55 protein-coding genes and 1 pseudogene (2 of these 56 cut by a window edge) are annotated in these 57671 nt (G+C 47.3%); 36 read left to right on the top strand and 20 right to left on the bottom strand.

Translation table 11 applies throughout. The annotated features are described in order from the left end of the window. Positions 1-893, top strand: partial view of an SH3 domain-containing protein gene (locus tag KNP06_RS02050; protein ID WP_214710796.1) — the 3' portion only. The gene continues 85 nt to the left of window position 1, outside the view; the window shows 893 of its 978 coding nt (coding positions 86-978); its start codon lies beyond the left edge, outside the window; its stop codon occupies positions 891-893. 31 nt (positions 894-924) lie between these two features. Here KNP06_RS02050 and gnd read toward each other — a convergent pair whose 3' ends face one another. Continuing rightward, positions 925-1806 carry a phosphogluconate dehydrogenase (NAD(+)-dependent, decarboxylating) gene (gnd, locus tag KNP06_RS02045; protein WP_214710797.1) on the bottom strand — a complete coding sequence of 294 codons (882 nt, stop codon included), beginning with the start codon at positions 1804-1806 and terminating at the stop codon, positions 925-927. 60 nt (positions 1807-1866) lie between these two features. Beyond that, on the bottom strand, positions 1867-2079 hold the full coding sequence (locus tag KNP06_RS02040) for a hypothetical protein (RefSeq protein WP_214710798.1): 213 nt from the start codon (positions 2077-2079) through the stop codon (positions 1867-1869). Between the two features lie 223 nt (positions 2080-2302). Between KNP06_RS02040 and KNP06_RS02035 the strand changes: the two genes are divergently transcribed. From KNP06_RS02035 to KNP06_RS02020, 4 genes are all read left to right on the top strand, one after another. After that, on the top strand, positions 2303-3253 hold the full coding sequence (locus tag KNP06_RS02035) for an LCP family glycopolymer transferase (protein WP_214710799.1): 951 nt from the start codon (positions 2303-2305) through the stop codon (positions 3251-3253). Between the two features lie 71 nt (positions 3254-3324). Then, positions 3325-4170, top strand: a complete 846-nt coding sequence (locus KNP06_RS02030; RefSeq protein ID WP_214710800.1) for a YihY/virulence factor BrkB family protein — start codon at positions 3325-3327, stop codon at positions 4168-4170. A 104-nt stretch (positions 4171-4274) separates the two neighbouring features. Further along, positions 4275-5198 carry an LCP family glycopolymer transferase gene (locus KNP06_RS02025; RefSeq protein WP_214710801.1) on the top strand — a complete coding sequence of 308 codons (924 nt, stop codon included), beginning with the start codon at positions 4275-4277 and terminating at the stop codon, positions 5196-5198. 81 nt (positions 5199-5279) lie between these two features. After that, the gene (locus tag KNP06_RS02020) at positions 5280-6476 is read left to right on the top strand and encodes an alpha-amylase family protein (RefSeq protein ID WP_214710802.1); all 1197 of its coding nucleotides are present in this window, start codon (positions 5280-5282) and stop codon (positions 6474-6476) included. A gap of 40 nt (positions 6477-6516) precedes the next feature. Here KNP06_RS02020 and galE read toward each other — a convergent pair whose 3' ends face one another. Then, the gene (gene galE, locus KNP06_RS02015) at positions 6517-7527 is read right to left on the bottom strand and encodes a UDP-glucose 4-epimerase GalE (RefSeq protein WP_214710949.1); all 1011 of its coding nucleotides are present in this window, start codon (positions 7525-7527) and stop codon (positions 6517-6519) included. A gap of 42 nt (positions 7528-7569) precedes the next feature. Beyond that, on the bottom strand, positions 7570-8748 hold the full coding sequence (locus KNP06_RS02010) for a hypothetical protein (protein WP_214710803.1): 1179 nt from the start codon (positions 8746-8748) through the stop codon (positions 7570-7572). A 190-nt stretch (positions 8749-8938) separates the two neighbouring features. Here KNP06_RS02010 and KNP06_RS02005 point away from each other — a divergent pair, with 190 nt between their 5' ends. The 10 genes from KNP06_RS02005 (at position 8939) to KNP06_RS01960 (ending at position 18245) form a co-directional block, all read left to right on the top strand. Further along, positions 8939-9670: a YveK family protein gene (locus KNP06_RS02005; RefSeq protein ID WP_214787697.1), complete on the top strand. Its 732-nt coding sequence runs from the start codon at positions 8939-8941 to the stop codon at positions 9668-9670. Next, on the top strand, positions 9663-10379 hold the full coding sequence (locus tag KNP06_RS02000; RefSeq protein WP_214710805.1) for a CpsD/CapB family tyrosine-protein kinase: 717 nt from the start codon (positions 9663-9665) through the stop codon (positions 10377-10379). Before KNP06_RS02005 ends, KNP06_RS02000 begins: the two co-directional genes overlap by 8 nt. 11 nt (positions 10380-10390) lie before the next feature. Further along, on the top strand, positions 10391-11155 hold the full coding sequence (locus KNP06_RS01995) for a tyrosine-protein phosphatase (RefSeq protein ID WP_214710806.1): 765 nt from the start codon (positions 10391-10393) through the stop codon (positions 11153-11155). A 176-nt stretch (positions 11156-11331) separates the two neighbouring features. Continuing rightward, positions 11332-12255 carry a UTP--glucose-1-phosphate uridylyltransferase GalU gene (gene galU, locus KNP06_RS01990; RefSeq protein ID WP_251131536.1) on the top strand — a complete coding sequence of 308 codons (924 nt, stop codon included), beginning with the start codon at positions 11332-11334 and terminating at the stop codon, positions 12253-12255. A gap of 59 nt (positions 12256-12314) precedes the next feature. After that, the gene (locus KNP06_RS01985; RefSeq protein WP_214787803.1) at positions 12315-12941 is read left to right on the top strand and encodes an exopolysaccharide biosynthesis polyprenyl glycosylphosphotransferase; all 627 of its coding nucleotides are present in this window, start codon (positions 12315-12317) and stop codon (positions 12939-12941) included. Between the two features lie 101 nt (positions 12942-13042). Continuing rightward, positions 13043-13822, top strand: coding sequence for a glycosyltransferase family 2 protein (locus KNP06_RS01980; RefSeq protein ID WP_251131533.1), 780 nt, complete (start codon positions 13043-13045; stop codon positions 13820-13822). Then, positions 13819-14598 carry a glycosyltransferase family A protein gene (locus tag KNP06_RS01975; RefSeq protein WP_214787692.1) on the top strand — a complete coding sequence of 260 codons (780 nt, stop codon included), beginning with the start codon at positions 13819-13821 and terminating at the stop codon, positions 14596-14598. The genes KNP06_RS01980 and KNP06_RS01975 overlap by 4 nt, the downstream gene beginning before the upstream one ends. 7 nt (positions 14599-14605) lie before the next feature. Beyond that, positions 14606-15802: a lipopolysaccharide biosynthesis protein gene (locus tag KNP06_RS01970; RefSeq protein WP_214787689.1), complete on the top strand. Its 1197-nt coding sequence runs from the start codon at positions 14606-14608 to the stop codon at positions 15800-15802. Between the two features lie 206 nt (positions 15803-16008). Further along, positions 16009-17082, top strand: coding sequence for an EpsG family protein (locus KNP06_RS01965; protein WP_214787686.1), 1074 nt, complete (start codon positions 16009-16011; stop codon positions 17080-17082). Continuing rightward, positions 17079-18245, top strand: a complete 1167-nt coding sequence (locus KNP06_RS01960) for a nucleotide sugar dehydrogenase (RefSeq protein WP_214787683.1) — start codon at positions 17079-17081, stop codon at positions 18243-18245. The genes KNP06_RS01965 and KNP06_RS01960 overlap by 4 nt, the downstream gene beginning before the upstream one ends. Before the next feature lie 43 nt (positions 18246-18288). Here KNP06_RS01960 and KNP06_RS01955 read toward each other — a convergent pair whose 3' ends face one another. Both KNP06_RS01955 and KNP06_RS01950 read right to left on the bottom strand, forming a co-directional pair. After that, complete coding sequence (locus KNP06_RS01955) at positions 18289-19164, bottom strand: tyrosine-type recombinase/integrase (RefSeq protein ID WP_214787680.1); 876 nt, start codon at positions 19162-19164, stop codon at positions 18289-18291. A 5-nt stretch (positions 19165-19169) separates the two neighbouring features. Beyond that, entirely contained in the window at positions 19170-19622 is a 453-nt protein-coding gene (locus tag KNP06_RS01950; RefSeq protein ID WP_214710952.1) for a sigma factor, read from the bottom strand. Between the two features lie 268 nt (positions 19623-19890). On the opposite strand from KNP06_RS01950, the gene KNP06_RS01945 reads away from it, so the two are divergent. Further along, complete coding sequence (locus KNP06_RS01945) at positions 19891-20751, top strand: NAD-dependent epimerase/dehydratase family protein (protein WP_214787677.1); 861 nt, start codon at positions 19891-19893, stop codon at positions 20749-20751. Between the two features lie 207 nt (positions 20752-20958). On the opposite strand, the gene KNP06_RS01940 is transcribed toward KNP06_RS01945, so the two are convergent. Further along, on the bottom strand, positions 20959-21828 hold the full coding sequence (locus KNP06_RS01940) for a tyrosine-type recombinase/integrase (protein WP_214710822.1): 870 nt from the start codon (positions 21826-21828) through the stop codon (positions 20959-20961). 5 nt (positions 21829-21833) lie between these two features. After that, positions 21834-22286 (bottom strand): sigma factor, encoded by a 453-nt coding sequence (locus KNP06_RS01935; RefSeq protein ID WP_214710823.1) that lies wholly within the window; start codon positions 22284-22286, stop codon positions 21834-21836. A 342-nt stretch (positions 22287-22628) separates the two neighbouring features. Between KNP06_RS01935 and KNP06_RS01930 the strand changes: the two genes are divergently transcribed. The 7 genes from KNP06_RS01930 to KNP06_RS01900 all read left to right on the top strand — a co-directional run bounded on the left by KNP06_RS01930 (position 22629) and on the right by KNP06_RS01900 (position 31708). Continuing rightward, complete coding sequence (locus KNP06_RS01930; protein WP_214710824.1) at positions 22629-23591, top strand: aldose epimerase family protein; 963 nt, start codon at positions 22629-22631, stop codon at positions 23589-23591. A 333-nt stretch (positions 23592-23924) separates the two neighbouring features. Continuing rightward, complete coding sequence (locus tag KNP06_RS01925; protein ID WP_214710825.1) at positions 23925-24743, top strand: dynamin family protein; 819 nt, start codon at positions 23925-23927, stop codon at positions 24741-24743. Continuing rightward, positions 24736-27054, top strand: coding sequence for a dynamin family protein (locus KNP06_RS01920; RefSeq protein WP_214710826.1), 2319 nt, complete (start codon positions 24736-24738; stop codon positions 27052-27054). Before KNP06_RS01925 ends, KNP06_RS01920 begins: the two co-directional genes overlap by 8 nt. After that, positions 27035-27556 (top strand): hypothetical protein, encoded by a 522-nt coding sequence (locus KNP06_RS01915; RefSeq protein ID WP_214710827.1) that lies wholly within the window; start codon positions 27035-27037, stop codon positions 27554-27556. Before KNP06_RS01920 ends, KNP06_RS01915 begins: the two co-directional genes overlap by 20 nt. 14 nt (positions 27557-27570) lie before the next feature. Beyond that, positions 27571-30792, top strand: coding sequence for an ATP-binding protein (locus tag KNP06_RS01910; RefSeq protein ID WP_214710828.1), 3222 nt, complete (start codon positions 27571-27573; stop codon positions 30790-30792). Then, positions 30789-31325 (top strand): HNH/ENDO VII family nuclease, encoded by a 537-nt coding sequence (locus KNP06_RS01905; RefSeq protein WP_214710829.1) that lies wholly within the window; start codon positions 30789-30791, stop codon positions 31323-31325. The genes KNP06_RS01910 and KNP06_RS01905 overlap by 4 nt, the downstream gene beginning before the upstream one ends. After that, positions 31322-31708: an SMI1/KNR4 family protein gene (locus KNP06_RS01900; protein WP_214710830.1), complete on the top strand. Its 387-nt coding sequence runs from the start codon at positions 31322-31324 to the stop codon at positions 31706-31708. Before KNP06_RS01905 ends, KNP06_RS01900 begins: the two co-directional genes overlap by 4 nt. 241 nt (positions 31709-31949) lie before the next feature. Here the strand turns inward: KNP06_RS01900 and KNP06_RS01895 are convergent. After that, positions 31950-32182: pseudogene (locus KNP06_RS01895) on the bottom strand (transposase); the annotation flags it as partial. Between the two features lie 51 nt (positions 32183-32233). Here KNP06_RS01895 and KNP06_RS01890 point away from each other — a divergent pair. Then, positions 32234-32644, top strand: coding sequence for a hypothetical protein (locus tag KNP06_RS01890; protein WP_214710831.1), 411 nt, complete (start codon positions 32234-32236; stop codon positions 32642-32644). Between the two features lie 19 nt (positions 32645-32663). Then, positions 32664-32786, top strand: a complete 123-nt coding sequence (locus tag KNP06_RS15450) for a hypothetical protein (RefSeq protein ID WP_353048580.1) — start codon at positions 32664-32666, stop codon at positions 32784-32786. 170 nt (positions 32787-32956) lie between these two features. Here the strand turns inward: KNP06_RS15450 and KNP06_RS01885 are convergent, their stop codons facing one another. The 10 genes from KNP06_RS01885 to KNP06_RS01840 all read right to left on the bottom strand — a co-directional run bounded on the left by KNP06_RS01885 (position 32957) and on the right by KNP06_RS01840 (position 47273). Further along, a complete protein-coding gene (locus KNP06_RS01885) occupies positions 32957-34411 on the bottom strand; it encodes a 6-phospho-beta-glucosidase (RefSeq protein ID WP_214710832.1) in 1455 nt (484 codons plus the stop codon). A gap of 37 nt (positions 34412-34448) precedes the next feature. Then, positions 34449-36356, bottom strand: a complete 1908-nt coding sequence (locus tag KNP06_RS01880) for a beta-glucoside-specific PTS transporter subunit IIABC (protein WP_214710833.1) — start codon at positions 36354-36356, stop codon at positions 34449-34451. Positions 36357-36633: 277 nt separating this feature from the next. Beyond that, positions 36634-37314 (bottom strand): DUF4956 domain-containing protein, encoded by a 681-nt coding sequence (locus KNP06_RS01875; RefSeq protein ID WP_021066325.1) that lies wholly within the window; start codon positions 37312-37314, stop codon positions 36634-36636. 13 nt (positions 37315-37327) lie between these two features. After that, entirely contained in the window at positions 37328-38026 is a 699-nt protein-coding gene (locus KNP06_RS01870; protein ID WP_021066326.1) for a polyphosphate polymerase domain-containing protein, read from the bottom strand. Continuing rightward, complete coding sequence (locus KNP06_RS01865) at positions 38023-39753, bottom strand: CotH kinase family protein (protein WP_214710834.1); 1731 nt, start codon at positions 39751-39753, stop codon at positions 38023-38025. The genes KNP06_RS01870 and KNP06_RS01865 overlap by 4 nt, the downstream gene beginning before the upstream one ends. A gap of 16 nt (positions 39754-39769) precedes the next feature. Next, entirely contained in the window at positions 39770-41206 is a 1437-nt protein-coding gene (gene pelG, locus KNP06_RS01860) for an exopolysaccharide Pel transporter PelG (RefSeq protein ID WP_214710835.1), read from the bottom strand. Further along, positions 41169-42608 (bottom strand): GT4 family glycosyltransferase PelF, encoded by a 1440-nt coding sequence (pelF, locus tag KNP06_RS01855; RefSeq protein WP_214710836.1) that lies wholly within the window; start codon positions 42606-42608, stop codon positions 41169-41171. Before pelF ends, pelG begins: the two co-directional genes overlap by 38 nt. Beyond that, complete coding sequence (locus tag KNP06_RS01850; protein ID WP_214710837.1) at positions 42605-44188, bottom strand: DUF2194 domain-containing protein; 1584 nt, start codon at positions 44186-44188, stop codon at positions 42605-42607. Before KNP06_RS01850 ends, pelF begins: the two co-directional genes overlap by 4 nt. A gap of 87 nt (positions 44189-44275) precedes the next feature. Next, the gene (locus tag KNP06_RS01845; RefSeq protein ID WP_214710838.1) at positions 44276-45145 is read right to left on the bottom strand and encodes a bacterial transcriptional activator domain-containing protein; all 870 of its coding nucleotides are present in this window, start codon (positions 45143-45145) and stop codon (positions 44276-44278) included. Further along, positions 45135-47273 carry an NAD-dependent epimerase/dehydratase family protein gene (locus KNP06_RS01840; RefSeq protein ID WP_214710839.1) on the bottom strand — a complete coding sequence of 713 codons (2139 nt, stop codon included), beginning with the start codon at positions 47271-47273 and terminating at the stop codon, positions 45135-45137. Before KNP06_RS01840 ends, KNP06_RS01845 begins: the two co-directional genes overlap by 11 nt. 229 nt (positions 47274-47502) lie before the next feature. Between KNP06_RS01840 and KNP06_RS01835 the strand changes: the two genes are divergently transcribed. Next, positions 47503-47958, top strand: coding sequence for a hypothetical protein (locus KNP06_RS01835; RefSeq protein ID WP_214710840.1), 456 nt, complete (start codon positions 47503-47505; stop codon positions 47956-47958). Between the two features lie 42 nt (positions 47959-48000). On the opposite strand, the gene KNP06_RS01830 is transcribed toward KNP06_RS01835, so the two are convergent. Then, positions 48001-48648, bottom strand: coding sequence for an acetyltransferase (locus KNP06_RS01830; protein WP_214710841.1), 648 nt, complete (start codon positions 48646-48648; stop codon positions 48001-48003). A gap of 283 nt (positions 48649-48931) precedes the next feature. Between KNP06_RS01830 and KNP06_RS01825 the strand changes: the two genes are divergently transcribed. From KNP06_RS01825 to KNP06_RS01780, 10 genes are all read left to right on the top strand, one after another. Continuing rightward, on the top strand, positions 48932-49093 hold the full coding sequence (locus tag KNP06_RS01825) for a hypothetical protein (protein ID WP_214710842.1): 162 nt from the start codon (positions 48932-48934) through the stop codon (positions 49091-49093). Continuing rightward, positions 49090-49776, top strand: a complete 687-nt coding sequence (locus tag KNP06_RS01820) for an aldolase/citrate lyase family protein (RefSeq protein ID WP_214710843.1) — start codon at positions 49090-49092, stop codon at positions 49774-49776. The genes KNP06_RS01825 and KNP06_RS01820 overlap by 4 nt, the downstream gene beginning before the upstream one ends. Beyond that, positions 49773-50678, top strand: coding sequence for an NAD(P)-dependent oxidoreductase (locus KNP06_RS01815; protein WP_214710844.1), 906 nt, complete (start codon positions 49773-49775; stop codon positions 50676-50678). Before KNP06_RS01820 ends, KNP06_RS01815 begins: the two co-directional genes overlap by 4 nt. 175 nt (positions 50679-50853) lie before the next feature. Then, positions 50854-51909, top strand: coding sequence for a glycosyltransferase family 2 protein (locus tag KNP06_RS01810; RefSeq protein WP_214710845.1), 1056 nt, complete (start codon positions 50854-50856; stop codon positions 51907-51909). A gap of 13 nt (positions 51910-51922) precedes the next feature. Continuing rightward, positions 51923-53077 (top strand): glycosyltransferase family 4 protein, encoded by a 1155-nt coding sequence (locus tag KNP06_RS01805; protein ID WP_214710846.1) that lies wholly within the window; start codon positions 51923-51925, stop codon positions 53075-53077. 17 nt (positions 53078-53094) lie between these two features. Next, positions 53095-54285, top strand: coding sequence for a hypothetical protein (locus tag KNP06_RS01800; protein WP_214710847.1), 1191 nt, complete (start codon positions 53095-53097; stop codon positions 54283-54285). Positions 54286-54415: 130 nt separating this feature from the next. Then, positions 54416-55177, top strand: a complete 762-nt coding sequence (locus tag KNP06_RS01795; protein ID WP_214710848.1) for a YveK family protein — start codon at positions 54416-54418, stop codon at positions 55175-55177. After that, on the top strand, positions 55146-55847 hold the full coding sequence (locus KNP06_RS01790) for a CpsD/CapB family tyrosine-protein kinase (RefSeq protein ID WP_214710849.1): 702 nt from the start codon (positions 55146-55148) through the stop codon (positions 55845-55847). The genes KNP06_RS01795 and KNP06_RS01790 overlap by 32 nt, the downstream gene beginning before the upstream one ends. 12 nt (positions 55848-55859) lie before the next feature. Continuing rightward, the gene (locus tag KNP06_RS01785) at positions 55860-57413 is read left to right on the top strand and encodes a lipopolysaccharide biosynthesis protein (RefSeq protein ID WP_214710850.1); all 1554 of its coding nucleotides are present in this window, start codon (positions 55860-55862) and stop codon (positions 57411-57413) included. Beyond that, on the top strand, positions 57413-57671 hold the 5' portion of the coding sequence (locus tag KNP06_RS01780; RefSeq protein ID WP_285800855.1) for a sugar transferase. The gene runs 356 nt beyond the window's last position; only the first 259 of its 615 coding nucleotides appear in the window; the start codon lies at positions 57413-57415; its stop codon lies beyond the right edge, outside the window. Before KNP06_RS01785 ends, KNP06_RS01780 begins: the two co-directional genes overlap by 1 nt.

Below are 57671 nucleotides of genomic sequence, written 5' to 3'. Positions count from 1 at the left end.
CGACGACATTAACGTCCTATCAAACGAAGACTGCCGTGTATTTACGGTCGACCGCCTCCTATAAAGGGAAGCAACTCATTCTCATACCCAAGCAAAAGGTGGTCACGTATGTCGCCAAGAAAGGAAGTTGGGTACAGGTCCGTTATGCAAATCGGACGGGCTATGTGAACGAGCAGTCGCTCACGCGTAAAGTTCGAAAAGGTGTGGCGTTGAAGCCGACTCCTTATGTGACTCAACGCCAAGTCATTGTTTATTCGCGGGTCGACGCACATAAAAAACAAGTCTTCACGTTGAAGAAAGGGACGACCGTCACCGTGAATGAACAGTTGGCAGGTTACTACAAAATTCGCTACGGCAACAAAACCGGATGGGTCGCTTCAAAAAACATGAAGAAGGCGACGGTGGTAAAACCGAAACCCATCAAGAAAACACCATTTTTACCGAAACAACAATCAATGGCTTATTTAAAGAACTATAAGAGCGCCACGGAGAATCGTTTCTTGTTTACAATTAAATCTGAACACGGGTATCAGTTTGTAAACTCGCATCTATTTCAAACGACTGTTCCAATGGATGAATACTTATTTGTCATCGGGGGATATGACAAATCGAAATTGAGTTCGCTCATGTTTGTGCGTTCACGCTATGATAAATATCCTACCGGACAAGCCGCGGGGGACGAAGCGGTGCATGCTGGATTGGCAGGTTTCTTCGGTGAAGGGACGAAAGAGACGGAAGCGTTGCTCAAACTGTACGCCCAGCACAAGAACTTCACAAAGAATGAAGTTATTCCGATTACAATCGGGGGTCAGAAAGGAATCTTATTGTTATGGGAGAAGCGAATCGAGTTTATCTTTGACTACGATGGGGATTTGCCAATCATCCGAATCTAAAAGAGGGGGACGCGATGCGTCTCCCTCTTTCTCATTTCTTCTCCACCGCATGGCCGCCGAACTCGTTCCGCAGGGCGGCGACAACTTTTCCGGAGAACGTGTCCTCTTCGAGCGAACGTTGCCGCATCATGAGCGACATGGCGATGACGGGTGCCGGCACGCCGTACTCGAGCGCCGTCTCGACCGTCCATTTGCCTTCGCCCGAGGCATGCATAATCCCTTTAATATCATCGAGCTTTGCATCCTTATGGAACGCGCTCTCGGTTAGCTCCATCAGCCACGAGCGGACGACCGAGCCGTGGTTCCAGACGCGGGCGACTTGCTCGTGGTCGTACTCGAACGGGCTCTTCTCAAGAATCTCGAACCCTTCGGCGATCGCTTGCATCATCCCATACTCGATGCCGTTATGAATCATCTTCAAGAAGTGGCCACTGCCACTCGGCCCGGCATACAAATAGCCGTTGTCCGTCGACACGTCGCGGAACAACTCCTCGATTTTACCGAACGCCTCCAAATCCCCGCCAATCATCGTACAGGCGCCATGCCGCGCCCCTTCCATGCCACCACTCGTTCCGACGTCGAAGAAGTAGATGAGCTTGTCTTTGAAGTGCTCGGCCCGTCGCATCGATTCTTTATAGTTTGAATTGCCGCCATCAATGACGATATCCCCTGGTGACAACAATGCGTGCAAGTCGTTCAGGACGTGCTCGGTCACTTCGCCCGCCGGCACCATCACCCAGATGACGCGTGGCGCCTTCAGCCCCTCGACGACTTCTTCAAGCGACTGTTTCGTCTCGAACTGGCTCGTCGACACGTTGCCCGGGTCGTAGCCGAGCACATGGTGCCCACCGTCCGTCAAATTGAGCGCCAAGTTCAACCCCATCTTCCCAAGTCCGATCATCCCTAATTCCATATCGCTTCACCCCGTTCGTTGATTTGGTTTCCTATAAGGGTTACCCGAAATAGACGGACTTCAAAAGAAGGATGGGACGTCGTCAATCCGGTAAGCGAGAATCGTGTTCGGGTTAAGAATGTGAGCATCGCCTATTTGCAGGCTTTCTCCATTTTTACTCGCCTCAAGTAGAATCCGTTCAAAGTTGGATGTCACAGCCTCGCTGGTGTCACCTCGTAGTTCGAAAGAAATCAATTGATGATTTGGTAAATAGCAAGTGATGGTAAAGCTCATCAAAATTCGCTCCTTCACGTTGACATAAGGTTTAATATGGATAGACCTTTATAAATTATACACTCCATTAAAAACAGAATCCTAAAAATGAATAAAATGACTAATCTATAAGAAAGCGCTCCAAATACTGACCGATACATTAAAAAATGTAAATCGCTTGACAGATTTACGTGGTAAAATACAAGTTATGACATAGAATAAATTGCGAAAGGTGTTAAACCATATGGAATCAGAAAAGAGACGCGTCAAGAAAAGTCGTCGTAAGAAATCACGCGCGAAAAAAATCGCATTCATCGTAGCGGGAGTGCTAGGGATGATGTTGCTCCTCGGGGGCGGGTTAGTGGCTTATCTTTACAATCAAGTGGACTCGACGGTCAATCGGATCAATGAGTCGTCGGGCCTGAGCAAGGAACGGATGAACAAAAAAACAATTGCAGAGAAAAAACCGATCTCGGTCCTTCTTCTCGGTGTCGACCGACGTGCCGATGAGCAGGGACGCAGTGACTCAATCATCGTCATGACCCTCAATCCGAACAAAGATCAGAGTGCCATGCTCAGCATTCCCCGTGATACGAAGACGGAGATCGTCGGCAAAGGGGTGGCTGATAAAATCAACCATGCTTATGCATTCGGTGGAGCAGAAATGGCGCTTGACACGGTCGAGAACTTCCTTGGAATCCCGATTGACTACGTAGCCGAAGTAGATATGAAAGGTTTCCAAGATGCGGTCGATTTATTCGGCGGTGTGGAAGTGACAAATGACCTTGCCTTCGAATCAGGCGGATACACATTCAATCCAGGCGTACAAACATTGAACGGAGCGGAAGCGTTAGCGTTCACACGGATGCGCTACGATGACCCACGTGGCGACTTTGGTCGTCAAGAACGTCAACGCGCTGTCATCACGGGCATCGTCAATGAAGGGGTCAATGACTTCTCACTGTCGAAGTTCACGAATATGCTCGACGTCCTGGGGAACAATGCCAAAACGAACATCACGTTCAAAGAGTTGCGCACGTTGTCGACCGAATACACGGCGGCGTTTAAAAACCAAGATGTTTTAAGATTGGAAGGACAAGGCGGTAAAGAAGGGGACGGGATTTATTACTGGCGCCCGTCGAGCACGTCTTTGGGCGAGGTCAGATCTTACTTGGCTGAATTGATGGAACAATAATGTATTGCCTCATCCAAATCGGATGAGGCATTTTAATTTGTGTCATAATAAATAGAAAAGGGGTGACCCGAGTGCTCGACCGCCTAATCCGCCTCGTCATCGACGTTCGCCATCGGTTCAAAGACCACCATATCAACGACTATAGCGCGACGCTCGCCTTCTTTTGGTTTCTAGCCATCTTCCCGACGTTCGTCCTCTTGTTCGCCGTCATGGCGTGGTTCGGGATTGACGATGCATTGTTGATCGAACAGATCGAGATTCTCATTCCGGGTTCGAGCGTGCGGGACATGCTGTCGATCGTCTATGACGTCAGCGGCAACATCAACGCCGGCCTCGTCTCGATCGGGGCCATCATCGCCGTCTGGTCGGCATCGAACGGGACGGCCCGTCTCGTCAAGCTGACCGTGTTCGCTTACGGGGAGACGGAGGCCCGGAGCTACGTCGTCCGCCGGTTGATCGGTCTGCTCACGCTCAGCGCCTTCAGCATCGGGGCCGTTATCTTGATCGTGTTCCATATTTTCGGTCGTGAGTTCGTCGAGCTCATGTATACGTGGTTCCCTCGGCTCGAAGACTTCGATCGATTGGCGACGCTCACCCGCTATACGGTGTCGACCATCATCCTCATCTTCGCGTTCTCCATGTTCTATAAGATTGCCCCGCAACAACACGTTAAATTCACGGAGACGCTCCCTGGTGCCGTCTTTGCCGTCATCTCCTGGCAGATGTTGTCGACAGGTTATAGCGTCTATGTCGACCAGTTCTCGATGTTCGGCGATACGTACGGGACGATTGGTATCGTCATCCTACTGCAAATCTGGTTCTACTTGACGGCGGCGACGATGCTGCTCGGGGCCGAGATCAATGCGGCCTGGCCGGACCATATGAGGCGTACCCGTTACAAGACGCATTTCCCATGAAAATCGAAAAGATATGGGTAGCATTTTTTGACAACATGCTATAATACAACACGTGAAGCGGGAAAAACATCCATATCTATAGATTTTTGAAAGCAGGTGCACGCATGGCGAGACATAAGAAGAAATCACACTGGAAAAAGGTGTTGGCGATCACGCTCGGCGTCATGGCAATTTTCCTTGTCGCCGGCGGTCTGTTCGTCTGGTCGATGTACCGGGACGTCAACGAGACGGTGACGAAAGTGAACGACAACTTGGAAATCAGTGAAGAACGGAAACAAGTCGAGACGATCGAACAGAAAGAATCGGTGTCGGTATTACTGCTCGGGATTGACCGCCGCGACGGCGAACAGGGACGGAGTGACTCGATCATCGTCATGACGCTCAACCCGACGACGGACGAAGGCGCGATGCTCAGCATCCCGCGCGATACGAAGACGGAGATCGTCGGCAAAGGTATGAATGATAAAATCAACCATGCCTACGCCTTCGGTGGGGCCGAGATGGCGATGAACACGGTCGAAGGGTTACTCGATATCCCGATCGATTACGTCGTCGAGGCGGACATGGAGGCGTTCACCGAGGTCGTCGATGCGCTCGGTGGCATCACGGTGACGAACAACTTCGCGTTCTCGTCGGACGGCTACTCGTATCCGGTCGGCCAAGTCGATTTGAACGGTGCCTCGGCGTTGTCATACGCCCGCATGCGTTACGACGATCCGAACGGTGACTTCGGTCGCCAGGAGCGGCAACGCGCCGTCGTCGCGGCCATCGTCGAGAAGGGGCGTTCCGATTTCTCGGTCGACAAAGTGACGAAGTTGCTCGACGTCGCCGGCAACCGTGCCAAGACGAACATCGAGTTCAATGAGCTCGTGACGTTGTCGACGGACTATATGAAGGCGTTCCGTAACGCCAGCACGCTCCGCATCGAAGGGGCGGGCGGTCTGGAGTCGGACGGCATCTATTACTGGCATCCGAATGAAGCCTCGCTCGCCGATGTCCAAGCGGAGTTACAGCGCTTGATGAACTGAGTCGTCCTTAGGGACGGCTTTTTTTGCGTTTCAAAATCGTGTATCGGTGGGACTGATAAAGAGACACTGAGGAGGGATCACATGCTTTGGGAAACTGTTGAACCGATCATCAACCGATTAGAAGACGACCATACATCGGAGGACTGGCAGGAGCTGTTCATGAAGTGGGATGGTCATCATTGGCACGACGGGGAAGGTGTGAGCGAGAAGACGAGCGTGCTCATGATTGACGCCAACGCCGTCACGACGGATGGGAGCCCGGACTTGGACGCACTTCATGACTTGTTGAAGGAACACGTCCAAGCGTCCATCAGCGACTTGTATCTCGTCTCGCTCTTCCCGTACCCGGCCAAACCGACCGATACGGCCATCAACCCGCATATCCGGTTATATGAGGACCTCGGACGCTTCAAGCATGAGTTCGAGCTCATGTATGACACCGAACCCGACGTCTATAACGAGTTACAGTTCAATCTGCTCGAGGAGACGGATGCCTTTATCGAGCGGCTCGCTCAAGGTGCGACGAAGCTGCGCGTCCACGTCCAGTCGTTCCGGGGCATGCCGGAAGAAAGTATCCAGCGCGTCATTTCGCTCTGGCATACGGTGTTCCATCACTACAAGCCACACGGGCAATTGATTCTCGCCTATGAAGGAGACGTCCAGGAACTTGGCTCGTATGTCAGCGTCGCCGACGCCATCTGTCACTTCGACCTTGCGTCGCACACGATGCTCGCCTTCGCGCAAGGCGATGCCAAAAAGCTGTCCGACTGGGCGAACCGGATCGAGGCGCCCGAGGAAGGGAAGACGTACTTCAACTTCTTATCGATCCACGAGCGCGACCCGTTCGAGAAGAACTTAATCGAGCCGAGCGTCGATATGATTCTTGCGGCACACAGCATCCTGTTCTCGCTCCAAGGCATCCCGACCGTCGATTACCGAACACTGCTCGGTGTCGAGGCACCGGTCGACCACGATGCGCTCATCCAAGAGCTGAAGACGAATCCGTACCGCCTGCAAGTATTCTCCGGCATCATCAGCCAGTTGAATGTCAAACGGACGCACCCGGCGTTCTCACCTTATGCCGAGCAGCGAATCGATACGTCTGATAAGCGCGTCTTCACGGTCGAGCGGAAAGGCGGAGGGGAGACGCTCATGCTGTATACGAACGTCAGCAATGAGCGAATAAACGTACAGACGAGCGGGACGAACTTGTTCACGGGTGAGCCGATTGAGACGATTGAACTCCAAGCGTACGGCTACGTTTGGGTGAAACAATGAAAAAAGCGAATCTCCATCCTAGATGGGGACTCGCTTTTTATTATCGGTAACCGTTTGGGTTGTTCGATTGCCAGTTCCAAGCGTCGCGGCACATGGCGCGGACGTCATGCTTCGCTTCCCAGCCGAGCACACGTTTCGACTTCGATGGATTGGCGAAACAGGTGGCGATATCGCCCGGACGACGTGGTGTCACTTTGTACGGGACAGCTTTCCCACTCTCGGCCTCGAACGCCTGGACGAGGTCGAGGACGCTATAGCCGGTACCGGTCCCGAGGTTGAATGCCTCGGCCCCTGTGTGGTCCATGACGTAATCGAGCGCCTTCAAGTGACCATCGGCCAAGTCGACGACGTGGATGTAGTCGCGGACGCCGGTGCCGTCCGGCGTGTCGTAGTCGTCACCGAACACGCTCAATTCGTTTAAGCGGCCGACGGCGACTTGTGTGATGTACGGCATCAGGTTGTTCGGGATATCGAACGGGTCTTCGCCGATTCGGCCAGACTCATGCGCACCGATTGGGTTGAAATAGCGTAGTAGGGCGATACTCCATGATGGATCGGCAACCGATACATCACGCAGTATGTCTTCAATCATTAATTTCGTCCGACCATACGGGTTCGTCGCGCTGAGCGGGAACGACTCGTCGATCGGCGTCGTTTCCGGCAAGCCATAGACGGTGGCCGATGAGCTGAAGACGATTCGTTTCACGCCGTGATCGGTCATAGCATGAAGCAATACGGTCGTGCCGACGACGTTGTTCTCATAATAACGGAGTGGCTCGGATACAGACTCGCCGACAGCTTTCAATCCCGCGAAATGGATGACGGCATCGATTGAATGTTCGGTAAAGATGTCGTCGAGTAACGTTCGATCTAAAATATCACCTTCATAAAAAGTGACCGGTCGGTTTGCCAGTGCCTCGACGCGTCGTAACGCCTCGAGGTTACTGTTGGATAAATTATCAATCACGACGACATCGTGACCGGCCTCGAGCAATTGAAGGGTGGTATGGGTGCCGATATAACCGGCTCCGCCGGTTACGAAGAGTGTCATTTTTTTTAGTTCCAATCGTATCATATCCTTCCAAAGTCTAAGTTAACGATTTGTCGTGGTAAGACGAATGCGGTTTTGTCCCGTAGCGCCAACGAACAAACGGAGCGAATAGCTCGGACTTTCATAGACGAGTGCATCGTCCGTTTCAATTTGTGAGGCCCCGAGGTTTGCGAACGTCTCGCGTGATACGTCTGTGTTCGTCCAATCGATGGCGACAATTGTCTCTTGTTGGACAATGAAAAAGCCGTTTGGATAGAACAAATATTCATTTAAAACGTCCCCGTCCGTACTCATCGGTTCGCCAAGCGTGTCGAGTAACTCTTGTTTCGGCATCCCGAAATAAGAAGTTGGACTATTTGGCAGCCATTCGTTGTTTACGTTTACGTCGATCCAATCGATGAGCTGTGCGTCTGTCAACACAGGTGCAGGCCATTCGGTCGTCGTTTGGTTTAATGGGGCCCATGCCGTCGTATTACCCAATTTCACTTCGGCATATGCATCGTCCTCTGACACGACCTCGTAGCGATCACCGATATCACCGATATAAGCCACTTCGGTTCCGTCAATATCCGTCAAAAGATTGACATTTTTTTCAGCCAACCATAGTTGACGACTCGGCGTTTCTTCGATGACTGGTTCGTCCTCTGCGACAGGGGTAGGTGTCACTTCTTTGATGTTTACTGGTTCTTCTTCCGCCACAAAAAACGATGTTGCGTAAGGATATCCGATATAGGCGCCACCTGCTAGCAGGAGGACGAGTAGAGCGGCGACAAGTGTTTTTATGCCGCGTCGCTTTGATCGGGCCGGTTGAATATCCGCCGGATAATAATGAGCACGCTCCGCCCGAGATGGAACTGGTTTTTCTGGGACATATCTAGGCTTGGTCGTCTCCTTCGGAACTTTGACCGGTTCAGGTTTTGGAGCGATCACCGGTTCTTCACTTTGAACGTCTTCTTGTTTATGAAGACAATTTTCCAAAAGACCTATGTAATATGCGAGGAACGCCTCGTCTTTCTCTTCGCCTCGCAACCAAGCCTCAAAGTCCTCCGCCGTTTTGGTGGATAGGGCGTTTGATGTGAGCGCCTCGTTCGTGAGTTCGATATAAGAGGTGGCTAACGTTTTGCCTTCCCCTAAACTCGTTTTAATTTTCTGGTGTAACTCGAATCGTTTCGTCCTATCGATTGTCAAATGCAGATGAAGCAATCGTTCGCTATGATGCACGGGTTCTCCCCCTTTTGTTAAGTTCTTCCTAATGAATTTTAGCAGATTCTCCATCCAAAAAAACCAAAATTTTAAAAATGAGTCATCATCGCTAAAAAAATTTGCTATAATACTGTTTGTTGTCAGTAACTAATATTAACTGCGGTATTTTTCCAAGGAAATAACCGTCAAAGGAGTATGCGAACGTATTATGAAAGAAGAAACGATTTCGATTGGAGAATTGTTCTCCATCCTCAAACGCAACAAAGGTACCATTATCAGTCTCACCGTCATCGCCGCCCTTATCTCATTTCTAGTGAGTTCATTTATTATTCAACCGACATACGAAGCGTCGACCCAAGTATTGGTCGCGCCGAAGGAAACGCAAAATAATATGATTGACAGCAGTCAAGTCCAGTCGTCAGTCGCGCTCGTCAACACATACCGGGTCATCATTCAAAGCCCGACGATTTTAGAACAAGTTCAAAATAACGTAACCGGGTCTCCAGAAAACATCAGTGATTTGATTACGGTCAATAGTGAACAGAACTCGCAAGTCATCAACATTAAAGTGCAACATACAAACCCTGTGCTCGCCACAGATATCGCGAATGAAATCAGTACAGTATTCTCGACAGAAGTAAGTGAACTCATGAGCGGGGTGGATAACGTAAAAGTATTATCGGCCGCTTCTGTTCCTGCGAATCCCGTGAAACCGAATATCTTGCTCAATACGGCAATCGCCACAGTTTTAGGAGCAATGATCGGGATTGCAATCGCATTCTTGAAAGTCGTGCTCGATCGTCGCATTAAAACTGAACAAGATGTCGAGACGGTTCTTGAATTGCCTGTCCTCGGTTCGATTCCGGTCATCGATCGGAATGAAATGCGAGCTGCCCGTAAAAATGGTGTAGAGATGAAAGGTGAACGTGCCCATGTTTAAGTTTGGAAAACGAAAAAATGTCAACACACAATATGATAAGACGGGACGTGACTTGATCACGCTCCACAAACCGAAATCACCGATTTCAGAGCAATATCGTACGATTCGGACGAACTTGGAATTCACGGCTGTCGATGACGAACTGCGCACGATTGTCGTGACATCGTCGACATCTGGTGAAGGCAAGTCGACCACAGCCTCGAACCTGGCTGTGGTCTACGCACAACAAGGGAAACGCGTCTTATTGATGGACTGCGATATGCGCCGTCCGACCGTTCACTTTACGTTCCGTCTGCCGAACGGCATAGGCGTATCGAGCGTCTTGGCGAAAAAGACGACACTCGAAAAGACGGTACACGAGACGAAAGTCGAAGGACTTCATTTGTTGTCGGCCGGTCCGATTCCGCCGAACCCGTCAGAACTACTATCTTCAAAAATGATGACTCGCTTGATCGAGGAAGCGAAAGAAAAGTATGATGTCATTATTTTGGACGCACCACCGATGATGCAAGTTGCGGACACACGGATCTTGGCCCGCGATGCAGACGGTGTCGTGCTTGTCGTCGGCTGTGACAAGTCAGACCGTAATATGGTATTGAAAGCGAAAGAGCAGCTTGTTATGGCGGATGCCCATATTTTAGGAGTTGTTTTGAACCGACGTGAGCCACAAGGTACGGATGACCAGTATTATTACTACGCGTATGAATAAGGAGCAGTCTCATGATTGATATTCATTGTCATATATTACCTGCCGTCGATGACGGAGCTCAAAATGTGGATGTTGCGATTGCGATGGCCAAACGAGCGGTGGAAGAGGGCGTGACGGATTTGATTGTCACGCCTCACGCGTTTCATCCGCAATTTGACACGAAAGAATTGGATGTTCGACACGCGGTCGACCAACTGCAACGGATCTTAACATTAGAAGGCGTTTCCCTCAAACTCCATCCGGGACAAGAGATTCGGATCTTTGGAGGTTTGTTGGACGCACTGAACGACGGTACTGCCTTGACGTTGGCGGATTCCCGTTATGTTCTCGTTGAGTTTCCGAGCGACAGTGTCCCAGGTTACGCAGAGCAATTGTTCTTTAACATGCAGGCAGAAGGATTTGTGCCGATCATCGCACACCCGGAACGAAACAAGGAGTTTGCGACGAACCCGAAACGTTTAGTCGATTTTGTATCGTCTGGTGCGTTATCTCAGGTAACGACAGGTAGTTTGGTGGGGAAATTTGGGAAGACTGTACAGGAATTATCGCTCCTGTTCCTACGTAATGGCTTAAGCCAATTAGTCGCGTCAGATGCGCATAGTGTCGGTGGGCGTACATTTTACTGGGATGATTCACAAGTTTCGCTTGAAAAACTAGATGACCCGATATTGGTCGACAACATTCTTCAAAATGGCCAATCCGTTTTGAACGACACTTTTGTCTATGTGGATCCGCCAATCATGCCTACTAAATCATGGCGTGGAAAGTGGAAATAACGTTTTGGAAAACATATTATTCGCAAAATGTCGACACATGTCGAACGAATTAGGTTTATTTTCCTATTAAGTAGGTTTTTGAATCAGGACAAAAATGGTACTCTTAACTTATAAATTCAAAAAAAGGATGTATATTGCATCCTTTTTTAATTGGAAAAATATACACTTACTCATATATGAAGGTGGCGTTTAAATTGAGTATAAAAAAAGTAAAAAAAGCGGTTATTCCAGCAGCTGGGTTAGGCACACGTTTTTTACCAGCAACAAAAGCTATGCCGAAAGAGATGTTACCAATCGTAGATAAGCCGACAATTCAATACATAATTGAAGAAGCTATCGAATCGGGCATCGAAGATATCTTGATTGTGACTGGCAAAGGTAAGCGCGCAATTGAAGATCATTTTGATTCTGTGCCAGAACTTGAACAACAATTGATTGAAAAAGGAAAATCGGAATTTTTAAAGCTCGTGGAGGAGACAACCAACATTAATATTCATTTCATCCGACAATCAAAACCGATGGGACTAGGTCATGCGGTACTTCAAGCGAAAGCATTCGTCGGGAATGATCCGTTTGTCGTCATGTTGGGTGATGATATCGTACAGGCAGAAATCCCATGTACGAAACAGTTGATTGAACAGTACAATAAGACGGAAAGCTCGATTATTGGTGTACAACCGGTGTCTCGCGATGTGACACACCGTTATGGAATCGTTGATCCTCAAGCATCACTTGAAGGTGGATTACACAAAGTAGAGTCGTTTGTTGAGAAGCCGGCTCCAGGAACAGAACCTTCAAACTTGGCAATTCTAGGCCGCTATTTGTTCACGCCACAAATTTTCAAATTTTTAGAGACACAAGAGCCCGGAGCGGGTGGTGAGATTCAATTAACAGATGCGATTACACGCTTGAATGAAGTACAACGTGTCTATGCCTATGAATTTGTCGGGAAACGTTATGACGTAGGTGAAAAATTGGGTTTTATTCGTACTACTATTGAATTTGCATTAAATAGACCAGATTTAGAGCAACCAGTTTTAAATATTTTGAAAGAAATCTTAGGAAATTATGAAGGGGAGGTCGTTAGTAAATGGAATTGATGGAAAGGGACTTAGAAAATAATATAGTAAAAAATATAACGGTTGAACTTCCAACCGAAATGGACTTTTCTTTAAAAAGTGATGAAACTACAATTAACCTTCCAAATAAATCGCATCTGATGTTCAAAAGAGTATTTGATATATTAATTTCGATAATTCTAATGTTAATTACACTACCAATTCTATTCGTAGTAGCTATTCTTATTTATTTAGAAAGTCCAGGTAATGTTATTTATAAGCAAAAAAGAATGGGATATAACAATAATGAGTTTTGGATATACAAACTTAGATCCATGAAATTGGATGCAGAAAAAAACGGCGCGCGTTGGGCAATGCCAAATGACTTAAGAATCACTAAAGTAGGAAAATTTATTCGATCAACTAGAATAGATGAATTACCTCAGTTATTTAACGTCATAATAGGAGATATGTCGCTAATTGGACCGAGACCAGAAAGGAAAGTCTTCATTGACGAGTTTACAAAAGAGCTCCCTGAGTTTAAATATAGAACTGTCGTAAGGCCTGGGCTCACGGGTTGGGCACAAGTGAACGGTGGATATGACCTAAGTATAGAGTCTAAACTGGATAAGGATTTATACTATATTAATAATTACTCTATAAAATTAGAATTACTTATTATTGTAAAAACAATTAGAGTGATTTTTACTGGAGAAGGCGCACGATAAATATATTGTACTTAAATATTAAATTACAAAAGTAATATAATATTTTAAATAATCAGAGTGTTTAATAATGTAGACTAGTTAAATATTAAGGGGTTTAAGATATGCAAATGAATAAAGTTTCAATTATAATACCGACCTATAATTCCTATGATACAATCGAAGATACATTAAATTCAGTTATTAATCAAACCTACCGAAATTTTGAGGTAATCGTAGTGGATGATTGTTCAACAGACGATACTCTAAAGAAATTAAAAGAATATAAAAATAGAGATTCGAGAATTGAAATTGTCTCATTAGAAAATAATTCTGGAGCCGCAGCAGCTAGAAATTGTGGGTTGAGTAAAGCTGACGGTCAATACATTGCTTTTTTGGACGCGGATGATATGTGGATGCAAAAAAAACTTGAATTACAAATTGAATTTATGAAACAAAATAATTTCTCTTTTACATTCACGAATTATATTAGAATTAACGAAAGTGAAGTTTTAATCAATGAAGTTATTGTTCCGGAATTATTAACATATAAGGATTTATTAAAGAATACAGTTATTGGCTGTTCAACCGTTGTTATCGATCGTAGTGTAGTAGGTGATTTTGCAATGCCTTTATTAAAAAAAGGTCAGGACACTGCGACCTGGTTACAGATTCTAAAAAAAGACATAGTAGCTCATGGCTATAATCTGCAAGCATTAACAACTTACAGAGTAAGAAAAGGATCGCTGTCTTCAAATAAAATAAGTGCTTTAAAAAGAACTTGGTATCTATACAGATACCATGAAAAAATTAATTTTTTTAAGGCAAGTTATTATTTTTCGCACTATGTGTTTAATGCTATTTACAGAAGAAAATTACATAATATGAAAGGGAAAACAATATGAGTGAAATTCAAGTTCTAGTATCTACTATGGAAAATGATTTTGATCTTCACAATCGAATGGATATATCCGATGCAGTAATTATCAATCAAACTACAACTGATCAACCAAAAGTAGTAACAAAAAATAAGGTGGTCTATTATAATTATAACGAAAAAGGATTAAGTGTTAGCCGAAATAGGGCGATAAGTCATAGTAAAAGTAAAATTTGTATTATATCCGATGATGATGTCAAATTTAAAAATAAATATGAAAAAGCTATTCTCAAAGCCTATGAAGATTATCCAGAGGCAGATGTTATAGCATTTCAAGTGACAAGAATTGGAGGGGAGCGAAATAAGACTTTTTGTAAAGTACCGAAAAGACTAAACCGTTTTACAATTATGAAAGTGTCTTCTGTTGAGATTACATTTAAAAGAGAAAGTATAGTCAAAAATAAGATTAAATTTAATCCGTTGTTTGGAGCAGGCGCTAAATTTCAAATGGGGGAAGAAAATCTTTTTTTAAAAGATTGTCTTGAAAAGGGTCTATACATTTATTATGTACCGGTTGAGATTGCGAAAGTAAATATGAATACATCTAGTTGGTTTAATGGATATGGGATAAAATATTTTGAAAGTAAGGGTGCTTTTTTCAAAGCTTACTCTCCTATCTTATGGCCAATCTTGAATGTTCAATTTCTAATTAGAAAAAGGAAAGTAATTAAAAGTGATTCATTAGGTTTCTTTTCGAAATTACTAGCAATGACCAGAGGGTCTATAAAATTTAGAATAAGGTAATAAAACCATGGCTAAAAAAAGTATGCTCTACTTGTTAGGTGATTTATCGGTTGCGTTCACTCAATTTGCAATTCTAATATTAATTACAAAGTTTTATAATATTAGCGAAGTAGGAATATTCACATATTCCCTTGCAATTATTGCACCTGTCAGCTATTTAATACAAATGCAACATAGAACAGTTTACGTAACAGGAAGCTTTTCACAGTTCAATATTTCAGAATTCTTACTTTCTAGGACAATTCTGTTTTTAATTTTTTCTTCTATAAGCTATTTTTTTCTAGTTACTCTAGACAAAGGTAATGAGATATTTATAGCAGTTTTTTTATGGAAATTTGGAGAAATGTTAAGTGATTTAATTTATGGATATTGGCAGAAAAAAAACTTAATTATTAATATATCAATTAATAAAGTGATAAGATCAGTTATTCAATTAACAGTGTTTGTTAGTTCTATTTTTTTTAACATGAGTTTAATACTTTCTCTATTCTATTTAGCGCTAATCACTATATTAATATTTATTTTTGAGTTTATGAAAATTGAAAAGGCCAGAGTTTTGTCTTTTAATTATAAACTGTTCAGTCAATTTGTTATATTTACGTTCCCGTTAGCAATGTATTCAACACTATCTATATTATATATAAATATACCTAAATATCTTATTGAAAACATGTTAAATCTTTCTCAGGTGGCAATATATTCCACAATTTCATATTTTTTAGTAGTTGGTAATTTGATTATCAATTCTCTAATTCAAGTTAGACTTACTTCATTATCCAGATCATTTGAGATAAACATGAAGGATTTCAATAAAGAGATTAAAAAAATAATAGCTTTTATATTCTTTATAGTTTTTTTGGCGATTTTATTCGTATATTTTTTTGGAGAAGAACTTCTGAAAATAATATATACAGAAGAAATTTCTCACAATAATTATTTATTAATTTTACTTCTAATCGGATCTATTTTTAGTTACGCTAGCATAGTTATTGGAGTGGTGTTAACTATAGCTAAAGAATACAAAATCCAACCTATTCTTTCTACATTATGGTGTACATTTCATATAATTATTTCATATGTATTTATACATTTTTATGGTTTATCCGGTGCTGGCTATAGCTTCATTCTATCTTCAATGTTTCAATTTATTACATCACTATACGCATTAGACAGGTATGTTATTAGCAAAAAAAATGCGACGTGAAAATGAAGTGATTAAAACATTATATTTTATGATAAACATTATCAATAATTAGAAGAATAAATTTGACCTCTATATAAAACCTAATTTATTTTATGTTTCAACTTTCCCAATAATGCGCTGAATTTATAGAAGTTATAAGCTTAAAAAGAAAATGTATTTTGTGCCGGATAGTGTATATTTACACCTTAAGTAATGGAGGAAGTATAATGATTTGGTTTTTACATTTCATAGTGGTTTTTTTATTATATTTAATATTTAGTAAAAGTAATAAATTCCCTTTTCTATCCTTCTTGTATGTTCTAATGATTTTTGGTCAAAGATGGATGACAGGAGAAGATTTCCCTAATTATGTTTCTTACTATTTGTGGAGATTTGAAACTGAATATGCATTTACTGCTATTCAAAACTTTTTAGCAAACAATGACTTGTACTTTGGAATACTAATACTTTTCTCTGTAGCTGTAACTAATTATAATTTTTATAGAGTAAGTATTAGTATATTCAAAGAAAAGGCTAATCTGATTTTATTGATATATTTAATGTCTGAGATTTTTTTTATGCAGATGTCTCAAATACGACAATTTATTGCGATTAGTTTCTTTATTACTGCTTCTTATCATTTTATAAGAAAAGAGAATTTCAAGGTCGTTTTAAACATATTTATAGGTTATCTTTTTCATTCGTCTATTTTAATTGTAGTACCTTTTTTGCTTTTTTTGAAATTTAATTTTCATAAAAACAAATATGTTTTAATATTATTGCTATTCATATTATTGCCTTTGGTATCTATTGAGAGTTTAGTAAGTTATTCTAGTTATTCTACTTATTTGGGTACGCAATTCGATACAGAACTAAGTTTATTTCATTATTTAAAGTATTATGTTTTGTTGACTTTAGTGTTTCTAGCTATTTATAGGTCTACACATCAAGAAAATAAAAAAAACGAATATTACATGTATATAGTAAATGGTTTAATAGTTTATTTGTTTTTGTATGGAATCAGTTTTCAATTTGCATTAGCAATTAGGATTTCTTTTTATTTCAAATTCTTTGAGTATTTGTTTTTGGGATTCTTTATAGTCAACTACATGCGTATCAATTTGATGAAGACATTATTTATAGGATATCTGATTGGGATTTATATAAGTGTAGCAGTAGTAGACCCGTTTACCATTTCCAACTATCAATTTAAGATAATGAGAATAAAAAATAACATTCAAGAGCATGAGTTAAGGAACGATATATACGATTTCTACTATGAAAAGGAGCTACAAAAATGAAAATTACAGTGGTTGGTACAGGCTATGTCGGTCTTTCGATGGCAGTCTTGCTTGCGCAACATAACGATGTAATCGCACTGGACATCATGAAAGACAAAGTCGACATGATTAATGCAAAACAGTCTCCAATCGTTGACGCAGAAATTGAAGACTTCTTACAAAATAAAAAATTAAATTTAGTGGCGACAACAGACAACCTGACAGCTTTCAAGGATGCCGAATATGTTGTGATTGCAACGCCTACGGATTATGATCCAGTGCGTAACTACTTCAACACGCGTACGGTAGAGAGTGTTATCGCTACTGTACTGGCAATTAACCCGGATGCGATCATGGTCATCAAATCGACTGTACCGGTTGGATACACGGATGAAGTTAAAGCAAAATTCGACACGGAGAATATCATCTTCTCACCAGAATTCTTGCGTGAAGGTCAAGCGTTGCATGATAACCTTTATCCATCACGTATCGTTGTGGGTGAGCAGTCTGAGCGCGCGGAAGTGTTCGCGAACTTGCTAAAAGATGCTGCCATCAAAGAAGATATTACGGTGTTGTTGACTGACTCAACTGAAGCGGAAGCCATCAAGTTGTTCTCGAACACATATTTGGCGATGCGTGTCGCGTTCTTCAACGAGCTTGATACGTACGCAGAAGTTCGTGGTCTTGATTCTAAGCAGATTATCGAGGGTGTTGGTCTCGATCCACGGATTGGCTCACACTACAATAATCCATCATTCGGTTATGGTGGTTACTGCTTACCGAAAGATACGAAACAGCTTCTTGCCAACTATGAGGATGTACCGAACAATATCATCGGGGCAATCGTTGACGCGAACCGCACACGTAAAGATTTTGTCGCAGAGTCGATCTTGAAACAAAATCCGAAACGTGTCGGTGTTTACCGTCTAACGATGAAGACGGATTCGGATAACTTCCGGGCGTCTTCGATTCAAGGAATCATGAAGCGCATTAAGGCGAAAGGTGTCGAAGTCGTCATCTATGAGCCGGTTCTAAAAGAAGAATCGTTCTACAATTCACCTGTCATCAACGACTTTGAGACGTTCAAAGAGACAGCTGACGTCATCGTCACAAACCGTTTACATCCAGAACTCGAAGATGTAGCAGATAAGGTGTATACACGCGATTTGTACAGTCGTGACTAATCATATGGCAGCACGAGGAACGAATCCCCGTGCTGCCATATTTTCAATCTTCTAAGTCGTTGACGGCATCTCGGACTTCTTGATCCGTCACATGCAAATAGCGTTCGGTCGTCTGGACATGTTTATGACCGAGCAATTGACGGATTACCATTAGGTTAGCTCCGTTCCGATAACATGAGGTGGCAAAACTATGACGCAACATATGGGTCGTCAAATGCACGTCGAAGTATTTCTCTGAAATGCATTTCAAATCCTCGTTGACATAATTGGCACGTACTTGTCTCCCGCTTGGCATGAGAAATACGTAAGGGGAATCTGGAAACTTAGGGCGGTCTTTTTCGATATAGTCTTTGAGCTCTTTTGCTAGACGGGCTCTCATCGGAATGATGCGTTGCTTCTCACCTTTGCCTTTGTTGACATACAAAACGTTGTTCTCAAAGTCGAGGTGAGAAATTTCTAAATCGAGTATTTCGCTTATTCGAAGTCCAGCGTCACCGCCAGTTAAATAGATGGCATATAACGTCGCGTTTTTAGCCTGATACAATACTAGATTTAACTGCTGTCGGGTGATGACGTTCGGTTTCTTTTGCACTCCGTCTTTCGTGATGATTTGGGCGAACGGATTATCCATGACCCATTTTTGTTGAACGGCAAACGTGAAGAGGGAACGTACTGACATAATATAGGCACGCACCGTACAATTCGATAGATTTTTCTCTTGGAGCGACAGTTTGTAAGGTAACGCATGTTCGAGGTAGGTCACGTCCTGCAAATAGAGAACATTACGTTGGGCAACGAAATTCTCGAATCGGCGCAACGTGTTTCGATATGTTTTAATTGTCGTCTTTGGCAATTCTCGACGAACAATTAAGTCTTCCATATACAGCACGATTGCATCTTGCAACAAAATGTTTTCCATGTTGATCACTCCTTCATTTGGATGGCCTCTCGAAGTTCTCGTTGGACATCTGCCTTGTAGGCTCGAAGCCGGCTTGGGGAATAAGGTAGTGTCGATTCGGTCCCGTCGACGAGGTGGCAAAGGAGCTCGAAGTGGCGAGGTGATAGCAACATCTTTTTCTCATCGAGCCAGTCGTGGAATCGACGTTCGGACTCGATGCATGTTTCTGGGATTCGTTCAGCTGCGACTTCGTGTTTCAAATGACGTGAGTTCTTTTGTTGGTGGTTGAGTATGGCTCCCCGGATCCGTTGGAAGCAGTACGTCTTCGATAAGGTACAGCCGCGGTTCAACGCTTCCCATAATGCAATCCGGGCGATTTGGGCGCAGTCCTCCTGTTCGTTAGGGTGGATGGATAAGTGGCGAATGACATAATGGATCATCGGTTCCCACTCGCGAATCTGCTCGTCAATCGTGTTCATCAAGTTGCTCTTTCCTGAGCGCTCGGTGTGATTCCTAGGTAAGACCGAGTATAATCGTTGTTCTTTACCTTTTTGGGTGTTGGTATCCCTTGCCTCTAAGGCTCCTCTCTTTATCATTGCGTCTTCTAGGAGATAATCCCCTCTATTTCAACCGCATAAGGCCATTGGTGCATCGGGAAGAACAACGATTATTCCCCGTTCAAGGCGAATAAATTAGTTATAGATCATAGAAAAATACATAGTTAAGTTTTATGGAGGAGGGCTATACATGAAAAAGGTATTAATCACGGGAGCGAATAGCTACGTCGGTAATGCATTCAAACAATGGGTGGAGGCACATCATACTAACTCTATTCAAGTCAATACAGTAGGGATGCGAAACGGAGAATGGAAACACATCTCGTTCGATGGATACGATGCGATTTTACATGCGGCAGGAATCGCTCACGTGTCGACGGACAAGAGCATGGAGGACTTATACTATAAAGTGAACACAGATTTGACGGCTGAGGTTGCCGAGAAGGCGAAACGTGAAGGCGTCAAACAGTTCATCTTCCTCAGCAGCATGATTGTGTACGGGGATGGTTCGAATGCTCAGATGATTACCAGAGATACAGTGCCGAAGCCGACGAACTTCTATGGGAACAGCAAACTTCAAGCCGAGAAAAAACTTGAAGCGTTGGTGGATCGTGACTTCCTCGTTGCGAATATTCGGCCGCCGATGATTTACGGGAAAGGGTCGAAAGGGAACTACATCAAGCTGGCCGGTCTGTCGAAGAAGATCCCATTCTTCCCGAGCTATCAAAATCAACGGAGTATGATCCATATCGATAACTTGTCTGAGTTTTTGGCACAGGTTATTCTTCATGAGGACAAGGGTATATTCCATCCGCAAAACAAAGAATACATCTGTACATCAGAGCTCGTCTCGACTATCGGATCTGTACATGGGAATAAGGTCAGAGGATTAGGCTTGTTTAATGGTGTCATCCGTCAGCTCGTAGACCGAAACATCACAATCAATAAATTGTTCGGCGACTTCGCGTATGCGAAAGAGTTGTCGACATATGAGCATGATTACCATGTGCGTGATTTCAAAGAGAGTATAATTGCGACTGAAAAGAATTAACATGCTTACTATCGACATTTGTATCGTGGATTGAACTTTTCACGATATGTTCTTCTACTGCTTCCAGAGGATATCGGAGGTTCATCTTTGATTACAATAAAATCATTAGGTTTGGTTTTGCTGTCGTGTCAAACATGATAATCAAGCAGTGATTCAAAAAAACGAGACATGAACAATCGCTTCTTCATGCCTCGACAAGTCCTTTACTTATTCATTCAAACTGTCAATCAGCTTGCGACTTTGTTCTCTGGATACATGAAGGTAGCGCTCCGTCGTATTGATTGACTTATGCCCGAGGAGATTGGCTACACCAAGAATATTTTGACTCTTATTGTACAGTGTCGTCGCAAAACTATGGCGTAACATATGGCTTGTCAGCTTCACGCCGAACTGTTCTTGCGCGATTGCCTTCAAATCATGGTTCACAAATCCGGGTTGGACAACACGTCCGGTCGGCATCAAGAAAATGCGATTCGATTTCCCTGTTCTCGGTCGGTGCGTGACGATATACTTCTTCAATTCGTTGGTCAGTCGTGGTGTCATCGGGACATGGCGGGTTTTATCCCCTTTTCCTTTTTGAACCGTCAACAACCGCTCTTCAAAATTGACGTGAGCAAGCTCCAAATTTAAAATCTCACTGATTCGTAATCCGGCATCCCCTCCGACGAGATAAATCGTGTAGAGGGTGTAATTGCGGGCGTGATACAGCACCGTGTTCAATTGTTCGCGGGTGATGATCGTCGGCGGTTCACTGACACCCTCCCGTGTGACGATACGACCGAACGGATTATGTTGCATCCACTGCTGATCGATAGCGAACGTGAACAGCCCACGGATGCGCATGATATAGGATTTGACCGTGTTGTCGGCCATCCCGCTAAGTTGTTTCTTATACGGGATCGCATAGTTTGTCTCGTCGATGTCTTGGATGTACACTGCACCGTGCTCGGCTGCATAGCAGGCAAAGCGCAGCAACGAGTTACGCGTGCTTTTTAGCGTCGTCTGGGGGGCTTCTTTACGTTCTCTCATGTCTGTTAAGTACATCTCGATTGCCTCACTCAGTAATACGTGTTTCATGTCGTTCACTCCTTCAAGTTGATTGCCTCTTTCAGTTCGCGTTGGACGTCGGCCTTATAAGCCCGCAAACGACTCGGCGAATAAGACAGCGTCTGTTCGGTCCCATCGATCAAGTGGCAGAGGAGTTCGAAATGGCGGGGCGACAGCAACAACCGCTGTTCGTCGAGCCAGTCAAAGAGATTGCGTTCGGACGCCATGCATTGTTCCGGGATCCGTTCGGCGGCAATCTCGTGTCTCAAATGGCGGGCGTTCTTTTGTTGGTGGTTCAGGATGGCACCACGGATCCGCTGGAAGCAATACGTCTTAGACAGCGTGCAGCCGCGATTCAACGCTTCCCATAGAGCGATTCTTGCGATTTGGGCGCAGTCTTCCTGTTCGTTCGGGTGAATCGATAAGTGGCGGATGACATAGTGAATCATCGGTTCCCATTCGTGGATTTGATCATCAATTTGATTCATGTGGCAATTCATTTCCGAGCGCTCTGTTGATTTTCCTAGGTTAATTCGAGTATAGTCATCGATATTCGACGATTGGTTGTTGCTGTACGTTCGCCTTCCGACTCCATTCGTTATTGTAAGCCGATATTTCAATTAAGCCCTAGGCTTACGTGTGATAAGGGCGCTATTCCATCTCGGATATCGATGAATATCCGATGAATGTGAAACGATACGGACGAGGATAAGGGGGTTCACGAGTTTTACCGCATTCATGAACGCGTTTTTGAGTCACGTCGATAAAGTGGAGTACGGGGCGACGACTACGGGAATGAACAGGTAAACTAGTTGAAGTAGGTGAGCCAGTTGAGAGAAGCAACGATTGAAAACAAGAACGGCATGCGCTTGTCGGCTATTTCGTACGGGTGTGCCATGACCGAGTTGACGGCGCCGGACCGTGACGGGAATATGGACTCTGTCATTTTGAAATATGGCAGTCCCGAGCAATACCTCGAGAACCCGGTCTATCTCGGTTCTGTCGTCGGACGAATTGCCGGACGGATTCGCAATGCGGAGATTGATGGTGTGGCCTTGACCCCAAGCGAGGCCCCGCATCATATCCACGGCGGAGACGACGGCATCACGGCTCGGCATTGGGACATGGACGTCGAGGGACAGGCGATCACGTTTACTTATCTAAGTCCGGATGGGGAAGAAGGCTATCCTGGTAACGTCATGTTCAAGGTCGTCTATGAGTTGACGGACGACAACGAGCTCGTCGTCACGATGACGGCCCAGACGGACAAACGGACGTGGGTCAACTTGAATCATCACAACTATTTCAATCTCGGCGGACGGCCGACGGTTCATGATCATGTGCTGACACTGCCGTCTGATCAAGTGGCGAAGCTTGATTCCGAGTCGCTACCGACGGGTGAGTTGCTTGAGGTGGAAGAGACGCCGTTCGACTTCCGTGACGGGAAGCGAGTCGGTGAGACGATTTCGTCGGAGGACGAAGCGATTGTGAAGGCTGGAGGACTGGATCACCCGTTCATCTTGAAGGACGGGGTGACCCGGTTGCACGATCCGGTGAGCGGACGCGTCATGGACGTCGAGACGAACCAACCGGTAATGGTCGTCTATACGGCGAACTTCCTCAGTGAAGAGACACCGGTTACGCTCGAAGGACGGCAGAAGCATAGTGCTATCTGTCTCGAAGCTCAAGCGTTCCCGGACGCACCGAACCATCCAGACATCGCCACATCGATCGAACTGAAACCCGAGGAGTTGTATCACTCGAGGACGGTTTATCGGTTTGGGGTGGAGTAACAAGAAGAACCTTAGTAAGGCTGTTTTAAAGCCGATACTAAGGTTTTTTTGTAGATTTTAATCAGGAAAGAATACTATGCGTTTTTTTGGTCTTGCTTGGTGACATTCTTTTATTTGACGACTATATCGCCACGAGTATGTATTATTTCAAGAAATTCTGCCTTCTATAGTTTACTCCTTCTTCTTCGACCTTGTTAAAAAAAGAACATACCTCATCATAAACAAACGACTATAATCACGTTATGAAATGAAAAGTTTATTTTTCTAAAATAAGGATAATATGAATGTTGAATGTTACAATAAATGGGTCAACAAAGCCGTTTGGAGGAAATTATGAATGTCATAAAAGAGAAAAAAAGGATTCTAGTTACCGCCACCATGAGTGCAGGTAAATCGACACTCGTGAACGCTTTGGTTGGTCAGCGTGTGATGATGACACGGAATGAATCGTGTACGTCAAAGCCTTGGGTCATTACGGAGGACCCTGCTGCGGACGGACTATATGCGAAGCACCGTCAATTCAAAATAAAATTCAAACAGAGCGTCGCGGAAACACTTCATCATGCAGAAAACATATCCTTACAACTGTTCACACCGATGTATCGGCTCGCTAGTCGTCACACTTGGGAGCTTATCGATACGCCTGGTGTGAACTCGACTTCGGATAAAGACCATCAGGAGGTCACCGAAGCATACATTCGGCTCGGACAATACGATGTCTTGCTATATGTATTAAACGGAAGTCATCTTGGAACGCGTGACGATTTAGCACATTTACGCTTCGTCCAAAATCATGTGCCGCACGATAAAGTGATTTTCGTCATCAACAAGGTTGATCAGTTTAGAAACGGGCAAGACTCAATTGCAACAAGTCTCGTGACGATGGAGCAACAACTTAAAGAGTTAGGGTTTACAGACCCGATTATTCAACCAATCTCTGCTCATGCTGGGTATTTGATGAAGCGTAAGCTCCAAGAGCACGATTTATCGGAAGACGAACTAGACGAACTCCGGCTGTACGAACGGAAGTTCACACGACCAGAGTTTGATTTATCGACAACCACGATGGCTGGTCGTCTCCACTTGTTAAATCAGTGCGGACTATATGAATTAGAACAATTAATTGAACGAAAGGACGTTACATATGAGTAAAGTATACCTGGAATACAACCCATTTAAATTAGAAACGATTATTTTAATCGAAGGGGAAGCCGTTCGCGAGAACAGTGTACTCAACGTCGGCAACAAGCGACTTCAAGAATGGGTCGATCAGTTACCGATTTATTTGTATGAAGAGTGCAATGAAAATGAATTCGAACTCGAGTTCATGGGGACGAGCATGGACTTCGAGGACGTTGAAGAAGTCGTCGCGAAGGCGAGACAAAAAGATATTCGGATTCACCTGACACATATCCCGGTGCGTGAACTGGATCATATGGAACAACGGATTGAAGAACTTTTCCATGAAATCGTGCGAGGTCCAATTGAAGAGTTGAAAACTGAGGACCTGAAATCGACGTTTGAACAAGCGCTCAATGACGAGTTTGAAATCACGGTCGTCGCAACGATGAGTGCCGGAAAATCGACACTGATCAACGCGTTGCTTCAACAGAAAATCATGCCATCGAGTCAAGAAGCGTGTACCGCGACTATTTCGCGAATCAAAGATATCGATCAATCTACATTCACCGCTATTCCGCATCCGACATTCGGTGAACCGCTCGAAGCGATTGAAAATGTGAGCCTCGAGGAAATGACACGTCTCAACAGTGACGAAAGTATCTCGATGATTGAACTGCACGGAGACATTCCGTTCACCGATGCGAAAGAAACTTCACTCGTTTTGATTGACACACCGGGACCGAACAACTCTCGTGACGAAAATCACTTGAAGATGACGTACAAAAACTTATCAGAATCGTCGAAGACGCTCGTGTTGTACATTTTGAACGCGACACAGCTCGGGGTCGATGATGACTCGAAATTGCTCGACATGGTAGCGGAGAGCATGAAAGTCGGCGGGAAGCAGTCGAAGGACCGCTATTTATTCGTCGTCAATAAACTCGACCAATTCAGAAAAGGCGAGGACGATGTCGAGGTTTCGTTGAATAAAGTACGAAAATATTTAGCAAACCGAGGCATCCATGACCCGAATATCTTCCCGGCCGCCGCATTACCGGCACTTGATATCCGTCAACTCATGAATCAAGCAGATGAGGTAGATGAAGACTTAGAGTTCGAAATCTCCGTCATGACTCGAAAACTGAACCATAACCAGCAGCTTCATTTAGAACGTTACGCGACGCTGACGCCGAGTGTTCGCAACAAGATGGAACAACGGCTCAAAGAAGTCGAGGACGGAGACATGTATAACAAAGATAGCGCGCTCATCCATAGCGGAATTCCAGCAATCGAAGAAACAATCAAACTATACGTTGACAAGTATGCGCGGACGGCCAAAGTAAAAAATATCGTCGATACGTTCCAACAGAAACTCGATAGCTCGCTCGCGTTCGAAAAAATGAAGGAATCGATTGCGAAGCAGACGAATCAGCACGCCGCCATTCAATCACAAATCGAAGCGTTGACAGAGAAGATTCAGCACGGTAATGAATCGAAAGCGTTCAAGAAAAAAATTGAAGCGATTAATCCGGTGCTAGAAATTCGAAAAGAAGGTAAAAGACTTCTACGCGAACAAAACCAACAAATCGCGGATGTACTTGCCGGGAAAACAACGACAAAATTTGAGATGCAAGAAGCCGAAGCGTTTGCCGAAGAGTTGTTGGCGACGGCGCAAACTAGTTTCACGAATTTGCATGCCCATCTCGAACTAGTTATCGAAAAGCATCTGAACCGTGCCGCCTTCGATTTATTACAAGGGTATCGTGAAAAGATTTTGCGATTGATGGACGGGATGGAAATAGCAGGAATAGAGTTTGAACCATACGAGCTCGTCCAAGGCGACCTCGAGTTCAATCAACATTCGATTCAACAAGTCGTCATCAAAGAGTCAGTGAAAGTCGGTGAAGAGACGTATAAAAATCCTGAGCGAGAAGGCATAATCGGATTTTTCAAGTTTTTTGAGCCTCGAGTATTAGTTCGCGATATTTATGAAGAGAAACAATATATCGATGGGCAGTCACTAACTGATTTATTTATGACGGACGCAGAAATCAGTACGCGCAAATCGATCAATTTGATTTGTGACGAGGCAGGTAAAACTGCCGACCAGATTAAATCGAGCTATGACAAGAAGTTTGAGGAAGTCGATCGGTTGCTCGTCAAAAAACTGCAAGAATTGAACCGGTTCACTGAAAATGCAAAAGACATTGAGTCGTTACTTGAAGCATCTTACCAAAACCTGATTTGGCTCAACGAGATGGAAGCCAAAATTAAGTCCATCATCGAGTTAGAATCAATCAAATGTGAGGAGGAACCATCCGTTGATTACACAACCATTTAAACAAGCCGTTGATCAAAAAGACTTAGACCGAGTCAAAATTATGTTGAGGTCTAGTTTATCTCTCGATTTGACATTCCAATCGTTTCAAGAAATGTTAGCGTATGCGCTGAACCAGTTTCCAAACCTAATTGAGCCACATGACGGGACAGAGTTCCCAAACGCTTCAGTTTGGACGAAGACATATGCGAGCGAGGCCCGGGAAGATTTAATGGACAATTTTTCAGCTGAGCGCATTGCTCATATTAAAGAAGTGCATGAGCACGTTTATGCTAAAGAACGCCATGAGCAGTTGAACCCAACTGCCGCGACGACGAACGAGACAAAACGGACGACACCTTCTGTGAACGTCGTTTCATTGATTACGACGTTAGGGGTGGCGGTTGCTTCGATTTTAGTCGGTGTACTCATGGATCTATCAATCGTCACGCTTGCGACGACTACCGTGGTCGCGTCTATCGTCGTCGGAGGCGTCACGTATTACCTCGTCAAAAAATCTAAGTAAGGGATGATCCGATTATGCGTGAAGTTCAAGTGTTAGAACCTTCTTCACTCCAACTGAAAGTTCGCTCGTTTGAGGACCAGATGGGGTTTGCATTAGAAATGGTCGACGATGTCGTATTGAAACAATATATTACTAAGCTCGAGGACATGGATGTCATTCCGCTCGATCCGCAACAAGTCGACCGCAATATCGCAAAAAATGTGCGGATGTTCAAAATCAATGAGATCGTGTACGCGAAAGATGAGGACGCGACTTACAAGTTGGCGGGTGTCTTCAGTGCAGTCTCCGTACATGATTGTTCTGTCTTCGTATTGATCGATAGTGACGGGACGACGGTAGATTTTTATATGGGGATTCGTTCTCTCGATGAATCGAACAGCACGAAAACGACGTTTGATACGTTACGTAACGCGATGAACGGACATTTCCCGGGTATTCAAACGGAGAACTTAAATCGGGATCGAATCGAGTCGCTCTTAGTCGAGAACAATCATCGTTCGGTCTCCATTGTGACAGGTGTGGCTGATTATAAGGCCGAGGCCCATCAGTCGAACGCGTCGTTCATTCAAGGATTAGAGAAGTTGGCATTGACGATGCAAGGCGAGGCGTTCACAGGAGTCATCTTGGCCAACCCGACGTCGCGAGCGCAATTGCTCGCCATGCGCAAAGAGTATGAAAACATTTACTCGAGCCTTGCTCCGTTTGCCAGTACGCAACTTTCATATGGAATCAATGACTCCTTAAATCAGACGCAGACGTTCACGCAAGGAACTTCTCAAGCGAGAACATACACGACGAATGAATCGAACACGGAGACCAAGGGCAGTAGTGAGTCTACGAACCAATCGGTCGCCATTTCGCGAAACACACTTGGCTCCCTGGCTGGTAAAGGTGCAGGCACTGCATTAACAGTTGCAGGTGGTGTGATTGGTAGCGTTGTGCCAGTCGTGGGTACTGCGGCAGGAATGTTAGTTGGGGGAGCGATTGGTGCGGCAGTCGGTGCAGCGACTCATGCCACGAAATCAACGACAACCGGCTCAAGCACAACTCAAAACCAAAGTACTTCCCGGACATCAGGTTCTTCTAACTCAACTAGTGACACGACGAACGAAAGCAGTTCTGATGCGAAAGGAATCACACGAGGAAATTCAGAAACAATCCAATTGACACATCATAACAAGACACTCCAAAACTATCTTCAACGGATTGATCGTCAGCTCGAACGTCTGGAGGAGTGTGAAAATCTTGGGATGTGGGAATGCTCGGCCTATTTCATGTCCGAGAACACGTATGCGTCTGATGTTGCGGCGGCCACGTATAAGGCTCTCATGCAAGGGGAGAAGACGGGTCTTGAAATTGCGGCACTCAACAGTTGGTCGGAACGAGATAGCCAGACGGGTTATATCCAAGACTACATCCGTCAATTCATGCATCCTGTCTTCCGTTATGTGAAAGAAGAAATACAAATCCCAATCTATCCGACCTCACTCGTAAGCGGGCGTGAATTGGCAATCCATATGGGGTTGCCGCGTCGCTCGGTCAGTGGTTTTCCGGTCATGGAGCATGTCGATTTCGCACCAGAAGTTGTAACACGTGAGCCTGAATCTAATCGCTTTATCAACTTGGGGGCAATCTATCATTATGGCCAGTCCCGACCGAACCGTGTGAAGCTGAACCTGGAAAGCTTGAGCATGCATACGCTCATCACGGGGTCGACCGGTTCGGGTAAATCAAACACGATTTATGAACTGCTCAGCCAGATTGAGATGCAAGGCATTCGATTTATGGTCATCGAACCGGCGAAAGGGGAATACAAGCATGTCTTTGGCCACGCGTCAAACGTCCATGTCTTCGGTACGAACCCACGTAAAAGCAACTTGTTGCGAATCAACCCGTTCCGTTTCCCTGAAGATGTACATGTGCTTGAACATATTGATCGTCTCGTCGACATCTTCAACGTTTGTTGGCCGATGTATGCTGCCATGCCGGCGCTCCTTAAAGAAGCGATGCTCCACACTTACGAGGCGTGCGGATGGGACTTGATGACATCCGTGTCGGCACAAAAAACCGCCTATCCGACGTTCTTAGACTTGCAGGAGAGCTTGACGACGGTCATTGAGCAAACCGCCTATGATCAAGAGACGAAAGGGAACTATGTCGGGTCTCTTTTGACGCGAGTCAAATCGCTGACAAACGGTATTAACGGTCAAATCTTCTGCGACGGTGAATTAGACAATGAACTGTTATTCGATGCAAACGTTATTGTCGATTTGAGTCGTGTCGGCTCGGCCGAAACGAAATCGTTTATTATGGGCATCTTGGTGATGCGTTTGAATGAACATCGGATGACGCATGCGACGACGCTCAACTCACCGCTTCGTCACGTGACTGTGTTGGAAGAAGCCCATCATCTATTGAAACGGACATCTACGGAACAGTCAGCCGAAGGTTCGAACTTAGCCGGCAAATCTGTAGAGATGCTGTCAAATGCAATTGCCGAGATGCGGACATACGGAGAAGGGTTCATTATCGTCGATCAATCACCGAACATGCTGGATTTGTCGGCAATCCGTAACACGAACACGAAAATCATTTTGCGTTTGCCGGATGAATCGGATCGTCAACTCGTCGGGAAAGCCGCCGGACTGACAGAAGAGCAGTTGAATGAAGTGATTCGTCTTCCGAAAGGTGTCGCCGCCATCTACCAGAACGAGTGGCTCAGTCCCGTACTGTGTCACGTCAATCGATTTGAAGGGGTTGAACGTCCATATGAGTTCAAAGGGATTTTTACACAACCAATCGATTTGCGTGCTGCACGTACGACTTTGATCGAGTATGTGTTACGTGATCGGGTTCGGATTCAAGCCGACCATGAACGTGCGAAATTACTCACTTCACTCGAAATGATGCCGCTCTCAATCGCCACGAAGCAAATGACTAAAGAGAGAATTCATTCGAATGACCGAGACTTATCTTTCTATGAGACGTCTGAACTCGTCTACCGCCTCATAGACGCGAAAAAGATAAATTCTCTCATCACCTCACCTGTGAAACAATTGGAGGACATGCATCGACAGCTCCAAACGTTTGTGGCTGAGCAGACAACCGGTCTGTCTAAAGAATACGTACTGGCCACTATCCAAAGTGTATTACGTCACCATCTTGCGATAGATGTTAACCGGATTAATGTGTATGAATCATGGGTGGAAGGCGTACAAAAAGGAGTCATTCGATGATTGAAACATTCAAACTGATTGAACCCGTTATGGAAAAAATGGTATCTCTCGACGATAAGCTGAAAAAAATCGACCTTCTCGATCAACCTCTCGAAGTGACTGATGTTCGGGATGGGGAGAAAACTTATCGTTCATTAGATGAAAGCTTAGAAAATGCTTCAGAAGCAGAACGAAAGATTTATGATGAAGCAAATCTTGAAACGAACGAAGTCAACGGAAGGGAATGTTTGACGCGAACAGATATTGATCCTGATGAAACGGATGGTCGAGGGAGAACAAATTTAGAGAAAATGATTGAAGGTAAAGCACCTGTAGTTAGTGGCGAACCCATAGAACTACATCATATTGGACAAAAAAATGATGGACCGTTGGCAGAATTGACAAAATACGGTGAACATCGGAGCAATTCAGCTATTTTACATGAGAAAAGAACAGACTCTGAAATTGATCGTAACGAATTTGGAAAAGAACGCGCTGCTCACTGGAAAGCACGCGCAGAATTAATCATTGCGGAAAGGGAGGGAACAATATGAATTATTTAGATCAAATAAAGCACAGTCATGCCGAGACATTTAACGGTGTAAGTGAAGAGGAGGTTCAGCAAGCGGAAGAAAAATTGGGGATGACCTTCCCAAAAACCTATCGAGACATTGTAAAAGAATTTGGATCCGTTGAAGTCGAGTCGGAAGAAATATTCGGTTTAGGCGTCGAGGGTTATTTGAATGTTGTGCAAACTACATTAAAAGAGAGAGAGATGGCAAAAGGTAAACTGGATGGATATCTGGTCTTACAGAACATTGGGATGGAAGGGATTCTGATTGTGGTGGATGAGCAGGACCGTGTCTTCGAATACCAATTGGGAGAGTTCCGTAATTTATTGAGTTCGACGGCTGAATACATTAAAAGCTTGCTTTAAAAAAAGATGGAATAAAGAATCGTATATCAAGTAACGGATAGGGGAAATATCTCCGAGAGCCGACCTTGACATACGATTCTTTTTTATGAGTATAGACGATTCATCTTCTACTTCTAAGCAAAGCGAAAGTGAGAAATGAACCGGCATTCTTTAGAATGTTTACCGAATTCAGCGTTTATCCAACTGAGCTCCGCTCTACGATAAACTTTTTGCACGTTTTTCTATTTAATTCGACGGTTTGTCAAATTAAGCGCAAAACGTCCTCGGTGAACACCTCGTATGCGGTTCTCCAGCCCAGGCGTTTCCTCGGCCGCCCGGCGAGCGCGTCCCGAGTTCGTCATGCGCGACCTTCGCAAAATCCGTTCCTTTCGGGAAGAACTCGCGGAGGAAGCCGTTGGCGTTCTCGTTGCTGCCCTGTTGCCAGGACGAGTACGGGTCTGCGAGATACATCGGTACGCCGAGCGTCGCACGGACGTCTCGTGACTGCTCCAATTACCAAGGCATACGTCATCAGAAGAAATGAGAATGACGCTCGCGTATCATATGAGTCGATTTGATGAAATATTTAGCATCCTTTACATCGGGAAGATAAAAGACTTTGACGAGACGATGAATGCCGCGTGGGACTGGCTAGAGGCAAACCACATCTACGTCTTCCGTTTGTCGCGCGGCGGAGAGGTTCAGTATCGGGATCACAATGGCTATGTCGACCTCGACATGAAGTTGGCATACGACGTGACGACTAAGGAGTCCCATCAGATTGCGGGCCGCATCGAGCGCATCATTCAAGAGACGCCGATTGGGCTGAACGACTTTGAAAAAGTGAAATACGTGAACGATTTCGTCGTCTTGAATACCGAGTACAGTTTGGATAGTACGGCGAGCCCGTATACGCCGTACTCGATATTATTCAACGAGGAAGGCAAGTATCTGTGAAGGGTATGCGCTGACGACGTTGCTTCTATTAGAAGCGGCAGGCGTCGAGACACGATATACCTCAGGGGAGCCCGGTGACGAGCTCCATGCGAGGAACCTCATCGAGCTTGATGGGGAATGGTATCACTTGGACACGACGTAGAACGATTCCGTGCCAAATCATCCGGGTAAATTCAGGTATGATTACTTCTTGGTCCGACGCGACACTGTGAGCGGATCATCCGTGGGAGTAAAGGAGAGGTATCCGGTGACGGCAACCACAGATTATAAATAAGAGAACGCAGGTCGGCTTAATGCCAACCTGCGTTTTTCTCATTTATCCACGGATGCCGCAAGCGTCAGCTCCGCGCCGTTCGTCGTGATGACTTGCTTGTACCAATCAAAGCTCTTCTTCTTCGAGCGGGTAAGGGACCCATTACCTTCATTGTCTTTGTCGACGTAGATGAAGCCGTAACGTTTCTTCATCTCGCCGGTCGAGGCACTGACCAAGTCGATCGGGCCCCAGCTCGTATAGCCTAGAATCTCGACGCCGTCCTTGATCGCCTCATGCATCTGTTCGATATGTTTCGCCATATAGTCGATACGGTAATCGTCTTCGACATAACCGTTCGCGTCTGGCGTATCGACGGCACCGAGTCCGTTCTCGACGACGAACAGCGGTTTCTGATAGCGATCGTACAGTTGGTTCGCCGTGATACGGAAGCCAGTCGGGTCGATCGTCCAACCCCATTCCGACTTTTCGAGGAACGGGTTCTCGAGCGAGCTGAAGATGTTGCCTTCGGTCGATGCGTTGATTTCCGGGTCCGTGCTCGTCGTCCGGCTCGCGTAATAGCTGAAACCGATATAGTCGACCGTGTGCTGTTTCAACAGCTCGAGGTCGCCGTCTTCCATCTCGAGCGTGATTCCGTGTTCATCGAGATAGCGTTTGGCGTAGCCCGGGTACTCGCCACGCGACTGCACGTCGATGAAGAAGAACGATTCACGGTCCTTGTCCATCGCGTCCAAGACATCGTCCGGGTTGCACGAGTAGGCGTACGTCTGACCGGCCGCGAGCATGCAGCCGACTTGCATGTCGGGATTGATGGCGTGCGCCGCCTTGACCGCTTTCGCGCTCGCGACGAGTTGATGATGCGCCGCCTGATATTTCACTTGCTGCTTGTCCTCACCGTCCGCAAAGACGAGACCGGCGCCGATGAACGGCAAATGCAACAGCATATTGATCTCATTGAACGTCATCCAATACTTCACTTTGCCGTTATAGCGGGTGAACAGCGTCGTCGCATACATCTCGAAGAAGTCGACGACACGGCGATCGCGCCAACTTCCGTAGTTTTGGATGAGGCTGACCGGTACGTCGAAGTGGGCGATCGTGACGACCGGTTCGATACCGTGCTTCAACAGTTCGTCGAAGACGTCGTCATAAAACTGAAGACCAGCCTCGTTCGGCTCGGCGTCGTCACCGTTCGGAAAGATGCGGGCCCATGAGATCGACAGACGGAGCGCCTTGAAGCCCATCTCGGCGAACAGCGCGATATCTTCTTTATAACGGTGATAGAAGTCAATCGCCTCGTGTGACGGATAAAACTCGCCCGGCACCGGCTCAAGTGACGGCAAGTCGCCGAACATGACGTCGAACCGCTTCTTCCCGGTCGGCAACAAGTCGACCGTCGTTAAGCCTTTGCCACCTTCTAAGTACGCACCTTCTGCTTGGTTCGCGGCGATGGCGCCGCCCCATAAAAATCCGTTTGGGAAACTCATCAAATCCATCCTTTCTAAAGTAGGGGAGGGACGAGCCCTCCCACATTTATTCGTTGATGACGAAAATCGGTTCGCCCGTTTGGACGTGTGACGCTTTGTTCGGAGAGATCACTTTCCGGTTCGTGACGATGACCGGTGTCGTGAGAGCTCGGCCTGAGCGTTTGATCGCGTCGAGGTCGAACTCGATCAACAGCTGTCCTTTCTCAACGAACTCACCTTGCGTGACGTGAGCTTTAAAGTGTTTGCCTTCCAATTGAACCGTGTCCATACCGATATGGATGAGCACCTCGGCCCCCGTCTCGGTCGTGATGCCGATGGCGTGATGCGTCGGGAAGAGGGCGGACACCGTACCAGATACCGGGGCGACAAGCTTGCCTTCCGTCGGTTCGATGGCGACGCCTTGGCCGAGTGAGCCCGATGAGAAGGCGACGTCCGAGATGTCTTTCAAGTTGACGACGTTGCCGGCAAGTGGGCTGAGGATCTGCTCTTGGCCGACTTTTGTGGCCGATACTTCTTGTGAGACCGGTGTGACTTCTGGTTGTGGCGTCGCGGCGACCGCTTTGTTGACGCCACCGAACAAGTACGTCAAGACGAAACCGACGACGAAGGCGACGGCCGTCCCGATGAGTGATCCGTAGAAGCCGGTCGTGAGTCCTTCCGGTGAGATGTTCGACGGGTAACCGAAGACGCCGAGTCCGCCGATCATATACACTTGAGTACCCATGATGCCCATGATTCCACCACCGACGGCACCACCGATACAGCTCATGATGAACGGTTTTTTAAGTGGAAGCGTGACCCCGTAGATGGCCGGCTCGGTGACTCCGAAGATGCCTGAGATGAAGGCCGGGATAGATAGCGTTTTGATTTTTTGATTTTTAATGCGAAGGAAGACTGCGAGTACGGCACCGATTTGCGCGAATGAAGCCGCGAAGACGAGTGCGAGTACAGGGTCCGAGCCGAGTGATGTCAAGTTGTTGATGGCGACCGGGACGAGGCCACAGTGCAAACCGAAGATGACGAACACTTGCCATAAGCCACCGAGGAAGAGACCAGCGACGAGAGGGCTCAAGTTGTAGACGGCGACCGTGGCGCTACCGAGCAACATACCAGCCCATGTCGCGATCGGTCCGATCAAGATGAACGTGAGCGGGACGATGATGAGCAACGTCAATAATGGGACGATAAACATTTTGACGACGTCCGGAATGACCGTCTTCAAGAAATTCTCGAGCTTCGCTGCGAAGAACGCCGCGATGATGATCGGGATGACCGATGTCGAATACGTCATCAAGATGACCGGCACACCGAGGAACGTGATGTGGATCGGTGACTCGAACATGGTGCCGGCGAAGACGGTGTAGAGCGGGTCACCGGCCGTGAGCGTCGACAGCGTCGGATAGACGAGCGCCGCCCCGATGGCCATCCCGATAAACGGACTACCGCCGAACTTCTTAATGGCCGTATAGCCGAGGAAGATCGGGAAGAAGTAGAACAACGAGTCGCCGATGGCGTTCAACAGCTGATACGTGCCGGATGTGGCGTCGAGCCAACCGAGGGCGACGAAGAGGGCGTTGAACCCTTTAATCATCCCGGTCGCGGCCAATACGCCGAGGACAGGGGTGAAAATGCTAGAGATGATATCGATGAATCGGCTGAATAGGGATCCTTTCGGGCCGTCCTCTTCTTCAACAGGTGACTGGTTTTGGAAGCCGCCGACTTCAACGACCGCTTTATACACGTCCGGGACGTGGTTGCCGATGACGACCTGGTATTGGCCGCCACTCTTCATGACGGTGACGACACCGTCCATGTTTTTGATGGCTTCCGTGTTGGCCTTGCTCTCGTCTTTTAATTTGAAGCGCAAACGGGTGATACAGTGGACGACGCTGTTGACGTTCTCTTTGCCGCCGACTTGCTGGATAATGTCGCGTGCGAGCTGTTCATACTTCATGTCCATACCTTCCTTTTTCATTGGATTTTTGGTTTGCGTCAAATAAAAAACCTGACCCGTGTCAGATGAGATACGTGAAATCACGTCTACCATCTGACTCGAGTCAGGTTATGCCCACTAAAGGTAACATTCCTGCGCAGGAGACCGTTCAGTTGTTATTTGATACTTGAAATGTAGCACGTGTCAAAACAAAATGTCAACGCTTACATTTAGGAATTTTCAGATTTCTTTATTTAGACAAAATGGACTCACCATGAGGTGAGTCCATTGGATTGGATTATACGGCGTAGTCTCCGTTGTATTGGACGAGTGAGACGTCGCGGACTTCTTCAATATCGTTCAGTCGGTTCATGAAAGCTGTATTGTCGATCTTCAAGCGTAACTCCGCCGTCAATTCAACGACATCTTTCCGAACAATTTTTGATTTGAGCGTGTAATCGAGTTGTTGCAGTTCACGTCGTACTTCATCGTTCCCATCTTCATAGTAATGGATCACGAGAAGATAAAGCGTATCGGTATGCTTTTTCCGGGACAACATGAAGATGACGGCTCCGACCACCACCGCGCCGAACAACGTTAAAAAGTAGAGTCCGGCGCCACTCGAGATCCCGGCCGCGATTGCCCAAAACATAAAGACGACGTCGAACGGGTCTTTGATGGCTGTCCGGAAACGGACGATACTAAGTGCACCGACCATCCCGAGTGATAAGACGACGTTCGTCGAAATGGTCATAATGACGAGGCACGTAATCATCGTCATGACGAGCAACGTGGCATTGAAACTCGGACTGTACAGGACACCTCGGTATGTCATTTTATAGATGAAGTAGATGAAGCCGCCGGCAATAAAAGCGGTCAACAATCCTAACATCACATCAATGATTGATAAATTTCCGAAGGTAAATTCGTTTAAGAAGCTATTTTTAATGACATCGTTAAAGTTTATTGTTGTATCCATTGATTCCACTCTTTCATAATCCATGATAACGAATGCTGGCCATCCGACAGTGAACATATTTCGAAATGGCAGATCGTTGGTGTGACTCTAACTGCAATAATTGGCGTACATACTCCGGCAAGAATTCATCGTACTTCACTTCCAAAATCGTCTTTGGATAGTCGAGTACTTCTTCCGATACAGGGTGCTTCTCGAACAAATCGACACTGTTCGTGACGAAGCTGAGCTCTTTATCGAACGTGACCCGGACATTGCCGAGGGTCCCGACGTATGCCTCACGGACATAGTCGACGATGACACGGGGACGCATTTGGGAGCTCGTCAGATAGTAGTAAAACTCTTGGTATAGCTGCCCTGTTTTCTTCAACAAGAAGTCATAGTCCCAGTCTAAGATTTGTTCATATTCTTCACGCGTAATCGGGACAGAGGACTTTAAAATGTATTCACCTTGCCGACTTTTTTTCTCGAGCTTGATGACGTCTTCTGAGTAGTTGTACGTTCGAATCCGAAACTTTTTACGGCGGAAGATTCCACTGTTTTTTTGAATCAAATCGTGATCATACACGTTGTCGAAATAAAGACTGCGAATCAAGTAGCCGTCCCGACTGACGGAGTGCCGGTCTTGGGTCAGGACGAGACTGATTTTGTCGCGAAGGGTCGCGTAATCTTTTTCATTAATAAAGTATTTGAGTTCATGCCGGAATCGCTTCATGGTTTTGCTCCTGGTATGACAATTTGTTGGACTCCCCAATGCATCGTACGGTCGTTATCACGGTAATAGTCAAATGGGATTTGTGTATTTCCTTCCGCGTCTGTGACCGTGACACGCCAATAGTAACGACCGGGGTCAAGGCTTGGAATCGACTGAGAAAACGTCGTCATGTTTTGCTTTTCGGTGACGAGCGTCGAAAAATCAGGAGATTTACTCAATTCAAAGTGATATCGTAACTCATCGTTTTGGATGTCGTATGAAGCATCCCATCGGAAGACATCTTGCTTCCCTTCACGAGCGTGGTTAAGGAAAATCGGCATTGGATTTTCGAGAGAACGAATAAAATCTTTATGATATTTCGAAGTGATATTTTCGAGTGTACGATAACTCGTCGCATAATCTTTTGCTTCGACGCTTAAAAAGCGAATATCTGGTTCACTCGTGACGAGTGGGGCGACAACCGGATAGAATCCATCAATCAATCGTTTCGTATTGTCCGCATTGATGACGCGCGTCAATTCCTCCATTTTTGTCTTCAGTGCCTCGACGTGATCCGGGTCTTTTAAATAACGGCGATGGAGGACAGTTCCCCAGTAACGTTGGACACCCTGTTGCCAACTTGGCATGACGTCCGTCCGTTCAGTATCTCGCCCGAGTGCTTTGTCGAAGTCCCAAGGCATGAAATACCATTTTTCTGAGTTGAGCGGACTATATAAATAATAGTTCGTCGACATCGTGTCATAGTTTCCAAACAAAATATTCGTCCCAAGCCATGTTAAGTAATTGTCCTCATCGAAATAGGTGTCGAATACTTCGTCGAACGGTTTGGATAAATCATTCAAATCATCGAGCATGGTCAACAACTCTTCATGATTATCCGAACCATTAATTTTGAGCACCGACTCGAATGTTTTTTTGTCATAAGTCGGATCGTCTTTCGCTTTTAAGGCATCCGGGTAGCGATGAAACTCAAAGTTTTCTGCTTTGTATAAATGACCATCTGGGTTCAATCCGCGCGCAGAGAGCGCCTCCTCATTCAGTTGTTCGACATGCGTATAGAGGCCGTAACTGACAAATTCGTCAGCCTGGCTCGGATCCGTCATATCGCGGACATGCAATTGAACGAAGTTGGTACGTAAACTTGAGATATCATCGAGTTGTTCGTAATAGGCGAAGGCCAAACGATTGCGAACTCGTGTCCGGTCGTCCGCATGTTTATTTAAATTCAGTACACTTTGGCCGTACCACAGCCCGGCGCTGTCTTGGAGTCGGATTTTATACGACTTTTGTGGTTCTAAACGGCTCGATCGCCCCCGTAGTTCGATGGTGGCATTGACGGTCGCGTCATCAAATAAGTTGAGGGAATCAGGACCCTCAGCATCGCCTGACTCAAAATGGACGAACAGCTTCGGACCGCTCTCGAGGTTGCTATACTGTTTATACGATTCATTTAAATCATACAGAGTGATGTCATTTTCCGGTACCGTCTTTTGGTCGAACACAGTGACGTATACGTGCTCAAGCCGGTTACCATCATGGCTGGCATACACCCGTTTGTCTTCAGCGAACGACGTTTCGGACGATTTCGTCTCGGGCGATGTGACAGTCGATGAGGCTGATGTCGACGTCGATGTCGATGGGGACTTTAGAATGGCTTGAAGGCCAAGCAAAACAAAAAATAAGCAGATGATACTGACTGTCGTTTTCGGATAAGGCAACCGTTTCATTAATTAACTCCTTCTTTCATGACAAGCTGCCGATTCGTCGCAAGAATCGTTCGGTTTTCGTCGTGATTTCTTGGTAGACAATCGGCTGTGAACAGAACGTGGTATAGTCGATGTCATTTAAGCTCCGGATGAGCAGACGAGCTCCCCATAGAAACCCGAGGACGGAGGAGAGGAACATGCCGACGCCGTACATATCGAAACCGAGTACAAACAACAGGGTAGTTGTGAAGCTCGCCACCGCATAAAACCCAGTCAAACTGATGGCAGCGCGACGTTCGTCAAAATAAAGCAAAATCAAGAAGAACGTGATGATCAAACTGAGGAACCAACTACCGAGTACCACGATGATATAAATATCGATTTGGTTTTGCGTCATCCCTAGGAAGGGAAGCAGACGCACACCTAAAAATAAGAAGATGAACGTGATTAACATTTGGACTTGAGCCATGAACAAGAGCTCGGAACCAAGTGTTCGATACATTTCTTGTTTTGCGTTCTGAATATCTTTGTACGGGTATCCGTTCAAAATCCGACCGTAATATTTTTTATACGTCGTATAAAAAGTCGTCTCGAGCGTGACCATAAACAACACGAGAGAAGGCAAGACGCTCAAATAGGCGTAGAACACCGGGGTGTCATAGTAAGGCGCCATTAAGAAGGTCTCCCCGACAACGATGGCCCGGTCTCCAAACCAAGTAGCCAAATTATGTCCGTATAAGCCGAAATAATAGGCAACACCAATTAAAAACAGGAGCGGGTACTTCTCGAGATAAACGAGAAAATAAAAATAATTACGATCGTTCACTTGAAAGTAATTTTGGATGTCTCGGAATAACCGAATCAAGATGATAAAAAAGCCGATGTTTAGTCCGATGAAGACCGAGGTCGGTGTCGCTGAATCGAGTGGTCCCGTCAACAGCCAAATGAAAAATGCCGCGACAATCGTTCCGAGTAAATAGCTCTTGACGATTTTTTTGTAGTCTTTCAGAGCGGACACATACATCGATAAAATCCAAATGACAGAGAGCTGGGTGAAGTATAAATACGTCACGAGCTTATAACTGAAAGGTAGCGGAGACCCGGCGTAGAAGACGACCGTCATCACAAACCCGATTAAGACGACGAGACTGATGAGTCCGTATAAAGACGACAAGACGTGCTCTTCTTTCTCTAAAAACGTCTGATCGGCTACGAACCGAGAAATCGTGAACAAAAAGCCACCAGTCAGCAATTGAGAGAAGATAAATGTGTATTGGACCGCTGCCATATAGATGTTAATCTCTGTTGCGGCGACGTCCAAAAAGAGAAGCCATTCGCGTGATGCTGTGATTAACAGTATGGATAAAAACATAGGACCGACCGCAGTAATCGAGGAATATCCATAGGCGCGGAGTTGTCCGAAAAAGCTAGATTGGTCATACAGACGCTTCAGTTGAAATCCGATTCCGGCCATGACGTTCTCCTTTCTCGTAATAAGATTTATAACGGTCAATCATCATGTGGAGCGTGTAACGGTTGAGGACGCGTTCCCGCCCATTTTGTCCATATGTCATTCTCGATTCCGGGTGTTCGATTAATTTTATGATCTCTAATGCCAGCAGGTGAAAATGCATGACAGGAACAGTTGCGCCGGCTGGACCGTAGTGATCTTCTGGTCCTTCTAGCAGTTCACGGCACCCTCCGACGTCAGTTGAGACAAAGGGAATCTCCATCGCAAGCGCCTCTAAAATTACCAGAGGTTGTCCTTCGCTAATGCTTGAGAGGACAAGAATGTCCATGAACGTCAAGTAGTCCGTGACGTTGACAGGTCCAGTAAAATGTACGTTCTGTAAATCAAGTGTGTCGATTAAGTCGAGGCATTCGTCGTAGTAATCTTCATCTTCGTCTGAGGGACCGATGATATAAAAATTGGAGTCAGGGAACGTCTCCTGAACAAGCGCGAACGCCTGTAACATCGTCTTGATGTCTTTGATTGGAACAACACGTACGATGGCCCCGATATGAATCCCGGGCCGTTTCGTTCGGAGTTCAGGTGAAAATCGGGTGACGTCGATGCCGTTTGGAATGAGGAACGTCTTGTTCGGAGGACAACCGAGTTCCAATTGGATCTCGCGATTTCCTTCAAACAATGTACTGACGTCGTCGGCGTATTGATAGGCGCAGTTGGATAAACTGTAGAAGTAATCAATCCATACATCCTTGAAGTAGCCTTTGATCCATGAGGACTTAATGATCTCTTCTTCACGTTCACGTGTATAAATCCCATGTTCTGTGATAAGCAATGGTTTTCCGTACTGATACTTCGCAAGTGCCCCTAAGACGCCGGCGTATCCCGTCGACACGCTATGATAGACGTCGGCAACGGGCACTTTTTGATCGATGCAGACGAAGAGCGGAAGTAACATCGAACGTAGCGCCCAAAACATGTCCGTGAACGGAACTTGCATGAAACGTTTTTCACACAGGATGGTGACGATGTCATAAAAATCTTTACTTCCTAAAAAGTTCATAACCGAGTCGATTCGGCCACTCGTAAAGAAGTTGAATAGGACATCCCAATCGGTCTGACGGTTAGACATAAGGGAGAGGAAGGCCAACCGTTCGGCTTCAGTCAATTTGTAACGTTTTCCGGTTAAGATGGCTTGATCCAAGTAATCCCCGAGATGAATTTCTCGCAATTCAATCAAATTCGGAGGGAGCGTATATTTGGGCTTCGCGCCTTTTAACTCTTTAGCGGAAATCGAATAAACGATGAAGTCATGTTCAGGCATTTGCGTAATGATGGATTGAATCCAGCTCGAGACACCACCTGTGACGTGAGGATAGGCCCCTTCTGAAATCAGACAAATTTTCATATCTTTTCCTCCAATTGAATCGTGAACGATAACGACTCCGACTTCACGAGGTATAAACCTGGACCGATTGATTCAAGCTGACAATCTTCGTAGTCGGCAACCGGGATTGGTGTCGTGAAATAAAAGAATGTTTCATCCGATCCTTCGTCAAGCGTGAACGTGTAGGTGTTATCTGTTTTTTTCGTATAAATCGAGCCGTTAAAGAAGTGATGGTTGTCTGCTACGTCTGACGCTTTTGTGGAGCGGAGCCATGGTACTTCTCGTTGTTGCATCTCATGACTGTCTTTAAAAGAAGCCAGAAATTGTTCGCCACCTTCTTCTGACGTGACGGCTTGAGGCATGATTTGTGTGGAGATGAGTCCGCTCGAGACGAGCTCATTAAACGTATACCACTTCGTCAAGTCTGTGTTGGTGAAGTCGCTAGGAGCAGAAGGGAGTCGCAATTGGTCCTCTTGCATTGTAGGGAATTGGGTACCGCCAAGGGCTACAGTCACATCTGAAAAGGATTTGTTGAGCCGCGTCTCGTCGAGCGGTGAAGTAGCAAGAACGGTTTTGACGGTGAGACCTGGAAGCGCATATTGGAGTTGTTGACTATTGGCCTTATACCAACCTTCTTGCTGCTTTTCAGGGGCCGATATAATGGAGACCTCACCACCCGACCGTAACGTCTCGCGTCCATAGAGTGCCAAATCTTCGGAGTAAGCAGACGTCTCTAGTTGGGGATTCAAAGACGGGCTTGCCGTAGCCATCACGTAGTTCAAGTCATACTTAGCTTCCACCCGCTGGAGTTCTGCCCAAAAGATATTTCGATAATAGTCTCGATCTGTCATCGAGGATGAGATGTTTCTTTCGTCCGAGCTATGAAACGGGAAGCCATGTAACGCTGTGATTTTCGTATTCAAAATAGGGCGTAGCATTGGGTCTGTGTGTGACAGACCAACAAAGAACAAGGCGTGTTCTAAAGGATCCTCCATCATCGTTCCGTTGAAGAAAATGAAACGACCGGCTTGATAGTCGGTTTGCCAAAGCAGCGGGACATCTTGGCTCGAACGTGCGAGTAATGTCGCGTTCGGATCAAGACGAACGGATAGGGACGAATTAATCAGCTCTTCGGTCTCGAACGTTTGATAGTCAGAGGCACCGAAAAACGGATTCGTTAATTGAATTCCGGTCGTCTCGACGAAGTTACCCACCTCAATCAAACCGACGTGACGGTATATCTCCATGAAACGGGGACTTGGAGAAGGTCTCGTCGCAAAAAAGACAGTCCCGCCTTCGCCTACATAATTTAAGAGAATGTCGCGGTCACGTAACAAGTCGAGCCGTTCTGTCGCGATGATGACGGTTGTGGCTTCGGGTAGACTCGTTAGCTTTTCAATCGAGGACACGGTCACACGTTTACCGATACCTTCAAGCCGTGTTTGTAGAGATGAACTAAGGCGCGTTTCTTTTTGACTGTTGATAATCAAAAACGAATCGATTGTCCCGTCTTTATTAGGGTCAATCGATTGGGTGCGAATTGCACTAACGGATGACTCGTTAAACAAAGGTAGCTTCAGCACATAGTCTGATCGAATCAAAACAAATAGAACACCTAATACGGCGATAAATACTCCGATAATATATAATCCTTTTTCAAGTTTGAACGCATGTTTCACTGTTTTCACCTATATCCAAAATCGTAGTTGATTGAGTCCATCCGGCGATAAACGTACTTCAGAGGAGCGAAGCAGATGAATCATTTCGTGGACTCGCTTTACATTTTTCATTGCATAATGAACGGCCATTGCTTCAAAATAGGCCGTTTCGTTCGTAGGATGTTGATGTAAAAATAAATCACTCGCTTGAAGCGCATGCTCATATTCACCGAGCGAAAGTGCCATCTGGATACGCTCCACATGATAGATGGTTTCGGCACGGTCATCCACATCAATCAAATTGGCTAGCGCATGGAGATAGGTGTAGGCATACTTCATTTGGGTCCGTCTGTCTAGAAACTCCATATCCATGATCTGTTTTAAAATTTGTAAATACGATTTAATAACTTGTGGGTCCTCAGGCCGTTCTTCGAGTTCGCGTTCTAGATGACGCAGTTGTTTAGAGAGGTGCGTCTTAGCTTGTTGAAGTGCGGTTGCCGCGTAATGAGACGTCTCATTGTCTTCACTCTTCAAAGCAGCTGCAAGCATCGGTGCCTGTTGGAGGAAATCATTTTTTAAGATGTTCATGAGTGTTTTACGTTTAATTTGATTCGTATTTAAAATCAATGCATCTTGTAGAGAAATCATATTTGTCTCACTTGATTTATCCGGGAGGCTTAGACTTACGTCTTCATAGGCCTCTTTTCGTAAAAGCCAATCAGGGAGTTCTGTTGCATCGTGTTTCGAACGTTGCAAATAGTAGATGATTCCCCAGCTGAAAAATGGTAAAGCGATCAGCGTGAAGGCCATTGGAATAAAATCTTTCCGTTGTTTGAGGAAGACGATGACAAGAGTAATCACTGTCAAAACATAGTGGAGGATTAAGGCGTTACTCAACATAGGATACGTCCTCCACGGCCTCGGCATGAATTGATTTTTGGGCTAACCGTTCAATAACGATTTGCGATTCATCTACCGTCGCGTTTGATAATAGGGCATACAGTTCATTGTCGTCACGATAACCTAAATAATCTGTCGTTCGTAATGTGACATCTACCGAGTGTAGGACAGTATCAGTTAGGGAGTCGCGAATGTGTAATAACGTGTAAGGGATATTTAACTCTACTTTGGCCTGTTCTTTTTGCATGACAATCCGTTCGAAATAGTCTTGTTTCAGAGCGTTTGTATTTCCGACGTATCGATCAAGTTGGACGGCGTCAATATAACCAAATGAACGATCGAGCGATGAGTTGATCAAGCGCGTCATAACATCGATTAGGTTTCGGTAGGACAGCGTCAAGTTTTGGAACGGGACTTGATAACATAAAATCACAGCAAATATTTCGCCTTGGCGGAGCAACGGCGCGCCGAACATGGCTTCCTCTGGAGTGAGCGCTGTATTAAACACAATTTCTTTAGATTGAACCACTTCGTTCACTAGCGAATGTTGCTCGAGGTCTAGTGAATTTTTAGGGTGAAACTCGGGATTGGCTGATTTGGCTGCTAGTCGTGCAAAAGCAGATTGATTTACTAAATAGATGGCGAAATGGTTAGCCTTCAATGTTTTTTCGAGTACAGAAATTGATCCGACAAACAGTCCTTCCGGCTCTAAGCTGTCAAGTGCACGCGTCGCTTCATAAACACTTCCGATACTGTCTTCCGAACGAATGATTTGTTGATGTAACTGATTTTTGATATCGAGTGTTTCTTCATAGATCTCATTTAAGAAGTGGTGACGTTCACTCGTTGCGGCTAACTCATCTTTTAAAAACTGAATCTCAATTTTGCGACGATCCATGACATAACTCACGATTAGTCCAATCAATAGGTAAATTGTAAATACCGCGAGAATTGAGTTATCGACGAACAAAGAGAGAATATTTCGACCGGTCGCAGCATGATCATAGAATTGAACGCCAACAGCCAAAATCGAGGCTACGAGGGATTGGGTTTTCCCAAACAGTAAGGCTGCTAACAACACATAGATAAACCAATAATCTGGTGCATCTACAACAGGTGTCATGATGAGTGAGAGAGCAAAAAAGATGAGAAATAACGTTAAATTCTCAGCAATTCGAACAAACGGGTGCGAGAAGAGCGCGGTGAACTTCGTCGATTTCTTCTCGTCGGAGACAGACGTTGCAACTTCATGTTTGTCATAGTACAACCGAGTTGCGTGCAGTCCTTCTTCAATCGTATACTTTGGTACCCAATCTAAGTCGGTTTTTAATTTGCGATTTTCAAATGGAGCTGCGTGTGTTTTAGCAGTATGACTGTATGTCACGTCATTCAAACCGACAAGTTCAGATAAACGGCGCAGAGAAGTTTGAGTGCTAGATGATAGATTGTATATACCGGTTAATTGACTCATGACACTGCGATATACGGCATCGGCTACATCCCCTACAAAAATGAAGTCGTATGTCCAGTCAGGGCTACCATTTAGGAGAATATTCGTCCCTTTTGAAGCGGCAGAGGTCACAGTGGTGATGAGTGAACTCTCTGAACTTGTATGTTGCTTCGGTCCATAAACATGACCCAATCGGAGTATGAGCGTTGGAAGTCCATACAATTCAGACCATTGTTCGCAGTACGCTTCGCCATGGAGTTGATCAAGTGCGAACGGTGTGGCTGGAGCAAGGGCTGTTGTCTCTGTAATGAGTCCTTCACTCTGATTTCCATATACCTCTGAGGTCGAACAATAAATAAATTGTTTCACCTGATATTTTTTTGAAAGTGTCAATAGATTAAGGAGACCGTTCACGTTCGATTGAACTGGGTGAGATAGATGGGAATGTTGATTCGATGCGGCACAATGGATCACGACATCGAAGGAGTATGTTCTAAAAAAAGCTTCACACTTCGGATCGGATATGTCTGAGATTAAGAAGCGATGTTTGAAATCAATATTTGATTTCGTGCCAGATGAGAGATTATCAAGTATATGTACGTGATGACCTTCTTTAAAGAATCGTTCAGCGAGAGTGCTGCCAATAAATCCATAGCCGCCTGTAATTAATATGTTCATCGTCTAGCCCCTTCATGATTTGAAAGTAAGAATGCGTAAGGAATATTATAATCGACGGATGTTGCATTTACCTAAAATTGAAGAAAGGACAATGTGCTCCTTATAATTAGTCGAATAATGTAGAATTTAAATGCTGATTCTACATATTTTCTCCAATATTAGTTTGAAACATACGTTACCTTTTATCCGTATAGATTTAATAACCTGATTAATAAGAAGGAGGAGGACTATGAGACGTGAACAACATGTCCGTCGTCTTGTCGATTACGCACGGCAAGGGAAGACGAAGACATTCATCATTGGGGCCACTTCGGCCATCATCACGGGAACGCTCGTCCAGTACGTGTCTCAATACGAATTCGTCGTGCTCGGTATCGGATTTCTAGGCGTCATTCCGTTGGCCATTCGCGAATGGAAACTTGGCACGATCCGAGCCTCGTTCAACGACAATGCGACGTATCAACGGCTCGTCCGGTTGCCGTTTTGGCTGACGTTATGCGGACTGGTCATGCTGTACGCCCTTCTCGGATGGTATGATTCCGGCTCGGCGGGACCATCTTTCTTTATCTTGTTCGCAGCGCTCTGCATGGGGATGTTTGGTCTCCAGCGTGCCTTCGACCGGGTTATCTTGAAACTCGAGCCAGATTATATCACCGACCGTGAGCTGCATCGCGAGCTGAAATGAAAAAACGAGGTCACCCGGCGCGGGGTGGCCTCGTTTTTGTGTTCACAAGTATCGTTCGTTCATGACTCGACCCCGAATCGGTTTGGCCGGGGAGCCATAAGCGACGACGTGGTTCGGGATGTCTTTCACGACCGTGGCGCCGGCCCCGATGACCGTGTCGTGACCGATGTGGACATTGTGGATGACCGTCGCGCTCATGCCGATGAACGTGCGGGCGCCGACATGGACGTTGCCGCCGAGATGGGCACCCGGGGCGATTGAGGCGAATGATTTGAGCACACAGTCGTGATCGACCGACGCCATCGTGTTGATGATGCTGTGCGGACCGATGACGGCGTTCGGATTGATGACGCTGCCGGCCATGACGGCCGTCCCTTCACCGAGCGTCACGTTCTTGCCGATGACGGCGCTCGGGTGAATGGCGTTGACGAATTCAAAGTTTGGTGTCCGTTCGCGGATTGCACGCGCGAGTGACTCGCGTTGGACGTTGTCACCGATTCCGATAATGCCTTTCTGGGCGACGACGTTGGAATGGACGAGACCGAGCACGGGGTACCCGGCGATGAACTTCCCGATTAATGCTGGGTTGTCGTCATAAATTCCTGCGATCCGGTAGAGCCCCATCAATTCAAGAATATCGATGATGACTTGTGCGTGACCGCCTGCACCAAATATCACAATCCATTCCATGATTGGTCACCCCTTTTTTGCCGAAAACTGTCGAAAATATGGTTCTGTACGTTACTTATTTCCGATTCCCCGCATTTGAAACAAAACAAAAAGGAAGTTGCGAACATGATTTGATGTCAAAGCATATTCAAAGGGACGAGGTGTGCGTTCATGTCAGGATTTATGTTCACAAATCCGTAAACGCCCTATTTACAATGCAAAAGCATTATCCGCATTTCCGTTTTGTTGTTTTTCGGACGGGCTATTTTCCTAAGGTAATCTATCGATGGGAGGAGTGCTCGCCATGCCTTTGAAACTGATGTATATCACGAACCAGCCGGATATCGCGCTGCTCGCGGAACAAAATGGGGTCGACTGGGTGTTCGTCGATTTGGAATTGAACGGGAAGAGGAACGGCAAGGCCATCTCGATACGGTCATCTCACGCCATGCGATTCGCGACGTGAGCCGGTTGCGCGCGGTCTTGAAGCATGCGGAGCTGCTCGTCCGCGTCAATCCGATTTTCCAAGGCTCGCGCTATGAAATCAATGAAGTCATCAATCGAGGGGCCGACGTCGTCATGTTGCCATACTATAAGACGGTCGACGAAGTCGCGACGTTCATCGAGCTCGTCGATAAGCGGGCCGACGTCTGTCTGTTGTGCGAGACGAAAGAGGCCGTCGCCTGTATGCCGGATGTGCTCAACTTACCGGGTATCGACTACATCCATATCGGCCTGAACGACCTGCATCTGAGTTACGGGCAGAGTTTCCTGTTCGAGCCGCTCGCCGACGGGACGGTCGAGACGGTCACGCGTCAAATGCAAGCGGTCGGCATCCCGTATGGGTTCGGTGGCATCGCCCGAATCGGGGAAGGGAGACTCCCGGCCGAGAAAGTGCTCGGGGAGCACGTCCGGCTCGGCTCGTCGCTCGCCATCTTGTCGCGCAGCTTTTGCAACATCGGGTCGACGGGAAAATTTGACGCCAAACAGGCACAAATGTTCCAAGAAGGGGTATGGAAAATTAGAGCGTACGAGCAACAGCTCGAACACGCGACACCGGAGTGGTTGGAATTGAACCGGTTGAGCCTCGTCTCGACCGTCGATGCCATCGCGACGGAAATCCAGAACCGGAAGGGGATCTTATCTTGAATTTGCTGTCGACAGGAGTGCGGTTGACTCCTGAACAACTCGCAAAACTCGAACAACTTGGCTATACAGTGACGACGCTCCGTGAAGAGGCGGATGTCACAGACATCGACGTCTCAGAAGTCGAGGGCTTGATTTGTAACAATGTGTTCCAATATTGTCACGTTGACGATTTTAAACAGCTACGGTTCGTCCAAGCCGTCAGTGCCGGCCTCGACCGTCTCCCGCTCGACGAGCTCGAGGATCGAGGCATCCGTGTCTACAATGCCGGTGACACATATGCCGTTCCGATGGCCGAATGGGTCGTCTGGCAGCTGCTTGACTTTATGAAACAGGGGGCGGCGTTCCGAGAGAAACAGGCGAACCGTCATTGGGAGAAGGAACGTCGTTTACGTGAACTGACTGGGAAGACCGTCGCCTTGCTTGGGCTCGGTCACGTCGGGGAGGCGATCGCGACCCGACTCCGGGCGTTTGATATGACGATGATCGGTGTCGGTCATCGCGAGAAACAAGTGCCGTTCGTCGACCGTTACGTGTTGATGGATGAGTTGCCCGACGTGTTGGCAGAGAGCGACGTCGTCGTCGTCGCCTTGCCGCTCACCGACGACACGTATCATGTGATCGATGCTAAGGCGATTGCGGCGATGAAGGAAGATGCCGTCCTATTGAATGTGGCGCGCGGGTCGATCATCGATGAAGAGGCGCTCATCGCGGCGCTCGAGGACGGCAAGTTCTTCGGGGTCGCCTTGGATGTGTTTGAGACCGAACCGCTCCCGTCGGATCACGCGCTCTATAACTTCGAGTGGGTGACGCTCACCCCGCACAATTCGTACGTGTCGGACCGAGTGAACGAGCGTTTGTTCGAGAACATCTTCCGCAACTTGCGGCACGAACAACTTCAGTGACATGCGAAGCTGACCGAAGGGTCGGCTTTTTTCGTTTTTTATAATTCACGAAAAGATTATCCACGGCTCATTCCGTTTGTGAGTTACCAGAAAGAGCTTACGGGAACAACGAGGATAGAATCATCCCCATTTTTCACTCACATCATGAAACGACAACCTAGAAGGAGTGACCCACATGCCAAGCCTCACCCCGCTCGTCAGTCTCGTCGTGCCGGTCTACAACGCGAGCGACTACGTCCGTCAATGTCTCGACAGCTTGACGCAACAGACGTATCCGCACGTCGAGATCATCTGTATCAACGACGGCAGTATCGACGACAGCCACGACATCTTGATGGAATATATTCATGACCCGCGTGTCCAAGTGCTGGACCAAACGAACCGGGGCTGCGCCTTTAGCCGCACCCGGGGGCTTGGCATGGCCACGGGGGAGTACATCATGTTCATCGACAGTGATGATTGGCTCGACCTGGATGCGGTTCGTGTCCTCGTCGAGCATGCCGAACGGGAACGGGCCGATGCGGTCATGGGCACATACGTCCGGGAGTACAAGGGCCGTTCGCTACCGAAGAAAATCTTTGATGCGGACTTTTTGTCGTTCGATGCGGACGAGATGAAGCGCCACGTCCATCGCCGCTTGTTCGGATTGGTCGGGGAAGAGCTCGCCCACCCGGAAAACGTCGACGCCCTCAACTCGAACTGTTTCACACTCTATCACCGCGATCTCATCAAACACCTCACGTTCGGGGCCGGTCCGTACGGTACGTTCAACGACCTCTACTTCCAAATCGAGGCGCTCGAGAACTGCCAGCGTTTCGTCTATGTCGACTACCCGGTCTACCATTACCGAAAGACGGACGCGGGTTCGATGTCGAGTGCGTACAAACGCGATCTCGTCGCCTCACGGATGCAGTTTTTCCACATCTTGATGCGCTACATCGAGACGCACCATCTCGGCGAGGAGTATATGCAGGCCCTCTACAATCGCATCGCCCTCAGCATGATCGGCATCGGCTTGAATGAACTCGCGGCACCGAAGTCGCTGTTCGCCCAGGCCGAGTCGCTCAAACAAGTGCTCCGCCAGGACGAATATAAACAGGCCTATTCGCAGATGGAGCTCGAGCATTTCGATGTGAAGTGGCGGACGTTCTTCCAGCTCTGTAAACATGAACGGACTGTCCCGCTCGTTTTGATGTTGTATGGGGTCGATTACCTTCGGAAACGTGTGTGAGGAGGAGAAAACGATGAAACGAGTGCTCATGGTCGCCTCGGTCGTCTCGATGATTGAGAGCTTCAACCGCGATAATATCCGTATGCTCCAAGAGATGGGGTATCAAGTCGATGTCGCCACGAACTTCGAATGGGGCAGCATGTATTCTGCTGACAAGATCGCCCGCATCAAGCAGGACCTAGAGGCGAACGGCGTCACACTGTTCCAAATCGATTTTGAGCGCGACATCAAGAAGATGAACGGCCACGTCCGCGCCTATCAACAGTTGAAAGCCGTCATGACGGCGAACCGCTATCACTTCATCCACTGCCACTCGCCGATCGGCGGGGTCGTCGGCCGGCTCGTCGCGCGCCAGACGCACACCCCATGCATGTATACGGCGCACGGCTTCCATTTTTTCAAAGGAAGCCCGTCGCTCAACTGGATGCTGTATTATCCGGTCGAACGGACGCTCGCCCGCATGACCGACACGATCGTCACCATCAACGAAGAGGACTTCTCGCGGGCGCAGACGTTCAAGACGTCGCACACGTTCCGCATCCCCGGGATCGGCGTCGACACGAAACGAATCGAGGCGGTTACGCTCGACCGGCCGTTGAAGCGTCGTGGCCTCGGCATCGACAGCGATACCGACTTCGTCTTGTTGTCGGTCGGCGAGTTGAACGAGAACAAGAACCACGAGACGATCATCCGCGCCATCGCCTCGCTGCATGAACCGACGCTCCGTTATTTGATTGCCGGGACGGGTGACAACAAGGACCATCTCGAGCGGCTCATCCGGGAGCTCGGGCTCGAGCGGCAAGTGACGTTGCTCGGCTTCCGGGACGACGTCATCGAAGTGATGAAGGCGTCGGACTGCTTCGTCTTTCCGTCGAAACGGGAAGGGCTCGGCATGGCCGCGCTCGAGGCGATGGCTGCCGGACTCCCGCTCATCACGTCGAACGTGCACGGCATCAATGACTATTCGATTGACGGGGTGACCGGTTATAAATGTTCGCCGGAAGACGTGGCCGGATTCGCCCGGGCCATCCGGACGATGCAACTCGATTTCGATTTGTCCCATCAGATGGGGCTCCATAACAGCGAGTCGGTCAAGGCGTTCGACGTCGACCGCTCGAAGACGGAGATGCGACGCATCTACGAAAGTTTTGATCGACCGATCGCCTAAAGAGAGGAGGGAGACGCATGAAACTCGATACCGAGGTCGGCGTCGTCAAGTACTTGGTGTTGTTCTATTATCTGCTCGCGACGACCGTCTTTTACGCGCTCGCAATTTACGCGACCGGGAACGGCGTGTCGTACCATTTGTTCGGGGAAGGGGATGACGGCGTCTTCTACTGGGAACAGGCGATGAACGTGTTTTACGACTTGTCGTGGATCCGCACGTCGATTTATCCATGGGTCATCGGCAAGCTGATGCAGTTGATTGGCACCGAGAGTGTGTTCGCCATCCGGCTGTTCAACTTCGTCGGCATGGCGCTCCTTATCCACTTCGCCTTGAAACTCGTCTCCATCCAGCTCGCGACAACAGAGCTCGGGGAGAAAGGTGAACGCATCCGCCACTATGCCTATCTATACGCGCTGTTCAGTTTCATCGCCTATATCAGCCTGTTCATCAACATCACGACATCGATTTACCGGGACGTCTGGATCTACATGCTCTATATCGTCGCGACGTATCTCGCCATCCGCTGGTTGTTCGAGAAGAACTGGACGTATTTCCTGCTCCTGATTCCGACCGTCTGGCTGCTCGGTGAGTTCCGGACATATGCACTTCTGTCGTTCGTCATGGCGACCGTCCTATGGCTGACGCTGCAAGCGGTGCGCAAAGTCGCCGGACCGTTCGTCATCCTGACACTCGCCCTCGTCTTCTTCGGCGTCATCTATACGTTCTTCATGGATGTCCAAGTCCCGATCGTCGACAAGACGCTCCGCTCGGCGTTGCAGTATCGCTCCGACGGCATCGGCTTCCTCGCCGGGGGCAGTCAGATGGGCATCCGGCTCGACGCATCAAACTACTTCGGTTTCTTAGTCAATTATGTACACAGTTACCTCGGCAACCTCGTCGGCCCGCTCCCATGGGACGTACGCGGCCTCACGATCTTGCTCGTCTTCTTCATCGAGGCGTTGCCGATGACGCTCATCTTGTTGTTCCTTTGGTCACGACGCGCCTACGTCACGAAAGTACAACAGTTCATCTTGACGCAGGCGTTCGTCTGGAACGGCTTGATCGCCATCACGAACGATAATATCGGGACCGCGCTGCGGCTCCGCGCCATCGCTTATCTGTTGATCTTGCTCGTCTTTGTCGTCGCCTATAGCCGGCACCGGGCCGAACAAGCGAAACAGCCCGTTCCGCCTGTCGTCACGACGTAGACAAATCTTTCAAAAAAATGATAGGCATCTCCTTCCTGTTTGTATTTGACGGGAAGCGGGACGGGGAAATGGTCATTATCCGACAACGCATACAACTTTGAGTCGCACCAACGAAGGAGGTTAGGTTGCCGTGAAAGACATCAACGCATCGATTCGCGATATTTGGTTCATCCTAAAAACGAAGAAATGGGTCATCCTCTTCACCATGGTCCTAGTCGGGGGCATCGCCTATTCGCTCAGCCGTTACGTTATCCCGCCGACGTACGAGGCATCGACCCAGATCCTCGTCGTGCCGAAACAAACGGGGACGGAGACGCTCGACAGTACGCAGATCCAATCGTCTCAAGGGCTCGTCAACACGTATCGAATTATCATGAAGAGTCCGATCATCTTGAACGAGGTGCGCGAGAATATCGCCAGCGCCCCGGAGAAGCTCGAAGATCAGATCGTCATCGAGAGCGAGGAGAACTCACAAGTCATCACCATCCGAGCGACGGCTGACTCGGCAGCGCTCGCGTCCACCATTGCCAATGAGCTCGGACGCGTCTTCTCGAACGAAGTACCGAAATTGATGAATATCGACAATACGCAAATCTTGTCGCCGGCGTTCATCCCGGCCGAACCGGTCGAACCGAATATCCCACGAAACACGGCACTCGGTGTCTTGGTCGGCTTCATCTTGAGCAGCGGCATCGTGCTCATGCGTTACTTGTTCAACAAACAGATCCGTTCCGAGGCCGAGGCGGAAGCCATCCTTGGTATCCCGGTCATCGCGTCGATCCCGTTGTTTGATCGTCAAATCGCGAAACCTGAGAAACGGAAGCCGCAGGAACCAAAAGTCGTAAAGGAGGGTGAACCGTATGTTCCGAAAACGCAACGAAAACTATCATAATCGGATGACGAAAAACTTGATTACCATTTACGAGCCGAAGTCACCGATCTCGGAGCAATATCGGACGCTCCGGACGAATCTCGAGTTCACGTCGCTCGGCTCGAAGCTGCAGACGCTGCTCATCACCTCGACGTCGATGGGCGAAGGCAAGTCGACGACCGCGAGCAACTTGGCCGTCGTCTATTCGCAACTCGGCAAGCGCGTCCTGCTCGTCGACTGTGACATGCGGCGCCCGACGATCCATCAAATCTTCCATATCGACTCACGGGTCGGGCTCTCGAACGTGCTCGCCAAGCGCTCGACGGCCGAGGCGGCCATCCAGCCGACCCAGTTCGACAACTTATACGTCATGGTCGCGGGCGTCGTCCCGCCGAACCCGTCCGAGTTGCTGGCGGCCCCGGCGTTCCGAGAGATGCTCGATCATGTGAAAGACGACTTTGATATCATCCTGCTCGACGCACCGCCGATCATGCAAGTGGCAGACAGCCGGATTATTGCCCAGGAAGTCGACGGGGCGATCCTCGTCCTCAGCTGTGAATCGGCCGACCGGGATGAGGTCGTCAAAGCACGCGACCAGCTGCTCATGACCGGGGCGAAGATTCTCGGCATCGTCTTGAACCGCCGCGAGTCGCGTCAAGGCAAGGACGCCTACTACTATACGTATCAATGAGGAGGCTCTACCATGGCGACCAAATATGCCATCGAACCGGAACAGGCGAGTTCGAATCAAATCAAATACGGCGCCTTGGTCTCGTACGGATCGATCGGGTTCAACATCATCTCGGGGCTCCTTTATACGCCGTGGATGATCAGCAAGATCGGGCAAGGAGACTATGGGTTATACGTCCTGTCGTTCTCGATTATCGCCATCTTCGCGTTCAACCTCGGGCTCGAGGTCGTCGTCGCCCGTTTTCTCAGCAACTATCGGACGCACGGTGACCGTGCTGGAGAGATTCGCTTTCTCGGCATCGCCTATAAGCTGTTCTTCTTCATGACGCTCTTATTGACGGTCGTCCTCGTTGTCCTCTACTTCCTGCTCGACGTCATTTACGGCAATTTGAGCGCGAGTGACATGGAGAAGTTGAAAGTCATGTATCCGATTGTCGGTTTCTACATCTTGATCACGCTGCTCGCCAAACCGATCGACGCCGTCTTTATCGTCAACGAGCGTTTCATCCAGCTGAACACGCTGCTCTTCCTCGAGAAAATCCTCATCGTCAGCTTCACGATTGGAGCGCTCGTCATGGGTTACGGGGTCTACGCCCTCGTTGTCGTCAACGCGGCGATGATTTTGCTGATCAACTTGTGTAAGTTGCTGTACGTCTGGAAAGGAACGGACACGGAAATCGACTTCACCACGTCGGGAAAAGGGATGTACCGTGAGATTTTCGTCTTCGCCTCCTGGCAGACGACCGTGTCCGCGACACAGAACTTCTTGATGCACATCATGCCGACCGTGCTCGTCATCTTTGCGAGCGGTGTCGCCGTCGCCATCTTCTCGATCGGGATGGTCATTGAAGGATACGTCCTGTTGATCGCCACGGCCGTCAACTCGCTGTTCTTGCCGAAAGTGACCCGGCTCAACCACTCGGGCGGTCTGAAAGACATCGAGAACTTGATGATCCGGGTCGGTCGCATCCAACTGTACGTCATTGGGCTCATCACGATGGTGTTCATCGCGATGGGCGCGGAGTTCATCCACTTCTGGGTCGGGGACGACTTCAAAGAATCATACGTCGTCGCGGCGCTGTTGATCGCGATGGGAATCATTACGCTACCGCAAGAGATTGCCAACATCCATCTCGTCGCGACGAACCAGGTCCGCTACCGGGCGTACGGGATGGTGATGTCGGCGGTGATCGCCTTGATCTTCTCGGCGTTCCTGAGCGGTCCGTTCGGGGCGACGGGAGCGGCGCTGTCGGTCATGATCGGATACTTGAGCGGCAATACGCTGTTCATGAACATCATCTACGCGAAAGTGTTGAAGCTCGACGTGTTCCGTTTTTTCCGAGAGTGTCATGTGAAGCTCGCCCCGGGATTACTGTTCGTTCTCGGACTCGGCTTCATCGTCCAATATCTGTTTCCAGCTGACACATTGCTCGGCTTCGTCTTCAAAGGAATGGGACTCGTCCTCGCCTACGCCATCTTTATGTGGGTGTTCACGGTCGATGCGTTCGAGAAAGACTTGGTCCGGTCGATGATCCCAAGCAAGCGATTCGGAAAGGGGGAAGTGTGATGGGGATGTATGAGACGTACGTCAAGCGGCCACAAGACGTGGTGCTCGCGTCGGCCGCGCTCGTCGTATTGAGTCCCGTCCTCGTGACGGTCGCGGGTCTCATCAAGTGGAAGCTCGGGGGACCGGTGCTGTTCAAACAGAAACGTCCCGGGAAGGACGGCGTCATCTTCGAGATGGTGAAGTTTCGGACGATGACCGATGAGCGGGATGAGCACGGCGAGCTGTTGCCGGACGAGGTCCGGTTGACCCCGTTCGGTC

This window comes from Exiguobacterium sp. s21, assembly GCF_018617975.1.
GTDB lineage: Bacteria > Bacillota > Bacilli > Exiguobacteriales > Exiguobacteriaceae > Exiguobacterium > Exiguobacterium mexicanum_A.
Note: the sequence above shows the minus strand (reverse complement) of the source record. Positions and strands in the feature narration are given on the sequence as shown.

Bases quoted from the DNA above. Each gene is read 5' to 3' on its own strand.
- gnd (WP_214710797.1), bottom strand. From the start codon at position 1,806: ATGGAATTAGGGATGATCGGACTTGGGAAGATGGGGTTGAACTTGGCG.
- KNP06_RS02040 (WP_214710798.1), bottom strand. From the start codon at position 2,079: ATGAGCTTTACCATCACTTGCTATTTACCAAATCATCAATTGATTTCT.
- KNP06_RS02035 (WP_214710799.1), top strand. From the start codon at position 2,303: ATGGAATCAGAAAAGAGACGCGTCAAGAAAAGTCGTCGTAAGAAATCA.
- KNP06_RS02025 (WP_214710801.1), top strand. From the start codon at position 4,275: ATGGCGAGACATAAGAAGAAATCACACTGGAAAAAGGTGTTGGCGATC.
- KNP06_RS02020 (WP_214710802.1), top strand. From the start codon at position 5,280: ATGCTTTGGGAAACTGTTGAACCGATCATCAACCGATTAGAAGACGAC.
- galE (WP_214710949.1), bottom strand. From the start codon at position 7,527: ATGACACTCTTCGTAACCGGCGGAGCCGGTTATATCGGCACCCATACC.
- KNP06_RS02005 (WP_214787697.1), top strand. From the start codon at position 8,939: ATGAAAGAAGAAACGATTTCGATTGGAGAATTGTTCTCCATCCTCAAA.
- KNP06_RS02000 (WP_214710805.1), top strand. From the start codon at position 9,663: ATGTTTAAGTTTGGAAAACGAAAAAATGTCAACACACAATATGATAAG.
- KNP06_RS01995 (WP_214710806.1), top strand. From the start codon at position 10,391: ATGATTGATATTCATTGTCATATATTACCTGCCGTCGATGACGGAGCT.
- galU (WP_251131536.1), top strand. From the start codon at position 11,332: ATGAAGGTGGCGTTTAAATTGAGTATAAAAAAAGTAAAAAAAGCGGTT.
- KNP06_RS01985 (WP_214787803.1), top strand. From the start codon at position 12,315: ATGGACTTTTCTTTAAAAAGTGATGAAACTACAATTAACCTTCCAAAT.
- KNP06_RS01980 (WP_251131533.1), top strand. From the start codon at position 13,043: ATGCAAATGAATAAAGTTTCAATTATAATACCGACCTATAATTCCTAT.
- KNP06_RS01975 (WP_214787692.1), top strand. From the start codon at position 13,819: ATGAGTGAAATTCAAGTTCTAGTATCTACTATGGAAAATGATTTTGAT.
- KNP06_RS01970 (WP_214787689.1), top strand. From the start codon at position 14,606: ATGGCTAAAAAAAGTATGCTCTACTTGTTAGGTGATTTATCGGTTGCG.
- KNP06_RS01965 (WP_214787686.1), top strand. From the start codon at position 16,009: ATGATTTGGTTTTTACATTTCATAGTGGTTTTTTTATTATATTTAATA.
- KNP06_RS01960 (WP_214787683.1), top strand. From the start codon at position 17,079: ATGAAAATTACAGTGGTTGGTACAGGCTATGTCGGTCTTTCGATGGCA.
- KNP06_RS01955 (WP_214787680.1), bottom strand. From the start codon at position 19,164: ATGGAAAACATTTTGTTGCAAGATGCAATCGTGCTGTATATGGAAGAC.
- KNP06_RS01950 (WP_214710952.1), bottom strand. From the start codon at position 19,622: ATGAACACGATTGACGAGCAGATTCGCGAGTGGGAACCGATGATCCAT.
- KNP06_RS01945 (WP_214787677.1), top strand. From the start codon at position 19,891: ATGAAAAAGGTATTAATCACGGGAGCGAATAGCTACGTCGGTAATGCA.
- KNP06_RS01940 (WP_214710822.1), bottom strand. From the start codon at position 21,828: ATGAAACACGTATTACTGAGTGAGGCAATCGAGATGTACTTAACAGAC.
- KNP06_RS01935 (WP_214710823.1), bottom strand. From the start codon at position 22,286: ATGAATCAAATTGATGATCAAATCCACGAATGGGAACCGATGATTCAC.
- KNP06_RS01925 (WP_214710825.1), top strand. From the start codon at position 23,925: ATGAATGTCATAAAAGAGAAAAAAAGGATTCTAGTTACCGCCACCATG.
- KNP06_RS01920 (WP_214710826.1), top strand. From the start codon at position 24,736: ATGAGTAAAGTATACCTGGAATACAACCCATTTAAATTAGAAACGATT.
- KNP06_RS01910 (WP_214710828.1), top strand. From the start codon at position 27,571: ATGCGTGAAGTTCAAGTGTTAGAACCTTCTTCACTCCAACTGAAAGTT.
- KNP06_RS01905 (WP_214710829.1), top strand. From the start codon at position 30,789: ATGATTGAAACATTCAAACTGATTGAACCCGTTATGGAAAAAATGGTA.
- KNP06_RS01900 (WP_214710830.1), top strand. From the start codon at position 31,322: ATGAATTATTTAGATCAAATAAAGCACAGTCATGCCGAGACATTTAAC.
- KNP06_RS01890 (WP_214710831.1), top strand. From the start codon at position 32,234: ATGACGCTCGCGTATCATATGAGTCGATTTGATGAAATATTTAGCATC.
- KNP06_RS01885 (WP_214710832.1), bottom strand. From the start codon at position 34,411: ATGGATTTGATGAGTTTCCCAAACGGATTTTTATGGGGCGGCGCCATC.
- KNP06_RS01880 (WP_214710833.1), bottom strand. From the start codon at position 36,356: ATGAAGTATGAACAGCTCGCACGCGACATTATCCAGCAAGTCGGCGGC.
- KNP06_RS01875 (WP_021066325.1), bottom strand. From the start codon at position 37,314: ATGGATACAACAATAAACTTTAACGATGTCATTAAAAATAGCTTCTTA.
- KNP06_RS01870 (WP_021066326.1), bottom strand. From the start codon at position 38,026: ATGAAGCGATTCCGGCATGAACTCAAATACTTTATTAATGAAAAAGAT.
- KNP06_RS01865 (WP_214710834.1), bottom strand. From the start codon at position 39,753: ATGAAACGGTTGCCTTATCCGAAAACGACAGTCAGTATCATCTGCTTA.
- pelG (WP_214710835.1), bottom strand. From the start codon at position 41,206: ATGGCCGGAATCGGATTTCAACTGAAGCGTCTGTATGACCAATCTAGC.
- pelF (WP_214710836.1), bottom strand. From the start codon at position 42,608: ATGAAAATTTGTCTGATTTCAGAAGGGGCCTATCCTCACGTCACAGGT.
- KNP06_RS01845 (WP_214710838.1), bottom strand. From the start codon at position 45,145: ATGTTGAGTAACGCCTTAATCCTCCACTATGTTTTGACAGTGATTACT.
- KNP06_RS01840 (WP_214710839.1), bottom strand. From the start codon at position 47,273: ATGAACATATTAATTACAGGCGGCTATGGATTTATTGGCAGCACTCTC.
- KNP06_RS01835 (WP_214710840.1), top strand. From the start codon at position 47,503: ATGAGACGTGAACAACATGTCCGTCGTCTTGTCGATTACGCACGGCAA.
- KNP06_RS01830 (WP_214710841.1), bottom strand. From the start codon at position 48,648: ATGGAATGGATTGTGATATTTGGTGCAGGCGGTCACGCACAAGTCATC.
- KNP06_RS01825 (WP_214710842.1), top strand. From the start codon at position 48,932: ATGCCTTTGAAACTGATGTATATCACGAACCAGCCGGATATCGCGCTG.
- KNP06_RS01810 (WP_214710845.1), top strand. From the start codon at position 50,854: ATGCCAAGCCTCACCCCGCTCGTCAGTCTCGTCGTGCCGGTCTACAAC.
- KNP06_RS01805 (WP_214710846.1), top strand. From the start codon at position 51,923: ATGAAACGAGTGCTCATGGTCGCCTCGGTCGTCTCGATGATTGAGAGC.
- KNP06_RS01800 (WP_214710847.1), top strand. From the start codon at position 53,095: ATGAAACTCGATACCGAGGTCGGCGTCGTCAAGTACTTGGTGTTGTTC.
- KNP06_RS01790 (WP_214710849.1), top strand. From the start codon at position 55,146: ATGTTCCGAAAACGCAACGAAAACTATCATAATCGGATGACGAAAAAC.
- KNP06_RS01785 (WP_214710850.1), top strand. From the start codon at position 55,860: ATGGCGACCAAATATGCCATCGAACCGGAACAGGCGAGTTCGAATCAA.